Here is a 56,271-nt window from a genome sequence, read left to right as displayed (position 1 = left end):
CTCGGCCAGACCGTCGTCATGGTCACCCACGACCCGGTCGCCGCCGCCTACGCCGACCGCGTCGTCTTCCTCGCCGACGGCCGCATCGTCGACGAGCTGGTCCAGCCGACCGCCGACGCCGTCCTGGACCGCATGCGCCGCTTCGACGCCAAGGGCCGCACCAGCTGACGCCCCGCGTCCGCCGCCCGACCCTTCGTTGACCACAGGACCCCAGGACACCCCATGTATCGCACCGCACTGCGCAATGTGCTGGCCCACAAGGGCCGACTGCTGATGACGGCGCTCGCCGTCATGCTGGGCACCGCCTTCGTGGCCGGCACCATGGTCTTCTCCGACACCTTCGGCAAGGCCATGCGGGAGAACAACTCCAAGAGCTACTCGGACGTGTCGGTCCAGGTCATCGACACCGCCGCCGGCGCCACCGCGACCGCCCGGGACAAGAGCGACAAGAGCCCGGTCACCCTGACGGACGCCACCGTCCAGCAGCTCGCCGCGCTGCCCGGCTCGGCGAGCGCCCGCGGCGTGGTCAGCGGCTTCACCGGCGTCGCCGACAAGAAGGGCACCCTGATCGGCCAGCCCTGGACGGCCAGGGGCGCCAACTTCGCGCCCGGTCCGGACGGCAAGGACGCCCGCTACCCGATGGCCGAGGGCCAGGGCCCGAAGAACGGCAAGGAGATCGCCCTCGACCGGAAGACCGCCGACAAGGGCGGCTACAAGGTCGGCGACACCGTCCGGGTCGGCTCCAACGGCCCGGTCCTGGAGGCGAAGCTCACCGGCATCTTCACCACCGACGACCCGGTGGCCAACAGCGGCGGCACCCTCACCCTGTTCGACCGCGCCACCGCCCAGCAGCTGCTGCTGGAGCCCGGCCGCTACAGCAGCGTCGTGCTCGCCGCCAAGCCCGGCACCAGCCAGGACGCCCTGCTCTCCGAGGTGAACCAGAAGCTCAAGCCGGAGCAGCAGATCGAGGTCCGCACCGGTGCCGAGCTGAAGGCGGAGGACGAGCGGCTGATCGAGAGGAGCAGCGAGAGCATCCGCACCATGCTGCTCGCGTTCGCCGCGATCTCGCTCTTCGTCGGCATCTTCATCATCGCCAACACCTTCACCATGCTGGTCGCCCAGCGCACCAAGGAGCTGGCCCTGCTCCGCGCGATCGGCGCCAGCCGCAAGCAGGTCACCCGCTCGGTGCTGGTCGAGGCGCTCGCCATCGGGACCCTCTCGGCCGCGGCGGGTCTGGTCGCCGGCCTCGGCGTCGGCGCCGGGATGCAGTCCCTGATCGCCACGATGGACGACGGCATGCCGACCGCCTCGCTGGTGGTCAAGCCGATGACCGTGGCGGTCACCCTGATCGTCGGCATCCTGGTCACGGTGCTCTCCGCACTGCTGCCGGCCGTCCGCGCCGCGCGGATCGCCCCGGTCGCCGCGATGAGCAGCGGAGACCAGCCCACCAGCCAGAAGTCCCTGGTGGTCCGCAACGCCATCGGCTCGCTGCTGGCCGCCGCCGGCATCGCCCTGGTCGCCTTCGGAGCCTCGAAGGGCAACTCCGACGGCCGGATGCCGATCGCGGTCGGCGCGCTGCTCGCCGTCCTGGGCGTCTTCGTCCTGCTGCCGCTGCTCTCCCGCCCGGTGATCGCCCTGGTCGGCCCGGTCCTCGGCCGGCTGTTCGGCACCCCCGGCAAGCTGGCCCGGCAGAACGCGGTGCGCAACCCGCGCCGCACCGCCGCCACCGCCGCCGCGCTCACCATCGGCCTGACGCTGGTCAGCGGTCTGACCGTGATCGGCGCCTCGGTCGCCGACACCCTCGACCGGACGGTCACCAGCTCCATGAAGGCCGACTACCTGGTCTCCGCGGCCAACGGGATGAGCCTGTCCGACAAGGTCCCGGCCGAGGTCGCCAAGGCCCCCGGGGTGGCCGCCTCCTCGCCGCTGACCACCGTCTACTGGGAGCTCAACGGCTCCGGCCGGCAGATCACCGGTCTGAACGGGGAAAGCCTCGACAAGCTGGTCTCGGTGACGATGAAGAGCGGCTCGATGGCCGCCGCCGCCCAGGGGAAGCTGCTGGTCGACGAGGACGTCGCGAAGAAGCTGGGCATCGGGACCGGGTCCACCGTCGACGTCACCTTCGGCAACGACACCAAGGGCTCCCTGACCGTCGGCGGTGTCTACGAGAAGGGCGGCCTGCTCGGCGGGGCCCTGCTGGCCAACAGCGAGATCGTCAAGCACGAGCCGCAGCCCTACCTGAACAACGTCCTGGTCAAGGGCACCGACGGGGAGAGCGACGCGCTGAAGAAGGCGCTCAAGGACGCCACCGGCGCCAACCCGGTGATCGAGGTCAAGTCGCGCCAGGACGTCCGGGACGACTTCAGCCAGACCATCACCTTCGCGCTGAACCTCATGTACGGCCTGCTGGCGATGTCGGTGATCGTCGCGATCCTCGGTGTGATCAACACCCTGGCGATGTCGGTCTTCGAGCGCAAGCGCGAGATCGGCATGCTGCGGGCGATCGGCCTGGACCGCTCCGGCATCAAGCGGATGGTCCGTCTGGAGTCCGTGGTGATCTCGGTGTTCGGCGCCGGCATCGGCATCCTGCTCGGCTGCTTCATGGCCTGGGCGATCAACGGCACCCTGAAGTCCAGCCTGCAGGGCATGGCCACCGTGGTCCCCTTCGGCCAGCTGCTGCTCTTCCTGGCCCTGGCCGGCCTGGTCGGCCTGGTGGCCGCCTTCTGGCCCGCCCGCCGGGCCTCCAAGCTGGACATCCTGGCCAGCATCAAGACCGACTGACCGTCGGGAGTGACGAGAAGGCCCCCGCCGGAGGGTTCGGCGGGGGCCTTCTCGTTCACTTCTGTACTCCGCCCGACTCGCACAGCCGGCTGAGCACCACGGAGGTCGTGGTCCGGCAACGCTGCCGGGCGGAGGGCCTCCGACTCATGCCCCGGTGCTCCCACACCGGGGTCCGCAGTCGTTACTTGCTGGCGAGCTCCTTGTCGGCGGCCGGCTTGGCGGCCTCGACGGCGGGCTTGGTGGGGGCCGTGACCTCCTGGATCGGCTGGTACGGGTTCTCCATCTGCGACAGGCCGACCATCTCGCGCTTCAGGAAGACGGCGAGGGTCCAGTCGGTGAAGACGCGGACCTTCCGGTTGAAGGTGGGGACCATGGCGCCGTGGTACAGGCGGTGGAACCACCAGGCCGGACGGCCCTTCAGCTTGTACTTGCCGAAGAGGATCGCGACACCCTTGTGCAGGCCGAGACCGGCGACCGCACCGAGGTTCTTGTGCTTGTACTCCTGCTGCGGGAAGCCGCGCATGCCGGAGATCACGTTGTCGCCGAGGACGGCGGCCTGGCGCACGGCGTGCTGCGCGTTCGGCGGGCACCAGGCGCCCTCACCGGCGGCGAGGTCCGGCACCTGGGCGTTGTCGCCGGCGGCCCAGACGTAGTCGAAGCCCTGGACCTGCAGGGTCGGCGCGGTGTCGACGTGGCCGCGCGGGCCCAGCGGCAGGCCGAACCGGGTCAGCACCGGGTTCGGCTTCACGCCGGCCGTCCACACGATGGTGGAGGCGTCCATCTCCATGCCGTTCTTCAGCACGACGTGGCCGTCGACGCAGGAGTCCATCGAGGTCTCGATGTAGACCTCGATGTTGCGCTCCTCGAGCTTCTCCTTGGTCCACAGACCGAGGTCCGGGCCCATCTCGGGGAGGATGCGGTTGGCGGCCTCGACCACGACGAAGCGCATGTCGTCACGGCTGACGGTCTTGTAGATCTTGGAGGCGTCGCGCGCCATGTCCTCGATCTCGGCGATCGTCTCGACGCCGGCGAAGCCGCCGCCGATGATGACGAAGGTCAGCGCCTTGCGGCGGACCGCCTCGTCCGTGGTGGACTCGGCCTTGTCCAGCTGCGCCATGACGTGGTTGCGGAGGGCGATGGCCTCCTCCACGGTCTTCATGCCGATGCCGTTCTCGGCCAGACCCGGGATCGGGAAGGTGCGGGAGACCGAGCCGGTCGCGACGACCAGGTAGTCGAAGGGCAGCTCGTACGAGTCGCCGGCCGCGGGCTGGATCGTGGCGATCTTGCGCTCGTGGTCCACACCGGTGACCGCACCGGTGAGCACCTCCGCGTTCTTCAGCGCGGTGCGCAGGGGCGCGACGAGGTTGCGGGGCGCGACGTTGCCGCCGGCCGCCTCGGGGAGGAAGGGCAGGTACGTCATGTACGACCGCGGGTCGACGACCGTGACGGTCGCTTCGCCGTAACGCATCTTCTTGAGGATGCGCATCGCGGCATACAGGCCGACGTAACCACCGCCGACAATGAGGATGCGAGGACGCTCCGTGGTGCTCATATCCGAAAGTATCCAGCACCGCTCGGAGCAGCCTTCGTGAGCCCGCTCACAAGCTTCTGGACCCCCTCTGCTACACTACGCGCCCCCGTTTCGACCCCCCGCCGGGCCCCTCGCGGCCCATGCGGCCACCCGGTGGGCACGCCCGTTCGGACGGCCCCGCTGAGCAGCAACGATCCATGACCCGGGCGGGTTCCCCTACAGGATTTCGATTTTCAAACCTCTGGCGGGCCGAAACCTGCGATCCAGGGGTCGTCACGCCGAGCGAGCCTTCGGTCCCACATATCGGACGGACCGGACCGCCCGGTGCGGCGAAAGGCTGGATCGCCATGTGAAGAAATTCACGAACATTCCCGCAGCGCCCCCGGCGCGCCCCGGCCCCGGAGCCCCAGGGGGGGCGTCCGGGGCCGGACGGTAAGTCCCGCACCTGTTCAGCGGGCGATGCTCCAGGCGATTCCGTCCAGGATGTCGTGCTCGCTGACGACCACCTCGGCGGCGCCCGTCCGCTCCATGATCTCCAGCAGTTCCAGCGCGCCGGCCGCGATCACGTCCACCCGGCCCGGGTGCATCGACGGGATCGCCGCCCGCTCGGCGTGGGTGGAGTGCAGCAGCCGGTCGGCGATCTCGGCGACCCGCTCGCGGGGGATCCGCGAGTGGTGGATCGCCTCCGAGTCGTACCGGGGCAGGTCCTGGGCGATCGCCGAGATGGTGGTGACCGTGCCGGCCAGGCCGACCAGGGTGGCCGCGCCGGTCAGCGGGACGGCCTCCTCGGCCCGGTCCAGCTCGGCGCGCACGTGCGCCCGCGCCTCGGCGATCCGCTCGTCCGACGGCAGCTCGGCGCCGCCGAAGTGCCGCTCGGTCAGCCGCACGCAGCCGATGTCCACCGAGCGCGCCGCCCGGACGTCCTCGGCCCCGAGCACGAACTCGGTCGAGCCGCCGCCCAGGTCGAAGACCAGGTAGGGGGCCGGGAACTGACCACCGGTGAGCTCCTTGGTGGCGCCGACGAAGGACAGGTGCGCCTCCTCCTCGCCGCTGACCACCTCGGGCTCGACGCCCAGGGCCGCCCGCACGCCGTCGACGTACTCGGCGCTGTTCTCGGCGTCCCGGGAGGCGCTGGTGGCGACGAAGCGGATCCGCTCCGGGCCCACCCCGAAACCGGAGATCACCTCGGCGTACTCGCGGCAGGCGGCGAAGGTGCGCTCCAGCGCGTCCGGGTGCAGCCGGCCGGTGCGGTCCACGCCCTGGCCCAGCCGGTTGATGATCATCCGCCGGTCGAGGTCGGTGATCGCCCCGGTCTCCGGGTCGAGGTCGGCGACCAGCAGCCGGATCGAATTGGTGCCGCAGTCGATCGCGGCCACCCGGGTCGTGCTCACGCCCCGTCCTCCCCCGCCTCGTCCGACTCCTGCGCGGCCCGCTTGGCGGCGCGCTCGGCGGTCTTCTGCTCCTTGGCCGCGATCACGGCCGCGTGGTCCTGCTCCTTGGCCCGGTTGCGGGCCACCCGCTCGCCGGCGGCCGTGACCTCGGCGGCGGAGACGCACGGGCCCTTGGCCCACCAGTCCTCCAGCATGCCGATCGCCTCGTCGCCGAGCGGGTTGACGCCCTCGCCGGCCGCCAGCGAGTGGCCGACCAGGACGTGCAGGCACTTGACCCGGTCCGGCATGCCGCCGGCGCTCGGGAAGCCCTCCAGTACCTCGATGGCGTCCCGGCGGGCGATGTAGTCCTCGTGCGCCTTCTGGTACGCCGCGGCCAGCTCCGGGTCCTCGGCGAGCCGGGCGGTCTGCTCCTTCATCACGCCGTCCGCCTCCAGGGTGCCGATCAGCGAGGCGGCCTTGGGGCAGGTCAGGTAGTACAGCGTCGGGAACGGCGTGCCGTCCGGCAGCCGGGGGGCCGTCTCCACGACGTCCGGGTTGCCGCACGGGCAGCGGTGGGCCACGCCGCGCAGGCCGCGCGGGACCCGGCCGAGCTGTGCGGCGATCGCCGCGACGTCCTCGTCGGAGACGGTGGGGTGGTTCTCAGTGGTCATGGGAGGAGCTGTCTCCAGCGGGGGCGGGGGCGGGTGGTGAGGGAGGGGCGGACTGCCCCGGGGCGGCGGGGGCCACCGGTGCGGCGGCGGCAGCGGCGTCCACGGAGTCCCAGACGCTGGCGTACCAGGGCCGGGCAGCCTTCGCCGGACCGGCCGCCGGGCCCTGCGCGGGCGGCGGCGCGCCCAGCGCGGACTTCGCCGCGTCCTGGGCCGCCGGGTCGACCGCGATGTACGGGGTCTCCCCCGGCATCGCGTAGTGCAGCCGGGTGCGGGCCTGCGCCTTGACGTACTCCGGGTCCTGCCAGCGGGCCTTCTCCCGGCGCAGCTGCTCGACCTCCTGCCGGGCGTGCTCGGCCCGGGCGCGCTGCGCCGAGATCTCCGAGCGCTGCGAGACGAACTGCCGCGTCGGGTAGGCCAGGATCGCCACCAGTGAGCAGAGCACCAGCACGAGGACGGTCGCCCGGCTCGTGAACCGAGGCCGGGCGGCCAAGCCCGGGATCCTCCAGCCTGCCATCTGCGGTGTCCCCTCCTGGTCGCGACGGTGCCCCGCCGTCCACCCTACGGGGTGAACGGCGGGGCACCGGTCAGGCGTGCGCTACCGGGCGTCCGGCGATACCGGCCGGGCGCCGCCGGGCGGGCTCAGCCCTCGTGCTTGAACCGCGGGAAGGCGCCGCGGCCGGCGTACTCGGCGGCGTCGTCGAGGATCTCCTCGATGCGCAGCAGCTGGTTGTACTTGGCGACCCGCTCGGAGCGGGCCGGGGCGCCGGTCTTGATCTGGCCGCAGTTGGTGGCGACGGCCAGGTCGGCGATGGTGACGTCCTCGGTCTCGCCGGAGCGGTGCGACATCATGCAGCGGTAGCCGTTGCGCTGGGCCAGCTCGACGGCGTCCAGGGTCTCGGTCAGCGAGCCGATCTGGTTGACCTTCACCAGCAGCGCGTTGGCGGTGCCGGTCTCGATGCCGCGGGCCAGGCGGGCCGGGTTGGTGACGAACAGGTCGTCGCCGACCAGCTGGACCTTGTCGCCCAGCTTCTCGGTCATGGCCTTCCAGCCGTCCCAGTCCGACTCGTCCAGCGGGTCCTCGATGGAGACCAGCGGGTAGGCGGCGACCAGGCCGGCGTAGTACTCGATGAGCTCGGCGGAGGTGAGCGCCTTGCCCTCGAACTGGTAGGCGCCGTCCTCGTAGAACTCGGAGGAGGCGACGTCCAGGGCGAGCGCGACGTCCTTGCCCGGCACGTAGCCGGCCTTCTGGATGGCCTCGACGATGAGGTCCAGGGCCTCGCGGTTGGAGTCCAGGTTCGGGGCGAAGCCGCCCTCGTCGCCCAGGCCGGTCGACAGACCGCGCTCCTTCAGCACGCCCTTGAGGGTGTGGTAGACCTCGACGCCCCAGCGGACGGCCTCGGAGAAGGACTCCGCGCCGATCGGGGCGATCATGAACTCCTGGATGTCGACGTTGGAGTCCGCGTGCGAGCCGCCGTTGAGGATGTTCATCATCGGGACCGGCAGGACGTGCGCGTTCGGGCCGCCCAGGTAGCGGAACAGCGGCAGGTCGCTGGCCTCGGAGGCGGCGTGCGCGACGGCCAGCGAGACGCCCAGGATGGCGTTGGCGCCGAGCGAGGACTTGTCCGGGGTGGCGTCCAGGTCGAGCATGGCCTGGTCGATCAGGCGCTGCTCGGTGGCGTCGTAGCCGACCAGCTCCGGGCCGATCTGCTCGATGACGGCCAGGACGGCCTTCTCCACGCCCTTGCCGAAGTAGCGGTTCTTGTCGCCGTCGCGGAGCTCCAGCGCCTCGAAGGCACCGGTGGAGGCACCCGACGGGACGGCGGCACGGCCGGTGCTGCCGTCGTCGAGGCCGACCTCGACCTCGACCGTGGGGTTGCCGCGCGAGTCGAGAATCTCACGGGCTACGACGACATCGATGGACGGCACGAGGCATCTCCTAGCGGAAGCAGGTTCGGCTGACGGTGGGTGCAGTCGGCCGGACGATTGCGGAGTCGTTACGACCAGAGCCTAACCGCACGGGCTGTCCGGGCCACGTCGACCTCGGCTCCGTCTCAGCGTGTGGCCCGGCTACCCACCGGTAGTTCACCTGGTTGCCCGGCCGGAGAGGTCCGGATGCGGACGAAGGGGGCCCAATCGGCCCCCTCCGTCCGCTCGGCCGGACCTCGCCGGTCGAACGGGTGTCAGCCGAGGGTCAGGACCTGGCCGGGGACGATCAGGTTCGGGTCGGCGCCGATGGTGCCGCGGTTGCCGTCGTACAGGGCGTGCCAGCCGCCGGAGACGCCCTGGCCGGCGGCGATCCCGGCGAGGGTGTCGCCGGAGCGGACGGTGTAGCCCTGGCCGGCCGACTGCTGCGGGGCGGCGGGGGCGCTCTGGGCGGCCTGGCCGGCGTACTGCTGGTAGACGCTCTGGTGGCTGGTCCAGTACCAGGCGCCGTTGCTCTGGTACCAGTACACCTTGGCGTCGGCGTCCCAGCCGGCCTTGCCGGAGAAGGCCGGGGACTGCGGAGCCTGCTGCTGGACCTGCGGGGCCTGCTGCTTGGGCTGCGGCGTCTGCTGCTTGGGCTGCTGCTGGGCGCTCTGCGGCGCGTACTGCCGGGCCTGCGGCTTGGCGGCCTGCTGCTGCGGCTGGGCCTGCGGAGCGGCGGCCGGCTTCGGGGCGGCGGCCTTCGGGGTCTGCTGCTGCGGCTGGGCCTGCGGCTTCGGGGCGGCCGGCTTGGCGTCCGTCGAGGTGTCGACCGCCGCCGGGGCGCCGCCCTTGCTCAGGCCGGCCTTCTTGGAGCAGACCGGCCAGGCGCCCGGGCCCTGCGAGGCGAGGACCTTCTCGGCGACCGCTATCTGCTGCGCCTTCGAGGCCTGGTTGGCCTGCGGCGCGTAGGCGGCGCCGCCGTACGCCTTCCAGGTGCTGGGGGTGAACTGGAGGCCGCCGTAGAAGCCGTTGCCGGTGTTGATGCTCCAGTTGCCGCCGCTCTCGCACTGGGCGACCGCGTCCCAGGTGGAGACCGGGGCGGCGGAGGCGCCGGTGGCGCTCAGGATGGGCATGGCCAGCCCGACGCCGGCGACACCGGCGACGGCGATGGCCTTCTCGGCCTGGGTACGGCGACGGTGACGACCGGTTCCAACGAACAGCATGACGAGGTCCCTCTCCGCACGCCTGCGAGGTGAGCTGTCGGGTTCGGACCGGGAGGTGGCCCGGCCGCGCGGAGGCGGCTTCACCCCTAGCCGTGGGAGACGGCACGAAACCTGGTTCCCCCGCCCCTGCCCAGGGTTCTGGTCGGTTTCCCGTGACGCGGCGGGCAGGACTCGGCGTTCCGCGGACGGGGCCCGCAGCGGCGGGCTCCACGGAGAGTAGACAGATCTTCAGAGCAATCACAAGCTCATATCGTCGATATCACACGAACATCACGTCACGTGATGGATTGCCTACCAACCGAAGCGGTATGTCCGGATTGATGCGGGTTCAGACCCCTGTGAAACACGGTTCGGAGAGCATCCGTCAGCGTGTCGTGGGTGTCCGTCAGGCCTCGCAGGCGCCGCCGGGAACGGCCAGGTCAGGCCTTTTCTCCGGCGTGAATTCCACCGGAAGTTCACGAAGTCCACGCATGATCAGACCACCGCGCCAGCGCAGGTCCCCGGGGTCGGCGGCGAGCCGAAGGTCCGGCAGCCGGGTCAGCAGGGTGGCCAGCGCGGCCCGCCCCTCCAGCCGCGCCAGCGGCGCGCCGATGCAGTAGTGGATGCCGTGCCCGAACCCCAGGTGCGGGTTGTCCGTCCGGGCCAGGTCCAGGGTGTTCTCGTCGGCGAACCGCGCCGGGTCCCGGTCCGCCGCCGCGAGCACCACCAGCACCGGGTCGCCGACCGGGATCTCCACCCCGCCGATGGTCAGCGGACTGGCCGCGAACCGCCAGGTGGCCAGCTCCACCGGCCCGTCGTAGCGCAGCAGTTCCTCGATCCCGGTCTCCAGCAGCGCGCTCTCGCCGCGGCCGACCGACTCCTGGAGCAGGGCGCGCTGCCCCGGGTTGCGCAGCAGCGCGTACACGCCGTTGCCGATCAGGTTGACCGTCGTCTCGAAGCCGGCGAACAGCAGGATGAAGGCCATCGCCGCGGCCTCGTTCTCGGTCAGGTGCTCGCCGTGGTCGCTGGCCCGGATCAGCCCCGAGATCAGGTCGTCGCCGAGGTCCGCCCGCTTGCGGTGGATCAGCTCCGCCAGGTAGGCCCGCATCCGCTTCACCGCGCGCCCCACGCCGCCGCGCTGACCGCTGCCGTGGCCCGGTTTGGTGTGTCGCAGCATCATCCCGGCCCAGTCCCGGAAGTCGTCCTGGTCCTCGGCGGGCACCCCGAGCAGGTCGCAGATCGCGTAGATGGGGAGCGGGAACGCGAACTCGTGGATGAGGTCGGCGGACCCGCGGGCCGCGAAGCCGTCGATCAGCCGGTCGGTCAGCTGCTGCACCCGCGGCTCGAACGCCGCCACCCGGCGCGGCGTGAACGCCTTGGACACCAGCCGGCGCAGCCGGGTGTGGTCCGGCGGGTCGATGTTCAGCAGGTGCGTCATGAGGTCGGCCTGGCGCTCGCCCGGGATGCCGACCCGGCCGGTGCGGTGGGCCTGCTCGCTGTGGTGCACCGGGTTCTTGGAGAGCCGGCTGTCCGCGAGCGCCTGCCGGGCGTCCGCGTACCGGGTGACCAGCCACGCCTCCACCCCGCTCGGCAGGGTGGTCCGGTGCACCGGCTCGTGCTCGCGCAGCCACGCGTACGCGGGGTACGGATCGGCGGCGAACTCCCAGGTGAACAGGGGCGGGCGGGCGGGGTCGGGCTGAGCTGGCATGGGTCGACGGTATCCCGGGCGTGTCCGGGCCACCGCACGGCGTGCGCGCGGCCGTCGGGGCGGCCGTCGGGGCCGCGTCCGAAGCCCGTCGTGCACGGCAGGCGTGAGCCTGGTCACCTGAGGGGTAATTCCTGTTGCGGAGGGTCAGGACGTGCCTACGATCCTCCGCAAGATGTCCGTGGGCGCCGGTGCGGAGCCGCCCACAGGGAGGAGCAGGGCCATGCGGGACACCGGTTCGGTCGTCGTGATCGCCGTACTCGACGGCGGGTCGGGGGCTGACCTCGCCCGCCGGCTCACCGCCGCGGGGGCCGCCGGCGTGCTGATCGCCGACCAGCGGGTCGGGATCGCCGAGGACCTCGCCACCGAGCTCGACCGACCGGGCTGCCCGGTCGTCGGCGTCTGCGGGGACGTCCGCCGCCCCAGCGACGTCGCCGCGCTGGTCGACACCACCGAGAAGCACCTCGGCCCGATCGACCTGTTCTGCGTGGCCGGGCCGGGCGGCGAGCGGATCGTCTCGCTCTCCGACCTGCCCGACCACCTCGACCTGGAACGGCTCGCCGAGCTCGTCGCCCTGGTCGGCGAGGCGATCGGCGAGGTCGTCGTCCCGGCGCGGCGCCGTCCGCTGGAGGACGCCGCCGCCTGAGGCCCCGGCCGGCCCGCTACGGCGCGGGCTCCAGGCCCTCGGCGGCGCGCACCTCGTCCCGGTAGCCGCGCGCCGCGGCCCGCAGCGCGGCGTCCACGTCCACCCCGGCGTCGTGCGCGCGCTGCGCCACCGCGAGCAGCAGCCGGCCCGCCGACTCGGCCGTGAGCTCTCCGGGCAGCTCGTACGGCGCGTCCGGCACGCCCGTGAAGCCGGCCCGGCGCACCCGCGACACCAGCTTCGCCGCGTACGCGAGCGAGGGCAGCCCGGCCGGCACGCCGTCCAGCACCGACTCGCGCTCCGACTTCTCGGCGGCCTTGAGCGCCTCCCAGCTGGCCTCCACCTCGTCGGCGCCGCCCGCCTCGGCGTCGCCGAACACGTGCGGGTGGCGGTACATCAGCTTGTCGACGATGTCGCCCGCCACATCGTCGATCGAGAAGGCGCCGGTGGGGTGCTCCTCGGCGATCCGGGAGTGGAAGAAGACCTGCAGCAGGACGTCGCCCAGCTCCTCGCGGAGCATGTCGCGGTCCCCCTCCTCGATCGCCTCGACCAGCTCGTAGGCCTCCTCGACCAGGTACTTCACCAGGCTGGCGTGGGTCTGCTCGGCGTCCCAGGGGCAGCCGCCCGGCGAGCGGAGCCGGTCCATCACGGAGACCAGGTCCAGCAGCCGCGCGCCCGGCAGGTCGTAGGAGCCGGGCAGCACCTCGATCTCCGGCACCTCGCCGGCGTGCTCGACGGCGAGGCGGGCCAGCGCGTCGGTCAGCCCGGGGTCGCCGTCCGGGCTGCCCAGCCAGACGGTCGGACCGGCGGCCGGGTGGGCGGTGGCGGGTCGGGTGGTGGCGGGTCGGGTGGTGGCGGCGGGGCGGTCGGCCTCGGCGGGCCGGGCGGCCGGGAGGTCGGCCGGGCGGTCGGCCGGGGCCTCGGTGAGCAGCCGGGCCAGCGCGGGGGCGGAGCCGGGGGCCACGATCCGGACGTCGACGCCGGCCTGCGTCAGGGCGGGCAGCTGCGGGTGCGCCGGGTCGGCGGCGAGCACCCGTCCGGCGGACCGCAGCGCCTCCCAGGCGGGCCACGACAGCAGGCCGGGGGCCACCCGGTGGGTGGTGATGAGCAGGATCAGCTTCGCGCCCGGAGGATTCGTCGTCACACCCCGAACCTACCCGTCCGGCCCGCACCCCCGCCCCCGGGTCGTCCGGCTCGCACCAGCCGCGGGCCCGGGTGGGCGCGGGGGTGCGGACGGGGGCCGGGCGGAGGAGTCCGCATGGCTTGGCGTGGGCGTCAACCCTGACGATCGTCATGGTCCGCCCCTGTCTTTCGGGTCGGGTCCGGCCCCGGTCCGCACTCCTACCGTGCGTGGCATGACGAACACGCTCAGGAACAGAACGGCCTTCGCGGTGGTCCTGCTCGGTGCGGGAACCGGTGCGGTCGGGTGGCTGGCGCCGGGGCGCGCGGACGGGGACGGACCGGTCGAGGTGGTCACCGGCTGGTCCGCCGCCGGCTACCGCCGGGTGGCCGACACCGTCGCCGACGCACCGCCCGGGCTCGCCGACCTGCTGGAGCCCGCCACCGAGGCCGGGCTGCTGGTGCTGGGCCTGCTGCTGGTGCTCCGCTGGTGGACGGCGCGCGGGCGGCGGGCCGCCGACGCGGTCGCGGGCGTCGCGCTCACCGGCCTCGGCACCGTGCTCGCGTACGGGGCGAGCGAGCTGCTGAAGCTCGTGGTCGACGAGGAGCGGCCCTGCCGGGCGCTGGCCGCCCTGCCGTCCACCGCGCTCGCCGACTGCCCTCCGGCGGGCGACTGGTCGTTCCCCAGCAACCACGCGACCCTGGCCGTCGCGCTGGCCACCGGGCTGGTGCTGCTGCGGCCGCGCTGGGCGTGGCTGGTCATACCGGTCGGCCTCGGCACGGCCGCCCTGCGGGTCGCCGCCGGGGTGCACTACCCGCACGACGTGCTCGCCGGGGCGGCCCTGGGCGGGACGGTCACGGCGGCGGTGCTGGTCGCGCTGCTGCCGTCGGCGACGGCGGCGGTCGGCGCGCTGGGCGGGGTGCGGCTGCTCGGGCCGCTGCTGCTCCGTCCGCAGCGGCCGACGTCCGCCCCGGCGTCCGCTCCGAGGTCCGCCCCCGCGTCAGGCCGGCGGGCCGGCGGCCAGGCCGGCCTCGTGGGCGAGGACGGCGGCGGCCGCCCGGTTGGCCACCCCCAGCCGCGCCAGGACATTGCTGACGTGGGCCTTCACCGTGCCTTCCACCACCCCGATCCGGCGGGCGATCTGGCCGTTGGACAGCCCGGCGGCGACCAGCGCCAGCACGTCCCGTTCGCGGGCGGTCAGCCCGGCCACCCGGTGCTGCGCGGCGGCCCGGCGGTCGGCCGGCCCGCCGGCCCCGGTGGCGGCGAGGTGAGCCACCACCCGGGCGGCCACCCGGGGTGAGAGGTAGGCCGCGCCGCCCGCCACCGACCGGACGCCGGCGATCAGCTCCTCCGGCTCGCCGGACTTGATCAGGAACCCGTTGGCGCCCCCGCCGAGGGCCCGCAGGATGTAGTCGTCCTCACCGAAGGTGGTCAGCATGACGATCCCGGTCGCCGCCCCGGTGCGGGTGGTGACGGCGCTCCGCCGGATCTCCGCGGCGGCGGCGATGCCGTCCGTCCCGGGCATCCGGATGTCCAGCACGGCGACGTCCGGGCGGTGGCGCCGGACCAGTTCGACCGCCTCCCGGCCATCGCCGGTCTCGGCGACGATCTCGATCCCCGGGTCGGTGGCGAGCACGGCGCGCACCCCGGCCCGCACCATCGGCTCGTCGTCCGCGATGACCACCCGGATCGGGGTACGGGCCCCGTCCTCCCCTTCCACGCCGCTCACCGGGCGCTCACTGGATCAGGGCGTCCAGGGAGATCAGCACGTCGTTCCGGAAGCAGAGCCGGTACGCGTCCCCGGAACGGTCGTCGTTGAACGCCTCGGCCGTCATCGCGTAGTACTCGCACGTCACTCCCTCTCCGCTCGGTGGCGGGCTGCCCACGGACGGATGGTACGGAAACTGACGTTCCGGCAGAAATCGCTGGACGGTGGCGCGGTCCTGGCCGACGCGCAGCGCCGCGTAGTCGGCGGGGTCGAGGCGGGACCGGTCGGCCGCGTGGATCGTCCAGCTCCGCAGCACGGCGGTCAGGGCCAGGGCGACGGACAGCGGCACCAGCACCACGGCCGCCATCATCCGGCCCACCCGGCGCCGGGCGCGGCGCAGTTCCCGGGCGGGCGAGACCACGGCCGGCCGCGGCACCGGGCCGCCCACCGGGGCACCGGCGCGGGGCAGGTCGGCACGGACCTCGAATCCCCCGCCGTCGGCGCGGGGCCCGTGCCGGAAGGTGCCGCCGGCCAGCCGGACCCGCTCGGCCAGGCCGATCAGGCCGCGGCCGCCGGCCGCCGCGGCCCGGTCCGCCGGCGCCGTCGGGGACGGACCGTTGACCACCTGGACCATGGCGCCGTCCGGGGAGTACGCCACCCGCACCTCGACCGACGCCGCCGGGGCGTGCTTGGCGGCATTGGTCAGCGCCTCCTGGACCACCCGGTACGCGGCGTGCTCGGCCGCCCGCGGCATTCCCTCCGGCTCACCGGTGACGGTCAGCCGGACGTCCAGGCCCGCCGCGGCCGCCTCCGCCACCAGCTGCGGGACACCCGCGTCGGCCGGGCCCCGGGCGGCGTGCGCGTCCGTCTCGTCCCGCAGGACGCCGATCACCTCGCCGAGCCGCTCGACGGCGGCCGCGGCACCCGCCCGGATCTCCTGGGCCGCCTCCCGGTGCGGCGGGGCCAGGTCGGGCGCCAGCTTCAGCGCGCCGGCGCGCAGGGCGATCAGGCTGAGGTCGTGCCCGAGGGCGTCGTGCATGTCCTGGGCGATCCGGGCCCGCTCGCGCAGCCGCGCCTGCTCGGCCACCAGCCGCTGCTCCCGCTCGGCCCGCTCCGCACGTTCCCAGCCGGCCCGCACCAGCTCCTGCGACTGCCGCCAGAACCGGCCCACCATCCACGGCCCCATCCCGGCGCAGACCAGGACCGAGACCGCGGACGTCGCCCGCACCGACCAGGCCGGCACGACGATGGCCGCCACCGTCCCGGCCGTCACCAGGACCACCAGCAGCACGGCCGCCGACCGCACCCGCTCCATCCGCACTCCGGCCGCGAACGCCGCCGCGATCCCCGGCAGCATCCACCAGAGGGACACCTGGCTCAACCCCAGCCCTCCGGCCGCCACCACCAACAGCGCCCGCTCCACCCACCGCTCTCTCCACACCCACCCGACCCTACGGACCCCGGCCCCACCACGTATCTGCCGAAAGTCATGCCCCCGGCCACACGCAGCCGGCACACCGGACCCGAGCCCACCGGAGCGGAAAGACAGCTCCACCGACTTCCCATCCCGGTATCCCCGTCGGACGACCCCTGACCCGCCACCACCGGAAACGCGAGGACCGAACAGCGGCAGTGCCAGCCCCGCCGACCTCCCGCTCCCCCGTCCCGACCCGGGAAACGAGCGCACACCAGTCAGTGCGGGAAGCCGAGCTGGCCGACCTCCCGCGCCAACTCCGAGAACCCCCCATGGCAGCCAGCACGCCGGTGCCCCGATAGAGCGGCCCCGAGCCCACCGCCACCAGAAACCGAGGGCCGGACCCCGGCAGAGCAGGAAGGCGAGTAACGCCAGTCAGCGCACGAAGTCGAGCAAGCCGACATCAACGGACGCCCCTTGCTGCCCCAGCCCCGCGCTGGTGTACCGAATGGGCGACCCCAAGTCCGCCTCCATCAAGAATTGCGAGGCCAGCGTGGCAATGCCGGCCCTCGCCGGAGTGGGAAGTCGGACCGGCCGACTTCCTGCGCCAGGCCCGGGTGTCAGGGGGGTGGGGGCCAGGGGGTGGCGGTGGTGCGGTGGGGTTGGAGGGTGTCGAGGGTTTGGCGCAGGCGGCGGACTGTCGGGTGGTGGGGGCCCTCGCGGCGTTCGCGGTCGAAGAGGAGTTGGAGCAGCCAGGACCACGCCGCTTCCGTCTCGCCGAGCGAGGCCAGCAGGACGCCGATCCGCTCCCGGAGGTCCAGCAGCCGCTCCGGTTCGGTCTCCGGCCAGACCGCGAGCAGGGCCTGGTACTCGGCGAGCGCCTCCGCGCCGCGGCCGAGCTGTTCGAGGCACTCGGCGACGCGGTAGCGGGGTTCCAGGGCGCGGCGGCCGTGCGGGCCGCCCTCGACGGTGGCCACGAGCCGCCGGTACTCCGGGAGAGCCTCCTGGTGGCGCCGCTCCTGGAGCAGGGTGCGCGCGTAGATGGTGCGGACGGTGCGGACCATCGCCGCGCCGTCGCCTAGTTCGGAGCGACCGCGTGCCAGCAGCCGGGCGGCGAGGTCGAGCACCTCGGCGCGCCGGCCCGCGTCGACCAGGTCGGAGAGCCGGGCGCAGGCCGCCGCGAAGTCCTCCCCCGCCGCGACGGGCACTGCGACGGGCGGCACGGCGGCCATCAGGAACGGCTGCGGCGCCACCGGCGCGGGGCCCGAGGGCCGGGGCTGCGGCTGGAGCGGGTGCCGGTACGGCCGGGCCGGGTCGGGCAGCGCCCCGTACCGGGGCTGCGGCACGGGAACGGCGGCGGGCAGCAGCGGCAGCAGCAGCGCGAAGACCTCCTGCGCGTCGGCCGGACGGTCCCCGGGCCGCTTGGCGAGCAGGTCGAGGACCAGCCGCTCCAGCGGCGCCGGCACCTCCGGGCGCAGGTCGCGCAGCGGCACCGGCGGATCGTCGACGTGCCGGCGCAGCAGCCCGAGGGCGGTGGGCGCGCGGAACGGCCCCTCGCCGGTCAGCATCTCGTGCAGCAGGCAGCCGAGCGCGTACAGGTCGCTGCGCGGGTCGACGGTGGCGGACAGCGCCTGTTCCGGCGCCATGTAGGAGGGGCTGCCGATCGGGACGCCGGTGAGCGTGAGGCGGGTGGCCGTGGGGTCGATCGCGGTGGCGATGCCGAGGTCCAGCAGGACGGTCCGGCCGTCCTCCCGGACCATCACGTTGCTGGGCTTGAGGTCCCGGTGGACGACGGGCACGGCGTGGACGGCGGCCAGCGCGGCGCAGAGCTGGGCGGCCACCGAGACCGCGCGCTCGACCGGGAACGGCGCGTCCTCGGCGATGAGGTCGGCCAGGCTGACGCCGGACACGCGCTGCATGACGAGGTACAGCTCGCCGCCGTCCTCACCCGCGTCGAAGACGGTGACCAGGCCGGGGTGGTCGAGGGCTGCGGTGGTGCGGCACTCGCGCAGGAAGCGGTGGCGCAGCTCGTCGCCGTGCCGGCGGTGTCCGGCGGTGGTGGGGTCGGCGGCGCCGGTGGCGGCGAGCAGGTGGTCGGTGCGCAGCAGCTTGACCGCGACCGGGCGGGCGAGCCGTTCGTCACGGCCGGCCCAGACCTGGCCCATGCCGCCGTGGCCGATCTTCTCGGTGAGCTGGTAGCGGCCGCCGATCGTCCGGACGACGGTCACGAGCGGTCCTCACGGGCCTGACGGCGCAGCAGTTCGCCGAGTTCGCGCAGTTCGTCGGAGGTGGCGGGACCGGCACCGGCGGGAGCGGAGCCGCCCGCCCCGGGGCCGGCCGCGCGCACGGGCGGGTGGGAGATCGCCGACGGGTGGGAGTCGACGGCCGGGTACGGCGGGGCGGCCTGCGGGTACGGGGCGGCGGTCCCGTACGGCGGGGCGGACGGGTACGGCTGCACGGGCTGCGGGTACGTCCCGGCCACCTTGGCGGGCGCCGGGTAGCCGTACCCGGCCGGCGGCGGGTACGAGCCGGCCGGAACGGACGGCTGCGCGGGCCGGCCCGCCGACCAGACCACCTGGCGGTCCATCAGCAGGAAGTGCACCGGCGGGGTGAACCACATCAGCACCATCATCGTGGTGCCGATCCCGTCGGCGAGCGGGGCCTCGCCCTTGGGGTAGCTGCCGGCGATCCCGATGCAGATGAAGAAGGTGAGGAAGAGCCCGGCGTACACCACCGCGCCCAGGATGTCGTAGGCCCGGCGGCGGCGGAGCGCCAGCAGCAGCGACGGCACCATGCCGAGCAGGCCGACGGAGAGCAGCGGCGCGAGGACCACCAGGACCCGGCCGAGCACGCCGTACGGACCGGCCTGCCGTCCGGGGCCCGGTGGCGGAACGGCCATGGTCGGGGCGTAGGCCTGCGGCGCGGTACCGGGTATGCCGCCGGCCGGCGTGCCACCGGGCGGTGGGCCGAACTGCCCGGGGTACTGCCCTGACATGCGCGCTCCTGAGCGGGTGAGGACGACGGCGGTCCCGGCCACGGGACCGGTTCCGCACACCGTACCGCTCGCACCCGTCACGCTGGAGTCCTTCTGCCGCAGCCGCACCGCGCCCGAACCGCCCGCGCCCGGGCCCGCCCTTCACGCCCCGCGCGCCCGGTGCGGCGTCAGGGGGACCGCGGCGGTTCGGCGGCGCCGGCGGCGAGGGCGTCGGTGGCGGCCTGGGTGAGGGTGCGGCCGAGGGCGGCGGCGCGTTGCAGGGTCGCGTCGAAGGCGGCGAGCCGGGCGAAGGCCGCGCCGAGCCGGCGCTGCTCGGTGATCGGCAGGCGCGGCAGTTCGACCCGGCGGATGTCCAGGCGGGTGGTGGTGGAGGCGTGGCTGGCGGCCCGGCGGGCGGCGGCCGTGGAGCGCAGGTGGCCGGCCAGGAAGTCCGGGTCGAGGGCGGCCGGGTCGGGGCGCAGCAGGTGGAGCTGGCGGCCGAGCGCGGCGCCGGCGGGCGGGCCGTCCGGGCCGACGACGCGGGCGGCGGCGCCGCCGAGAGCGGGGACGAGGACGTCACCGGGCCGGGTCAGCACCCCGGTACCGGCGGCGTCGGGTGCGGCGGCGTGCCGGTCGAGGACGGCGCCGGGGGTGCTGCCGGTGATGAGGTCCTGGTCGGTGAGGACGGGGGTGCCGGTCGGATCGGCGCCGGCCGGCCGGGAGGGGACGCCCGCACCGGAGGAGTGCACCTCCAGCAGTCCGGAGCGGACCAGCTCCCCCAGCGTGGCCACGGCGACGCCGGCACCGCCGGCGCCGTCCGCCTCGCCGGCCGGCTCGGGCAGCAGCGTGCCGGGGTCGGCGAGCCCGGCCAGCAGCTCCGTCAGCCGGCCGCCGAGGTGGGAGAGTCCGGCCGCGCCGCCGGGCGGGGCGGCCGGGGGGACGTGGCGGGCGGGCGAGAGGTCGGTCTCGTCGTCGAGCAGGTCGATGGCCGCCACCGTCCGGTGCTGCCCGGGGCGGTCCGGGGGCAGCGGCAGGCCCTCGCGGGCGGCGAGGTCGAACGCCCGCCAGGCGTCGAGCACGGTGCGGCGCAGCTCGGGCCAGCGGACCTTGTCGCGACCGCCCTCGGCGACCTCGCCCGAGGTGGGCGAGGCCGAGGCGGCGTCCAGCAGCAGGACCTGGCGGAAGTCGTCGCCGGGGCGGGGGGCGCGCAGCACCCAGAGGTGGAGCGGCACCCCGTACGGCGGCGCGGCACCGGCCGGGAGCGCGACGACGGCCCGCAGCGCGCCGGAGCGCAGCAGCTCGGCGCGGACCCGGCGACCGGCCCGGCGGGCGGCGACGGTCGGCGGGAGCAGCAGCGCGGCGAGCCCGCCGGGGCGGGTGCGGGCGAGGCAGTGCAGCACCCAGGCGAGTTCGGACTCGCCGCGCGGCGGGACGAGGCCGCCGGGCCAGCGCCGGTCGAACTGCAGCTCGTCGTGGCCCCAGTCGCGCTCGTTGTAGGGGGGCTGGCAGAGCACCGCGTCGAAGGTGTGGCCGGTGTAGGCGTCGGCGCGCAGGGCGTCGCCGGGGCGCAGGTCGAGCGGGAGCGGGGCGGGGTCGGCGGCGGGCGCGCGCAGGGCGAGCCGGAGCCGGGCGAGCGCGGTGGTGACCGGATCGGCGTCCTGGCCGTAGCGGTCGGTGGTGGGCGGCAGGGCGAGCAGCAGCGCGCCGAGGCCGGTCGCGGGGTCGAGCACGGTGGCGGGGACGCCGGCGACGGCGGCGAGCAGTTCGGCGGCCTCCGGCGGGGTGGGGCTGAGCTGGCGGGTGTTGGCCTCGGCGTAGCGGGTGAGCAACTGTTCGAAGGCGTCGGCCGGACCGGCCGCGGCGGCGAGTTCGGCGAGCAGGCGGGCGAGGTCCAGTTCGGTGGAGCCGAGCAGGCCGGGCTGCCGCAGGCCGGCGGCGCCGTCGGGGCCGAGCACGGTGCGGGCGGTGTCGGCGAGGGCGCGCGGCAGGCCGGTGGCGAGCCTGGTGTCGGGCTGGTCGGCGAGCGCGCTCCAGTGCTCCGGCGCGCGGTGGTGCAGCAGCAGGACGGCGCCGGCCTGGACCAGCGGGGCGGCCGGGTGACCGGCCGGGTCGCGCAGGGTCTCGACGATCCGCCAGACCCGTTCCAGCAGCGGCAGTTCGGCGATCTTCCCCTGGGCGCGGAGCCAGGACTCCACCTCGGTGAGCGCGAAGGTCGGGCTGCTGTCGGTGCCGCCGACCGGGCGGGGGAAGTCGGGGTGCCGGCGGCGCCAGTTGCTGACGGCGGCACGGCCCACCCCGGCGAGGCGGGCGATCTCGACGGCGGTCACCTCGGGACGGTCCGGCATGGGGCTCCTTCGGCGGCGATCGGCGGCGGCGGAAGAACTGATGTGACCACACAGCATAGCCAGCACCGTCCGGCGCGGAGTTCACACGTGAACAGAGACATTTCACAAATGCCTGTTGACGTCGTTCACACCTCATGGTGTGATCTCTCCTGTCGACAGCACGACGGCACAGCAACACGCCGGGTCGGCACCGAGAACCGCAGAGACAGCCCCGCAGAGACAGCAGAGACAGAGGAGACAGCCATGTCCGTCACCACCCGCCGCACCCGCCGCACCGCCGCCCTGCTGGTCGGCGCCGCGCTCGTCGCCCTCACCGCGACGGCCTGCGACTCCACCGGGGGCACGTCCGTCTCCACCGAGCCCAAGCAGACCGCCGCCGCCTCGGCCCCGGCGGCCGGCGACAGCGGCGCGGCGGCCAAGCCCGCCGACGGCAAGCCCGCCGACGGCAAGCCGTCCGAGGCGGCCAAGGCCCCGGCCAAGATCGGCGACACCATCGCCCTCAAGGGCACCCTGGAGAAGGGCAACACCGCCGACGTCACCGCCGTGAAGGTGGTCGACCCGGCGGAGAGCACCAACGAGTACCTCACCGCGGCGGACGGCAAGCACTACGTCGCCGTGCAGTTCCAGATCAAGGTGACCGGCTCCAAGGCGTACAGCGAGGCCCCGTGGAGCAGCGCCAAGGTGATTGACGGCCAGGGCCAGGCCTATGGCCCGACGCTCGCCGACACCAAGGCCGGCCCGTCCTTCCAGACCCCGACCAACATCGCCAGTGGCGAGACGGGCAAGGGCTTCGTGGTCTTCGAGGTGCCCGACGGCACCAAGCTGGACAAGGTCCAGTTCTCCCTGGACAACGGCTTCGCCGACCAGGTCGGCCAGTGGAAGATCGGCTGACGGCCCTGTTCACAGCCCCGGGCACGCCACGCCCCGGCCCGCATGCCGGCCCGCCGGCCCGCCGGCCCGAACGACAACGGCGGCCTCGGGCTCACCGCCCGAGACCGCCGCACCCGGCGGGGCCGGTTACTTCCTGGCCCCCGCCAGGTCGTCGAACATCGTCGACAGGAACTCCCGGCACCACGCCAGCAGCTCCCGCCCGACCAGCGGCTTGCCGCCGATCCGCCCGGTGGACGGACGCGGCACCAGCAGCTGCTGGGCCGCCGCCTTCACCTGGCTGCGCGGGTAGAGCCGGTTCAGCCGCAGCTGCTGCGACTCCCGCAGCTCGACCGGCCCGAACCGCACGTTGGAGCCCTGCAGGGTGATGTCCGCGATGCCGCACCGCCGCGCGTACAGCCGCAGCGCCGCCACCATCAGCAGGTTCTCCACCGGCTCGGGCAGCTTGCCGTAACGGTCGACCAGCTCGTCCCGGACCTGCGTGATGTCCTCCTCCGAGTTGACCGCCGCGATCGAGCGGTAGGCCTGGAGCCGCAGCCGCTCCCCCGGCGCGTAGTCGTGCGGCACATGGGCGTCGACCGGCAGCTCGATCTTCACCTCCAGCGGCTCCTCCTCCGGCTCGCCGCCGCCCGCCAGCGACTCCCGGAACTCGGCCACCGCCTCGCCGACCATCCGCATGTAGAGGTCGAAGCCGACGCCCGCGATGTGCCCGGACTGCTCGCCGCCGAGCAGGTTGCCCGCGCCGCGGATCTCCAGGTCCTTCATCGCCACGTACATGCCGGCGCCCATCTCGGTGTGCTGGGCGATGGTGGCCAGCCGCTCGTGCGCGGTCTCGGTCAGCGGCTTCTCCGGCGGGTACAGCATGTAGGCGTACCCGCGCTCCCGCCCTCGGCCCACCCGGCCGCGCAGCTGGTGCAGCTGGGAGAGGCCGAAGGTGTCGCCGCGCTCGACGATGAGGGTGTTGGCGTTGGAGATGTCGATGCCGGACTCCACGATCGTGGTCGACACCAGGACGTCGAACTCCTTCTCCCAGAAGTCGACGACCACCTTCTCCAGCTGGGTCTCGCCCATCTGTCCGTGCGCGGTGGCGATCCGCGCCTCGGGCACCAGGTCCTTCAGCCGGGCGGCCGCCTTGTCGATCGACTCGACCCGGTTGTGGATGTAGAACACCTGTCCCTCGCGCAGGAGTTCACGCCGGATCGCCGCCGAGATCTGCTTCTCGTCGTACGGCCCGACGAAGGTCAGCACCGGGTGCCGCTCCTCCGGCGGGGTGGTGATGGTGGACATCTCGCGGATCCCGGTGACGGCCATCTCCAGGGTGCGCGGGATCGGGGTCGCGGACATGGTGAGCACGTCCACGTTGGCCCGCAGCTTCTTCAGCTGCTCCTTGTGCTCGACGCCGAACCGCTGCTCCTCGTCGACGATGACCAGCCCGAGGTCCTTGAAGCGGGTCTCCGAGGAGAACAGCCGGTGGGTGCCGATGACGACGTCCACCGAGCCCTCGAACAGCCCCTCCAGCACGGCCTTGGCCTCGCTGTCGGTCTGGAAGCGGGACAGCGCCTTCACGTTCACCGGGAAGTTGGCGTACCGCTCGGCGAAGGTCGAGAAGTGCTGCTGCACCAGCAGCGTGGTCGGCACCAGCACCGCCACCTGCTTGCCGTCCTGCACCGCCTTGAAGGCCGCGCGCACCGCGATCTCGGTCTTGCCGTAGCCGACGTCGCCGCAGATCAGCCGGTCCATCGGGACGGACTTCTCCATGTCCGACTTGACCTCGGCGATGGTGGTCAGCTGGTCCGGCGTCTCCGCGTACGGGAAGGCGTCCTCCAGCTCCCGCTGCCACGGGGTGTCCGGGCCGAAGGTGTGGCCGGGCGCGGCCATCCGGGCCGAGTACAGCTTGATCAGGTCGGCGGCGATCTCCTTGACCGCCTTCTTGGCCCGCTGCTTGGTCTTCGCCCAGTCCGCGCCGCCGAGCCGGTGCAGCGTCGGGGCCTCGCCGCCGACGTACTTGGTGACCTGGTCGAGCTGGTCGGTCGGCACGAACAGCCGGTCGCCGGGGTGGCCGCGCTTGGCCGGCGCGTACTCCAGCACCAGGTACTCGCGGGTGGCGCCCTGCACGGTGCGCTGCACCATCTCCACGTACCGGCCGACGCCGTGCGCCTCGTGCACCACGTAGTCGCCGGACACCAGGGCCAGCGGGTCGATCGCGTTGCGGCGCCGGGACGGCATCCGCCGCATGTCCTTGGTGGAGGACTTCTGGCCGGACAGGTCGGTCTCGGTGACCACGGTCAGCCTGAGCGCCTCGTCGACGAAGCCGTACTCGATCGAGCCGCAGGAGACGTGCACGACGTCCCGGGTCGGCGCCTCGGACAGGTCGGCGACCAGCCGGGCCGGGATGCCCTCGTTGCCGAGCACCTCGGCGAGCCGCGAGGCCGGGCCGTGCCCCTCGGTCACCATGACGACCCGCCAGTCGGCGGCCAGCCGCTCCTTGGCGTCGGCGATCGCCCGCGCGGTGTCGCCCCGGTAGGCCTCGACCGCGTGCATGCCGAGGGTCAGGGTGTTGGCGTCGCCGTACCCGTCGGCGGCACCGACCGCCGGTACGCCGTCCGCCGAGGCGTCGCTGGTCGCGAACGGGCTGACCGACCACCACGGCAGGCCGATCTCGGCGGCGTGCTCGCGCACCTCGGCGAGCGAGCGCAGCGAGGCGGCCGAGACGTCGATGGTCTCCAGGTCGATCGGCCGGTCGCCGCCGGCCGCGGCCGCCACCCAGGAGGCGTGCAGGAACTCCTGACTGGTCGCCACCAGGTCGGCGGCCCGGGTCCGGACCCGCTCGGGATCGCAGACCACCGCGACCGAGCCGAGCGGCAGCACGTCCAGCAGCAGCTCCATGTCGTCGACCAGGACGGGCGCCAGCGACTCCATGCCCTCGACCGCGATGCCCTCGGCGATCCGGTCCAGGATCTCGGCCAGCCCCGGGTGCTCGGCGGACAGCTCGGCGGCCCGCGCCCGCACCTCCCCGGTCAGCAGCAGCTCGCGGCAGGGCGGCGCCCACAGGCCGTGCTCGGCGATCTCCAGCGACCGCTGGTCGGCCACCTTGAAGTACCGGATCTCCTCGACGTCGTCGCCCCAGAACTCCACCCGCAGCGGGTGCTCCTCGGTCGGCGGGAAGACGTCCAGGATGCCGCCGCGCACCGCGAACTCGCCGCGTTTCTCGACCAGTTCGACCCGGGAGTAGGCGGCCGCGGCGAGCCGCCGGGCGATCTCCTCCAGATCGTGCGACTCGCCCCGCTGGACCGCCACCGGCTCCAGCTCGGCCAGCCCCTTCACCTGCGGCTGGAGCACCGAGCGGACCGGCGCCACGATCACCTGCACGGGCCCGGCGGCCGGGTCGTCGGCCCGGGGGTGGACGATCCGGCGCAGCACGGCGAGCCGGCGGCCGACCGTGTCCGAGCGCGGCGAGAGCCGCTCGTGCGGCAGCGTCTCCCAGGCCGGGAACTCGGCGACCGCGTCCGGCGGCAGCAGCGAGCGGAGCGAGGCGGCGAGGTCCTCGGCCTCCCGGCCGGTGGCGGTGACGGCCAGCACCGGGCGGCCCCGCTCCCCGGCCGCCTGCCCGGCGAGGGCGCGGGCGAGCGCGGCGATCGCGAACGGCCGGGCGGCGGGCGGGCCGACCAGGTCGAGGTGCCGGCGGCCACCGGCCGCGGCACCGGGGGAGGTCGCGGCCTCGATCGCCTCGGCGAGGGCGGCGTCCCGCGCGACGACATCGAGCAGTCCGGTCAGGCTCATCTGGAGTCTCTTCTTCGTCCCGTGGCTGGTGCTGCCCAAGCGGCCAGAGGCCCGTCCGGGCAACGCGAACGGCCCGGCGCGCCGAGCGGCCGGGGGTCTCCAGCCTACGCCGCGCGGCCCACCCGCACCCGGCGTGCGGGCGGGGGCCGGACGGGGCCGGATCCGGCGCGGACGAACGACCGGCCGCGCGCTGCCGCTCCGACCGTTTTGCCGGACCGTTTCCCGGCCGTCGCGATCTGCCACGAACTGGACATACTCCTGTCACTGCCCGTCCATGGAGATCGCGCACCATGGTGAATGTGCCCGCCGCACCCAACCGTGGGGGATGGCTGCGGGGGCACGGTCGCACACCCGATGGGGGTCGGGAGTGCGAGGCCGGGCGACCCTGGGTGGGGGCGCCCGCCCACACGCCGGGAACCGTGGCGTCCTTTCCTGGAGGGCGCCACGGGTCTCGGCCTCACGCGTTCCCCGGCCCGGCGCCCCGCTTCCGGCCCTCCCCTTTCCGGCCCCTTCCGGCGCGATCCCGGGAAAACCCGCGCGGGCAGGCCCCGCTCCCTACCCTGATGTGAAGACCGTGTGGGGGCGCCCGGAGGGGCCAGGGGGCGTCCGCGATGGAGGGGGTTCTTCGTCATGCGCGTTGTCATCGCAGGCCAGGGCTACGTGGGGCTGCCGCTCGCGGTCCGCGCGGCCGAGGTCGGGCACCGGGTGGTCGGCTACGACGTGGACGAGCGCCGGATCAAACGGCTGGCCGTCGGCGAGTCGTACGTCGAGGACATCCCGGCCGAGCGGCTGCGGCCGCTGCTGGAGAACGGGAGCTACCTGCCGTCCGCCGAGCCGTCCGACGTGGCGGGCTTCGACGTCGCGGTGATCACCGTGCCGACGCCGCTGCGCGAGGGCGTGCCCGACCTGTCGTTCATCGAGAGCTCGGCCGCCCTGCTCGCCCAGCACCTGCGGCCCGGGGCGAGCGTCGTCCTGGAGTCGACCACCTACCCCGGCACCACCGAGGAACTGCTGGCGCCGCTGCTGGAGCAGGGCTCCGGGCTGACCGCCGGGCGGGACTTCCACCTCGGCTACAGCCCCGAGCGGATCGACCCGGGCAACCCGGCCTGGCGGCTGGAGAACACCCCGAAGGTGGTCTCCGGGATCGACCCGGCGTCACTGGCGGCGGTCGAGGGCTTCTACGGCGGGCTGGTCGAGCGGACCGTCCCGGTCTCCTCCTGCAAGGAGGCCGAACTGACCAAGCTGCTGGAGAACACCTTCCGGCACGTGAACATCGCGCTGGTCAACGAACTGGCGATGTTCGCGCACGACCTCGGCATCGACGTCTGGGAGGCCATCGACGCGGCCTCCACCAAGCCGTTCGGCTACCTGCGGTTCACCCCCGGCCCGGGGGTGGGCGGGCACTGCCTGCCGATCGACCCGTCCTACCTGTCCTGGCGGGTCGAGCGGGCGCTCGGCCAGTCGTTCCGGTTCGTCGAGCTGGCCAACGACGTCAACAGCCACATGCCCGACTACGTGGTCCGCCGGCTCTCCGAGGCGCTGAACGAGCGGCAGCGCTCGGTCAAGGGCTCGCGGGTGCTGCTGCTCGGGCTGGCGTACAAGAAGAACACCGGCGACGCCCGGGAGACGCCAGCCGCCCGGATCGCCGAGCTGCTGGTCCGGATGGGCGCCGAGGTCCGGGCCGCCGACCCGCACGTGGTGGTCGGGGTGCACGCGCCCGAGCCGGTGATCCCCGGCCAGCGGGCCGCCGAGCACGACCCGCACGGGGACCCGTTCGGCGCGGTGCGCCGGGTGGAGGCCGGCCCGGAGGAGCTGGCGGCGGCGGACGCGGTGGTGCTGCTCGCCGACCACGACGACTTCGACTACGAGGCGGTCACCGCGCACGCCCGGTACGTGCTGGACTGCCGGCGCCGGCTGCCCCGGGGCGCCGCGGTCGAGGTGCTCTGACCCGTCGGAGACGGTGCCGGGCGTCCGCACCCGCCCGGCACCGCGGGTCGTCCCGCACCGTCTACCAGCGGGAGAGGTTGATGTCGTACATCGTCACCTCGTGGCCCACGCGGGCGTTGAAGTCGTACTGCTCCCAGTTGAAGACGGTCCACGAGCCCATGCCGCCGCCGAGGTACGTGATGACCTTGTTGTTCCCGGCGTCGATCCGGTCGACGTTGTAGATGCGCACGGCCATCCAGCCGTCGTTCGCGAAACAGAGCGTGCTGCCGTAACCGTAGTTGTAGACCTTCGCGAAATCGTTGCGGTTTCCGCAGTCGATCCGGTTGATGGCCTCGGCATTCGCCGCCGGAATCAATGCGGCCGCCGCCGCGGTGAGCACCGCGAGTGCGCCGGTCCGACGGCTCAGGGCATTTCCGGAACGGGACCGTGGAGAACGTTCCGAACGGGATGTGCGGCGAATCATGTGAACCCTCCGAAGGGGTAGCGACTGCGACTCCAGAGGCTGACACGGCACCGCACGGCCGAACAGTTCTTTTCCGGCCAAGCCGCACCGCCACGACGCCTCGCGGGCCGCCTCGCACGGGCATGCGCTAGGGTCCGAACAGTCCCGCCGTCCTTGAGGATCGGAGCTTCCGATTGGCCCGCCCGACGCATTTCGGACGATTCACCGCCACCGCCACAGCGGTCGTTTTATCGGCCTTTTTCGCCGGCTGTTCCGGGGCTTCCGGAGGGAGTTCTTCGGAATCCGCCCTGACGCCTCCGGCGATCGACGCGCCGAAAGCCCCGGAATCCGGCCGGGCCGGAATGACCGGACTTCCGCTCTCCGCTTATCAGGCCGACGACCGGGCCGCCGTGACGGAGATCCAGGTGCGCAATGCGCTGATCGTCTCGTGCATGCACCGGGCCGGTTACGCCGCTTTCACCGGGGACGGCCTGCAGGAGGCGCGGCCGCCGGACAACGCCACCGCGCTGCCGGCCGGCGCGTGGGGGTACCTCGGGGCGGAGGCCGCGGGAGTCCAGGGGTTCCACGCTCCCGCGCGCCCCCTGCCCGGACCCGGCGCGGCCGCACCGGCGGCCGGGGCCGGCGAGGCCTACGACGCCACCCGGGTCGACTGCGACCGGCAGGCCGCCGAACGGATCGGCGCGCCGCCGGGGCCGGGGGCCGACCTCATCGGGCGGCTCTTCGCGGACTCCATGGCCGCCACCGGACGCGACGAACGGGTCACCGCGGCGACCGCGCGGTGGGCCTCCTGCATGGCGACCGCGGGCTTCCAGGGCGCCGACCCGGCGAGCCTCCCGGACCGCTTCCACGCCACGGCCCGGCCCACCCCGGCCGAACTGGCCGCCGCCCGGGCCGACGCCGACTGCACCGCGGACACCAACCTGGCCGGGATCTGGTTCGCCGTCCTGGCGGGCTACCAGCGCCAGCAGATCGACCACCACGCCGAGGCCCTGAACGCCCACCGGGAGGCCGTGCGGGCCCAGGACGCCAGGCTGACCCGGCTGCTCGCCGAGGGCGACACCGGGCCGACCCCGTGAGCCGGGCCGACCCCCGTCCGCCGGGCCGCACCCACGGCCCGGCGAACGCCGGGGAACGCGTCAGGCCCCGACGGGGAACCGGAGCCGGCTCAGCGACGGCGGTTGTAGCCGACCGTGTTGGGGGTGGCGTAGTCGCTGCCGTCGTCGACGATCACGATCTTCGGGATGATCCGGGTCTCCTCCTCGGCGGGGCGCCCGGCCGGGACGAGCGCGCCCTCACCGGCCTCCGCCGCCACCGCCGGCGGAGCGGCCGGCCTCGGCGGCACCGGCCCGGTGGCGACCGCCGCGGCCGGGGCCGGGACCGGGGAGACCGGACCCGGGGTGACCCGCAGCACCGCCGTGGCCGCCTCGCTCGCGGGCGCCGGAACCGGCTCGCTCGCGGGCGCCGGGACCGGCTCCTTGCGCAGGTCGGCCCGCGGGTCGGCGAGGACGGGCAGCGGAACCTCCCCGGTGTCCGCCTCCGAGTCCACCGCCGGGGCCCGGTCCACCGGAGGAGCATCCGCCGGAGGGGCGTCGACCGGGGCGTCGACCGGGGCGGGGCCGGACGCGAGCGCCGCGGCCTCCAGCGCCGCGGGCTCGATCGCGCCGACCGCCGCGCCCGTGAGCGAGGCCAGCGTCGCCTTGATGTGGTCGAGGTGCTGCTGCACCGTCTCCAGCTTGGTCGCGTACTCGCGCTGCTCGCGCTCGCTCGCCGCGTTGATCCGCTCGGCCTCGCGCCGGGCCTGCTCGATCAGCTGGTCCGCCCGGGCCTGCGCCTCGGCGTCGCTCTGCTTGATCTGGCCGAGCACCGTCTCGCGGAACTGCTCGGCCTCCTTGACCCGGCGCTCGGCCGTGGCGGACACCGCCGAGTCCTCGGCGTCGGCCTCGGCCTGGGCCTCGGCGAACATCTCGTCGGCCTTGCGGCGCAGCTCGGCCAGCTTGGCCTCGGCCCGCTCGGAGGCCTCGGCGGCCGCGACCCGCACCTTGGCGGCGTGCGCGGTGGCGGAGTCCCGGACGGAGCGGACCTCGCGGTCGGTCTCGGCCCGGATGGTCTCCGCCTCGGCCCGGGTGCGCTCGTCGGTGCGGCGGGCGGCGGCGTCGGCCTCGGTGCGGGTGGTGGCCGCGTACTCCTTGGCGGCGCGGTCGAGCGCCTGGCCGGCCTCGTACACCTCGTCGCGGAGGTCCTCGGCGAACCGCTCGGCCTTGTCGCGGACGGCGCGGGCCTCGTTCTCGGCCATCCGGGCCAGGCCGGCGGCCTCGTCGCTGAGGACCTGGTAGTCGGGCTCGGGGGCGTCGGCGGCGGCCTGCTTGATCTCGGCCAGCCGGCGCTCCATCTCCCGGAGTCCGGCGCCGAGCACGCTCAGCCGTTCCCACCCCTCGTCGCGCTGCGCGGTGAGCGCGGTCAGGGCTCGGTCGACCTGCTCCGGCGCGTAACCGCGCCGGGCAATGGTGAAGCCGTACTGGGGGACGGCGTCGCTCATGGGCTCTTCCCCTCGTGTCGCGGGCTGCGGAGCCCATGATCGGACGGATCGGTCTGCTCGGGAACCGGGTCGGGCAACCCGGTCGGGATTCGGGCGTCGGGCGGATCGAAACATGTCGAGGACGGACGCTTGCGACCATCCTCTTGACCTATTTTGCGCGGATGTGGACGAAACCCCAACGAGGCACCGCCGCGCCGGTACGCCGAAGGGGCCGTTCCGGGCACCGGAACGACCCCCTGCCACCTGCGCGGATCCGGCACGGCCTGCTCAGAGCAGGCCGTCCCAGAACTGCTCCAGCAGCACGGCCCACCAGGTGTCCGCGGACTGCAGCGCAGCCGGGTCGATCGCGGCCAGCTGGGCCTGGAAGTCGGTCGTCCAGCGACCGGCCTGGTCCGGGGTCAGCCCGTACCGCAGCCGCCACATCCGGCCCAGCAGGGCCAGGGAGCGGACGAACTCCGGTACACCCGTGTTGACGAACCGGGGGGGCTCGCCGGTTCCTTCCAGGTCCACCGCGACCACGTGGGCCGTGCCGTACTGCACACAGAGCTGGCGCCCGTAGTCGTTGCCGAGCACCAGGTAGCCGCCGAAGTCCGGGCCGCCCGGCAGACCGCGCTCGGCGGCCAGCTCGGCGAGCGTCGGGATCGGCCGGCCCTCCTGGGCCTGCGCCCAGAAGAACGGTCCGTACTCGCGCGGCAGGCCCGACCACATCAGGGTCTGCGCCACCGGCTCGGGCACGCCCTGGCGGGCCACCGCGCGCTGCTCGAAGCGGAACACGTTCGGCCCGAAGGCCTGGCCGAGCTCCTGGGCGAGCTGCTGCGGCGCGAGCGGCGGCAGCGGCGGGACGGTGCCCGGCGCCGGCAGCGGGACCCGCTGCGGCCGGACCCGCTGCGGCCCCGAGGCCAGCTGGTGCAGCTCGTCCAGGTGGTCGAGCAGCTGGGCCATGCCGGCCTGCCGGGAGTGGTGGTCACGGCCGTAGTCGGCGGTGTGGGTGAGCCGGACGTTCGGCCAGGAGGCGGCGATCATCCGGTTGCAGTACCCGCCGGGCAGGTCGCAGGACTCCAGCTCGGTGTAGAGCTCCAGCACCTGCTCCGGCGGCACGTTGAGCCGCCGCAGGTCCTGGAGGATCTTCCACTCCGGGTGCGGGGTGCCGGGCTCGCTGCGGTGCAGCAGCTTCTGCTCCGAGCCGTCCGGGCCCCGGTAGCTGAGCGCGGCGAAGTAGCCCGGGCCGACGGCGGGCACGCCGGGCGGCACCGGGGCGGTCGGCGGCGGCCCGGGGACGGGCGCCGGCGGGGCGGCCGGGGCCGGGGCGGGCGCCGGGCCGGGCGCCGGAGCGCCGGCGGGAGCGGGGCCGCCCGGGTAGCCGTAGCCAGCCCCCGGGGCCCCGACGGGAGCGCCCGCGCCGGGCGGCGGCGGGACGGCGGGGCCGCCGGACGGCGGGGTGCCCGGGTCGGCGGGGGCACCGCCGAGCAGCGCGGGGTCGACCGCGCCCGCCAGCTGGGTGCGCTCGTACGCCACGCCGCCGCCCCCGGCGGGGGCCGGGCCGGAGCCGCCGCGCAGCCCGGCGGGCGGGGGCGGCGGCGGGGCGGACGCGGGGTTGCGGCCCAGGGCGCCGGGAGCGGAGCCCGCACCCGGGCCGGACGGGCCCCGCAGGCCGGCGGGCGGGGGCGGCGGCGGGGCGGAGGCCGGGTTGCGGCCGAGCCCGCCGGCCGGCGCGTCGGCGGGCGGCGGAACCGGAGCGCCGGGCGCGGGCGCGCCGGGCAGGCCCGCCAGGCCGGGCAGACCGTCGGGCGAGGCCAGCATGGTCGGCGCGTGCTCGACGGTCGCGGCCGGCGGCACGGGCGTCCCGGGCGCGGGCGTGCCCGGACCAGCGGGACCACCGGGCCCGGCCGGCGCACCCGGCAGGCCCGCCAGGCCGGGCAGGCCGTCCGGCGAGGCCAGCAGCGTCGGCGCGGGCTCCACCGGGGCACCCTGCGGCGGCACGGGCGTACCAGGCACCGGCGTACCAGGCACCGGCGTCCCCGGGCCACCGGGCCCACCCGGCGCGCCGGGCAGACCCGCCAGGCCCGGCAGGCCGCCCTCGGGCAGCAGCACGGTGGCGGCCTCGGAACCGGCCCGCGGCTTGCCGGGCAGTCCGGCGCCGTTGGTGCGCAGCCCGTCCGGCAGCAGCACGGTCGCCGCCTCCGCGCCCGGCTGCGGCGCGGGCGGTACCGGCGGCGCGGGCGGATTGAACGGCTCGTCGTGGCCGGGCGGCGGGGCGAGCATGGTGGGCGCGTCCCCGGCGGGCCGCTCGGACTCCGGCGGCGTGGTCAGCACGGCGGGCACGGGCGTCTCCCCGGGCGCGGCCGGAACCGGAGGCGCGGCGGGCGGCGCGACGGCCGGCGCCGCCGGCGGCGCGGGCGGCACGACCGGCGGCGCGACAGGAGCAGCGGCGGCGGCCGGCGCGGCCGGCGCCCCCGTCCCCAGCCGCTCCGCCTCGGCGGCGAGCGCCGCCTCACCGGCCTCCTGCAGCCACTGCGGCGGGCTGAGCAGGAAGGACGTCGCCTCGACCGGCCCCGGCGCGGGCCGGGCCGCGCCGGCCGGGTTGGCCGCGACCGGCCGCCCGTAGGCCTCCTCGTACTGCCGGACCACCTCGTTGACGGGCAGCGCGGGCCACAGCGTGCTCGCGCCGGAGTCCCGGGCGATCACCAGCCGGGCCTCCCCCTCCGCGACGGCCGCGCCGCCGCCGGGCTGCACCGCCCAGCAGACGAAGCCCAGGTCGAACTCCCGGACCCGCACCTCGCGCTGCCGCTCCTGCGGCACCCCGCCGTTGATCCACTCCTCGGCGAGCTCCTGCGCCTGCGCGTACGTCACCACGCCCGGTTCACCCCTGTCCCCATCGTCCCCGCTCGTTCCACACCCTCGACGACCGCCCGGGCACCCGCCCGGACCACCGCGGACGCCATCTCAGCCCACCGGAACGGCGCGGGCGAAGCCGCCGTCCACCATCAGCCCGGCGACCGTCTCCAGCTCCGCCGGGCTCCCCGCCAGCCGCAGCAGGAAGGCGTCGAAGTCCTCCCCGCAGGGCAGCAGCAGCCGCCCGACCCGGTCCTCGGCCGCCTCGGGCGCGCCGCTGTCCCGGGCGTCGTCGTAGAGGCAGAACCAGACCGACCCGGTCCGCTCGCCGCGCACCTTCAGCGCCACGATGCCGCCCTGGGCGTAGGCGATGCCCAGGTAGTCCTTGGTGAGGTGGTCGCGCAGGCACTTGTTGGCGTAGACGACGTCCTCGGTGCCGTACTCCTCGGTGAGCGTCAGGAACGGCTGGTCGAGCAGCAGTCCGAGCTCCGGGTCCAGCGCCACGCCGACCGGGCCGCGGCCGCCGCCGAGCTTGAGGAAGGTGCGGTAGGCGCCGGGCAGCCGGTAGCCCAGCCGCTCCTCGGCCCGCTGCACGAGGTCCTCGGTGACGCCGATCGGGTCGCCGCCGTCCTTGGCGAGCGAGAAGTGCACCGGGCGCTTCTCCTGGAGCGGCCGGGTGCCGCGGCGCCCGTGGTCGGCGGAGGAGGTGGCCAGGCCGCCGTGGTGCCGCAGCAGGGCCTTGACCTCGACCGGGACCAGCTCCATCCGCCGCCAGCCGGGCGCGGCGCCGCCGACCGCGTGGTGCCAGGTCCAGCCGGGCGGGGTGGCGACGGCGGTCTCCAGGTCGGCCCAGAGCGGGTGGCCCTGGGTGAACTGCGCGGCGTTGGCCGAGACGTAGTCGGTCAGCCGCAGCTCGTCGACGCCGAAGCCGGCCGGCGGGTCGGCGACCTCGGCCGCCGCGGCGGCGTACGGACCGAAGTCCGGGTAGCCGTGCTCGTCCACCCTGACCCCGGCGGGGTGCCGCTCCGCACGGACCGGGTCCGGGAACTGCACCACCTGACCTGCGTACGCCGCGTTCGGTGCGTCGGCGACGCCGGGCCGACCTGTCGTCATCTGGGAGCCCCCACTGGCTGCTGCATGTTCTCGGTGCGCTTGTCGGCAACCAGCGTAGGGGGTTCGCCCGCGGCGCGGCCCCCCGCCCGGCGCACCGTGCGCGGCCGGCGGGCGGGCGGTGCGCGGCCGGCGGGTGCCCGGGGGCCCGCGCGGGCTCAGGCCGCCGCCGCCTTGGCCAGCACCTCCACCACCCGCTCCTGCTGCGCGGCGGTGATCTGCGGGTACAGCGGCAGCGTCAGCAGCTCCCCCGCGGCCCGCTCGGCGACCGGGAACGAGCCCTCGCCGTGGCCGAGGTGGCGGAAGGCCGGCTGCAGGTGGACCGGCACCGGGTAGTGCACGCCCGCGCCGATCCCGGCCGCGTTCAGCGCGGCCAGCAGCGCGTCCCGCCGCTCGCGGCCGCCGCCGACCCGGACCGCGTACAGGTGCCAGACGTGCTCGTTGCCGGGCGCGGTGCGCGGCGCGGCCACCCCGTCCGGTCCGGCGAGCCCGTCCAGCCCCGCCAGCAGCCGGTCGTAGCGGGCGGCGGCGGCCCGGCGGGCCTCGTTCCAGGCCGGCAGCCGGCGCAGCTTGGCCCGCAGCACGACGGCCTGCAGCGCGTCCATCCGGGAGTTGAAGCCGAACCGCTCGTGCGCGTACTTGCGCGCCGAGCCGTGGTCGCCGATCAGCCGCACGGCGGCGGCCAGGCCGTCGTCGTCGGTGACGACGGCGCCCGCGTCGCCGTAGGCGCCGAGGTTCTTGCCGGGGTAGAAGCTGGTGGCGGAGATCCGGCCGTGCAGGGCCCGGCCACCCTGCCGGGCGCCCTGGGACTGCGCGGCGTCCTCCACCACCGGGCGCTCGCCGGCCAGGCCGAGCAGCGCCGCCATCGGGGCGAGCTGGCCGCTCAGGTGGACGGGCAGCAGCGCGACGGCGTCCGCGAGCACCTCGGCGACCCGGGCCGGGTCGATCAGCAGGTGCTCGGGGTCGGCGTCGACCAGCACCGGGCGCAGGCCGGCCCGCTGGACGGCCTCGGCGGTGGCGACGAAGGTGTTGGCGGGCAGCACCACGCCGCCGCCGGGCGGCAGGTCGAGGGCGCGCAGGGCCAGTTCGAGGGCGTCGGTGCCGTTGGCGGCGCCGACGCAGTGCCGGGCGCCGGAGAAGGCCGCGTACTCCTCCTCGAAGCCGGCCACCTCCGGCCCCTTGACGAAGCCGCCGCTCGCGAGCACCCGGTCGAAGCCGGCCCGGACCTCCGCCTCGATCTCGGCGTGCGCGGCCGCGAGGTCGACGAGCGGGACGGGCTGGTCGGTGGTCATCCTGTGGTCTCCCCTGGGCCGGTCGGTGAGCGTGGCGAGCGGGCGTGACGGACCTGACGAACGGACGGGCGGACGGGCGGACGGGCGGGCGGCTCGGTACCGGCGGGGTCAGCCGAGCGCGGCCCGGAGCGCGGCTACCACCCGGTCCTGCTGCTCCTCGGTCAGCGCGTGGTACAGCGGCAGGATCAGCGAACGCCGGGTGAGCAGCTCGGTGGCGGGCAGCGGCACCCGGGCGCTCCCCTTGTACGGGGCCTCCAGATGGGCGGCCATGATGCCGCGCCGGGCCGAGACCCCGGCCCCGGCGAGCCGGGCCAGCAGCTCGGCGCGGTCCGGGGCGCCCTCCGGCGGCAGCACCCAGCAGGACTGGTAGTTGGTGGTGCCGTGCTCCGGGTCGTCGACCATCCGCAGGCCGGTGCCGGCCAGCAGCTCCCGGTAGCGGGCGGCGAGTTCGCGCCGCCGGGCGACCATGGCGGGCAGTTTGCGCAGCTGCACCAGGCCGACGGCGGCCTGGATGTCGGTCATCCGGTGGTTGAAGCCGATCTCGTCGTAGGTCTCCAGCAGGCTCGCGCCGCCGGCCGAGGCGTGCCGGTCGGCCGCCGAGACGCTCATCCCGTGCTCGCGCAGCCGCCGCAGCCGGGCGGCCAGTTCACCGTCCCGGCAGGTGACCATGCCGCCCTCGCCGGTGGTCAGCAGCTTGCGCGGGTGGAAGGAGTAGGCGGCGAGGTCGGCGCCCGCGCCGGCCGGCCGGCCCCGGTACACCGAGCCGGCCCCGCAGGCGGCGTCCTCGACGACGGTGACGCCGTGCGGGGCGACGGCGGCCCGGATGCCGTCCAGGTCGACCGGCACCCCGCCCTGGTCCACTGCGATCACCGCCCTGGTCCGCCCGGTGAGCAGCGGCCCGACGGTGGCGGCGGTGAGGTTGCCGGTGGCCGGGTCGACGTCCGCGAAGACCGGCACCGCCCCGACGTAGGTGACGGCGTTGGCGGTGGCGATGAAGGACAGCGAGGGGACGACCACCTCGTCGCCCGGTCCGACGCCGGCGCCGATCAGCGCCAGGTGCAGCGCGGTGGTGCAGGAGGAGACCGCGACGGCGTGCTCGACGCCGAGGTGCCCGGCGAAGGCCCGCTCGAACGCGGCGACCCGGGGGCCCTGGGCCACCCAGCCCGAGCGGACCGCCTCGGCGGCGGCCTCGGCCTCCTCCTCGCCGAGCCAGGGCACCATGACCGGGATGTTGGGCAGGACGGGGGTGCTGGACACAGGTGTGCTCCGAAGGGTGGCGCGGGCGTGGTCGGGAAGGGATGCGCGTGCGGCCGGCGCTACTGCTCGCGCCACCAGGCGACCAGCCGGCGCAGGCCCTCGTCGAGGCCCAGCTCGGGCTTCCACCCGAGGTCGCGCTCGGCGGCGCCGATGTCCGCCAGCCGCCGGACCACGCCGCCGGCGGTGCCCCGGGCCGGACCGTGGTCGACGCCCAGGTCGCCGCGGTCCATCGCGGTGAGCAGCGCGTCGGCCAGCCCGCGCAGCGAGACCTCGCTCGCGCTGGCGATGTTGTAGACCCGGTCGGTGACGGGCGCCGCGGCGGCCAGCAGGTTGGCCCGGGCGATGTCCTCGGTGTAGACGAAGTCCATCGTCTGGGCGCCGTCGCCGAAGATCAGCGGCGGCTGTCCGGCGGCTATTCGCTCCATCCAGCGGATGAACACCTCGGTGTACCGGCCGTGCACGTCCATCCGGGGCCCGTACACGTTGAAGTAGCGCAGCGCGACGTAGTCGAGGCCGGCCATGGCGTGGAAGGAGCGCAGCAGGCCCTCGTTGAAGACCTTGGCCGCCCCGTACAGGGTGTCGTTGTTGTACGGGTGGTGGGTCTCGGGCGTCGGGAAGACCTCGGCGAGGCCGTAGACCGAGGCGGTGGACGAGGCGACCACCTTGCCGACGCCCACCTCGGCGGCGGCCTCGACCACGTCGAAGGTGCCGTCCACCATGACCTCCAGCGCCAGCCGCGGCTCGCTCGCGCACTGGGTGATCCGGATCGCGGCCAGGTGGAAGAGCAGGTCGGTGCCCGGGTCGAGCAGCCGGCGCAGCAGGGCGCGGTCGCGGATGTCGCCCTCCACCACGCGCAGCTGCCCGGGGGCGGCGATCTCCCCGGCGTACGCCAGGTTGGCCGCCCGGCCGCGGACGAAGTTGTCGAGCACGACCACCTCGCGGGCGCCGGCCTCGATCAGCTGGTCGACCACGGTGGAGCCGATGGTGCCGGCCCCTCCGGTGACCAGGCAGCGGGAGCCCTCGATCTGTACAGCGTTCACCGGGTGGCGGCCCTTTCCTGAGCTTCGGACAGTGCGGAGTCGAGGCCGATGCCCACCGGGACGGTGGCACCGCCGAGTTCGAGGCTGAGCGAGGCCGCCTCCAGCAGCTGGAGCACCCGCAGGCCGGCCCGGCCGTCGGTGAGCGGGGCACGGCCCTCGGTGATGGCGGCGGCGAACTCGGCCATCACGTTGCGCAGCGCCTCCTGCTCGACCAGGGCGGGCGCGACCATCGAGCCGACCCGGTAGGAGATGAGCGCCCGGTGGCGGATGGCGTCGGTCAGCTCGTCGGGCGGGGTGAGGTCCACGCCCCGGTCGTGCACCGCGAGCCGGGCCTGCGGGTTGAGGTCGTCCCAGACCAGGGTGCGCCGCGAGCCGCCGATCAGCGTGGTGCGGACCTTGGTCGGCGAGAGCCAGTTGACGTGGCAGTGCGCCAGCGCGCCGTTGCTCAGCCGCACGGTCAGGTAGGCGACGCAGGCCCGCCCGGCGCCGATCGGGTCGGCGCCCTGGGCGGAGACGCCGACGGGTTCGACGCCCGGCGGCAGGACGAAGTCCAGGATCGACAGGTCGTGCGGGGCGAGGTCCCAGAGCACGTCGACGTCCGGCTGGACCAGCCCGAGGTTGATCCGCACCGAGTCGAAGAACTGGACGTCGCCGATCTCCCCGCCGTGCACGAGCTCGCGGATCCGGCGCACCACCGGGGTGTAGCAGAAGGTGTGGTCGCACATCAGCACCAGACCGCGCTGCTCGGCGAGCGCCACCAGCTCGGCGGCCTCCGCGGCGGAGGTGGTGATCGGCTTCTCCACCAGGACGTGCTTGCCGGCCTCCAGCGCGGCCCGGACCAGCCGGTAGTGCGCGGCGGCCGGGGTGGCCACCGCGACCGCGGCGACCCGTTCGTCGGCCAGCACCTCCTCGAACGAGGTGGTGGCGCGGACGGTGCTGTACTCGCCGAGGACCCGGCGGGACTTCGCCTCGTCCAGGTCGCAGAGCCAGTGCAGGCGCAGCGCCGGTGTCTGCTGCGCGTTGCGGACGAGGTTCGGGCCCCAGTAGCCGGCTCCGACCACCGCGATCCCGATCCGGTGGGCCGGCGCGGGCTGCGGTGGCGTGCCCGGTGTGGGTACGTGCTCGCCCGGTGCCTCGTTGGCGGTTTCCGTCTCCGTCATCGCAAGACCCCCCTTGCTAGGCGTCAGGGCCCCCCGGCCCCGGCGGCCCCAACGGCCATGGCAAACAAGGGCGTTGCCGCTTCCCCCCGGAAACCCCACCGGACCGGCCGACCCCTGGCTTGCTGCTGGAACGCTACCGGCCGCCGCTCCCGGCCGGGAGTGGATTCGGGAAACCCGGGGACGAGTCGTGATGATGCCGTGCGGATCCGGCCAACGTCGCGTGCCGACCCGCCGGTCGGCTGCGCGCTCCGCACCCCGGATGTGCGGTTGTCAGTGTCGTTTGACAGGCTGGCCCCTGACAGCCGTGCCACCACCGGGCCCGGGGCGCGAGGCCGGGCGGGAGGCGGACGGACGGACGACGAGCGGGACGACGAGGAGGGCGACGCCATGACCACCGGGGAACCGGCCGTACCGCCGGTGCTGCGCCACCACCGCGACAGCCTGCTGCCCGCCGTCGCCGCCGCGCTCTCGCTCAAGGGCGGCGAGGTGCACACCCTGGCCGGCGACAAGGCGGACCGCCGCCCCGTGCTGCACCCGCTGGTCGGCGACTTCCTCGACGCGCTGCCGCCGGAGCACCGCGAGCGCTTCACCGGCCGCTGCCCGGAGGCGGTCCTGCTCTCCCGCTACCTGACCGAGGTGGACGGCCGCCGTTCCAAGCGCGCCGCCCGCAAGCCGATGAGCCTGCACGAGGCGCGCAAGGCGCTCAAGGGCGCCCGGCTGACCACCCTGCGGATCCGCGAGGAGCACGATCCCGCGCACGGCACCCACGCACCGCCGTGCCGCTCCTGCGCGCCGCTGCTGGAGCACTTCGTCGTCCAGGTCGTCGCGGTCGGCCCCGCCGCCGGCTGACCGGCGCACCGCCCGTCCCCCGTCCCCGAGCCACCGGAGCCCGTCCTGAATCCGCCCGCCCCCGCCCCGCCCCCTCCCCCGGCCACGCTCGGCGGGTCCGCGCCGCGGACCCGCCCGCGCTTCCCGGCCGACGTCGCCGCCGAGCTCAAGGCGGCCGGCTGGCACCCCGGACGCTGGCAGATCCGGCAGGCCGAGGAGTGGGCCGACGCCCTGGTCGGCCACGGCAGCCCGGCCGGCGTCCAGCACGCGGTGTTCCCGGCGGCGGTGGAGGCCTGGGCCGAGTTCGGCGGCCTCGCCTTCGACCTGTCCGGTCCCGGCCGGCAGCTGGCGCGCACGCCCTTCCTGATCGACCCGCTGTGCGGCCTGCACCAGCCGCGCACGCTGGCCGACCTGGGCCGCGCCCTGGACACCCGGATCGCCCCGCTGGGCGAGGAGGCGTACGGGCAGGCGCTGCTGGCGATCGACGAGGAGGGCCGGGTCTACAGCCTGGACCACGCCGGCGAGTGGTTCCTCGGCCACGGCGTGGACCAGGCGGTCACCGCGCTGGTCCTGGGCACCGCCCCGGAACGGCTGCGCACCGCGGACAGCGTCTGAGGGCCCGCAGGCGGGCCTAGACCAGCCGGTCCTGGCGGACCGCCAGCCGGGACGGCAGCACCGCCTCCACCCGGAAGCCGCCGTCCCGCTCCGGTCCCGCCGAGAAGGTGCCGCCGAGCGCGACCACCCGCTCGCGCATCCCGACCAGCCCGTTGCCGCCGCTGGGCAGCGCGGCGGCGGCCCGCTCGCCGCCCGGGCAGGCGTTCACCACGCTCACCCGCACCCCGTTCGGCGCGTAGGCGAGCAGCACCGCCACCTGGGCGCCGCCTGCGTGCTTGTGCGCGTTGGTCAGCCCCTCCTGCACCACCCGGTACGCGGTCTGCTCGGCCTCACCGGTGAACTCCTGCCGGCTGCCGCTGACGGTCAGGGTGACGGCCATCCCGGCCGCCCGGGACTGGTCGACCAGCCGCGGCAGCCCGGCCAGCGAGTCCGGCTCCGACGCGTTCTCCTCGGACATCCGCAGCACGCCGAGGATCTCCCGCAGCTCGTTGAGCGCCTGCCGGCCGACCTCGCCCATCAGCTTGGCGCTCTGCGCCGCCTTCTCCGGGTCCTTGGCGACGATCCGCTCCAGCGCCCCGGCGTGCACCACCATCAGCGAGACCCGGTGCGCCACCACGTCGTGCATCTCCCGGGCGATCCGGGTGCGCTCCTCCAGCCGGGCCCGGCGGGCGCGCTCCCGGGCCTGCTCGGCCAGCAGGTCCAGCTCGGTCTCCAGACCGTGCGCGCGGTCCTTGAGCGAGTCGATCAGCCGCCGCCGCGCGCCGACGTACAGGCCGGTCACCACCGGCACCGCGGTCGCGCCGGCCGCCACCAGCAGCGACAGCACCACCTGGCCCCAGAACGGCGTCTGGTCGGCGGCCGCGTCGACGGGGTTGAGCATCGACATCAGGATCACCCCGGCCGTCTCGGCGTAGGCGAGCGCGGAGAGCGCCACCACCCGCCGGCGGCGCGAGGGCCACTCCCAGGTCTCGGCCAGCGTGTACAGCGCCACCAGCAGCAGCACCATGCTGGGCACGGCCGGCATGGCGAGCAGGGCGACCACCACCGGGACGACCGGCCAGCGCCGCCGCACCACCAGGGTGGCGCCGGCCAGCGCGGCGAACGCCCCGACCACGATCTGGCCCGTCACCCCGAGGTGGACCCGGCTGCCGATGTAGGCGATCGAGCTGCCGGCGCACTCCAGCGCCGCCAGGGCGGCGAGCCCGCCGTCCAGGAGGGCGCTGCGCCGTCGCGGCCACCACAAGAACGACGTCCGGTCCCGCGCGCGCTCCCCAGGCGACTTGCTCATGCCCCACAGACTACGGCGCGCCCCCGGGGCGTCCCCACCGGGTCGCGCCGGGAACCTGTCGCGGCCGGCCGCCGGAGCCCTCCAAGTGGTCCAGACCACATACGGTCCCGGGGCATGCGTGTCCGCCATCCGGCCACTTCGCGGACAGCGCCCCGGCCGACACCTATGCTGGTCGCGTCGGACAGCGCGGTCCGCACGCGTCACACCCGCCACACGCGGGGCAGCCCTGTGACGATGAGCCGTTGCCGAACACCCCACCACCCCGAGGGAGCCAGCCGTGACCGCTCCGGTCCCCAGCCAGGCGGACAACCCGACCCCCGTGGTCGCCGACAACGCCGCATTGCGCGCGGACATCCGTCGCCTCGGCGACCTGCTCGGCGAGACGCTGGTCCGCCAGGAAGGCCCCCAGCTGCTCGGCCTGGTCGAACAGGTCCGGCTGCTCAGCCGCACCGACGGCGAGGCCACCGCCGAACTGCTCTCCGACATCGACCTGGAGACCGCCGCCAAGCTGGTGCGCGCCTTCTCCACCTACTTCCACCTCGCCAACGTCACCGAGCAGGTGCACCGCGGCCGCGAGTTCGCCACCCGCCGCACCCGCGAGGGCTCGCTGCTCGCCCAGACCGCCGACCAGCTGGCCGACGCCGACCCCAAGCACCTCCAGGACACCCTGGCCCACCTCGCCGTGCGCCCGGTCTTCACCGCGCACCCGACCGAGGCCGCCCGCCGCAGCGTCCTGAACAAGCTCCGCCGGATCGGCGAGCTGCTCGACCGGATCCACCGCGAGGAGATCGCCGCCGGCCTCTCCCAGGCCGACCCGGCCCGCACTCCCGCCCGCCCCCCGGCCACCACCCCCGACCGGGCCGCGGAGCGGCGCACCTCCGCGCGCCGCCAGGCCGACCGCCGGCTCGCCGAGGTCATCGACCTGCTCTGGCAGACCGACGAGCTGCGCATCGCCCGCCCGGAGCCCACCGACGAGGCCCGCAACGCCGTCTACTACCTCGACGAGCTCTACCGCGACGCCGTCCCGCAGGTCCTGGAGGAGCTGCACGAGGAGCTCGCCCGGGTCGGCCTGGAGCTGCCCGAGGGCGTGCGCCCGCTCACCTTCGGCACCTGGATCGGCGGCGACCGCGACGGCAACCCCAACGTCACCCCGCAGGTCACCTGGGACGTCCTCAACCTCCAGCACGAGTACGGCATCAAGGACGCCCTCGCCGCCATCGACGACCTGCGCAGCACCCTCTCCACCTCGGAGCGGCTGGCCGGCGCCTCCACCGAGCTGCTCGCCTCGCTCAACACCGACCTCCACCTGCTGCCCGAGCTGAGCCCGCGCTACAAGCGGATGAACGCCGAGGAGCCGTACCGCCTCAAGGCCACCTGCATCCGGCTCAAGCTGGAGAACACCCGCGAGCGCCTGGCCGGCGGCACCCCGCACGTCGAGGGCCGCGACTACCTCGGCACCCGCGAGCTGGTCGCCGACCTGCGGCTGATCCAGGACTCGCTGCGCGCCCACCGCGGCGAGCTGATCGCCGACGGCCGGCTCGCCCGCGCCATCCGCACCATCGAGGCGTTCGGCCTGCAGCTGGCCACCATGGACGTGCGCGAGCACGCCGAGGCCCACCACCACGCGCTCGGCCAGCTCTTCGACCGGCTCGGCGAGGAGGCCTGGCGCTACGCCGACATGCCCCGCGAGTACCGCCAGCGGCTGCTCGCCAAGGAGCTGCGCTCGCGCCGCCCGCTCGCCCCCACCCCGGCCCCGCTGGACGCCGCCGGCGCCAAGACCCTCGGTGTCTTCACCACCATCCGCGAGGGCTTCGAGCGGTTCGGCGACGAGATCGTCGAGTCCTACATCATCTCGATGTGCCAGGGCGCCGACGACGTCTTCGCCGCCACCGTGCTGGCCCGCGAGGCCGGTCTGATCGACCTGCACGCCGGGATCGCCAAGATCGGCATCGTGCCGCTGCTGGAGACCACCGACGAGCTCCAGCAGGCCGACCGGATCCTCGACGAGATGCTCTCCGACCCCTCCTACCGGCTGCTCGTCTCGCTGCGCGGCGACATCCAGGAGGTCATGCTCGGCTACTCCGACTCCTCGAAGTTCGGCGGCATCACCACCTCCCAGTGGGAGATCCACCGCGCCCAGCGCCGGCTGCGCGACGTCGCCCACCGCTACGGCATCCGGCTGCGCCTCTTCCACGGCCGCGGCGGCACCGTCGGCCGCGGCGGCGGCCCCTCGCACGAGGCCATCCTGGCCCAGCCGTGGGGCACCCTGGAGGGTGAGATCAAGGTCACCGAGCAGGGCGAGGTCATCTCCGACAAGTACCTGCTGCCCTCGCTGGCCCGGGAGAACCTCGAACTGACCCTCTCCGCCACGCTGGCCGCCTCCGCGCTGCACACCGCCCCGCGCCAGGCCCCCGAGGAGCTGGCCCGCTGGGACGCCGCCATGGACCGGGTCTCCGAGGCCGCGCACACCGCCTACCGGGCCCTGGTCGAGCAGGACGACCTGCCGAAGTACTTCTTCGCCGCGACCCCGGTCGACCAGCTCGCCTCGCTGCACCTGGGCTCCCGCCCGTCCCGCCGCCCCGACTCCGGCGCCGGGCTGGACGGCCTGCGGGCCATCCCGTGGGTGTTCGGCTGGACCCAGTCCCGCCAGATCGTCCCCGGCTGGTACGGCGTCGGCGCCGGCCTGGCCGCCGCCCGCGAGGCGGGCCTGGGCGACGTGCTGGACGAGATGTACGGCCAGTGGCACTTCTTCCGCAACTTCCTGTCCAACGTCGCCATGACGCTGGCCAAGACCGACCTGCGGATCGCCCGCCACTACGTCGAGCAGCTGGTCCCCGCCGAGCTGCACCACGTCTTCGAGCAGATCCAGGCCGAGCACGACCTGACCCTGCGCGAGGTGCTCCGCCTCACCGGGGAGAACGAGCTGCTGGAGCACAACCCGGTGCTCAAGCAGACCTTCGCGGTCCGCGACGCCTACCTCGACCCGATCTCCTACCTGCAGGTCGCGCTGCTGCGCCGGCAGCGCGAGGAGGCCGCCACCGGCCGCCACGAGGACCCGCTGCGGGCCCGCGCGCTGCTGCTGACCGTCAACGGCATCGCCGCCGGCCTGCGCAACACCGGCTGACCGGCACCCCGGGACGTCACAGGGCCCCGCGGCGTCTGCACGCCGCGGGGCCCTCCCCCGTACCGGTCAGTGGACCGGTCGTACCTCGATGACCTCCGCGCCGTAGCGGGCCAGCATGTCGGCCCGGGCGGCGTCGGCCTGGTCGGTGGACACGGACACCCCGGTCCCGTCCTCGGACACCCTGACCTCCTGGACGGTCACCCCCCTGGCCGCCCAGAAGTCCCGGTCGGTCTCCTTGATCCGGGCCGCCAGCTCCACGAAGTGCCTGCGCGAGGACGCCACGTCCGTGAAGTGGATCGTCACCCCGAAGTGCGGGACCGCCTCCAGCACCTTCTGGTCGAGGTCGCTCCCCGGCACCCGCAGCACCCACAGCTCGGCGGTCAGCAGGTCGATGCAGGTCCCGAAGTACTGGTCCGGGTACGACGCCGCGACGAACTGCCGGACGTCCCACTGCACCTCGACCACGTGGCGGTTGACCTGCCCGCCGCTGGTGCTCGACGAGGGCTCCGGCGACGTGATGGGCGAGCGCGCCGGTGGCGGCGTCCAGTCCGACGGCGTCGGGGTGTTCATCTCCGTCCAGCGCACCAGCCGCAGCGAGGCCGGCCCCTGCGCACAGCCCGACAGCGGCCCCAGGTGGTCCGGCCCCGAGGACGAGGGCGAGCCCAGCGGCGGCCCGGAGAACGGCCGCCCGGTGCCCGCCGACGGCACCGGCACGCCGCCGAGGTCCGACGAACGCACCCCGGTCGGGCTCAGCCCCGCAGGGCCCACCGCCCCGGCCCCACCGCCCCCGCCGAGCTGCGTCACCACCCCGAGGCCCAGCGCCAGCACGGCGACCCCCGCGACCGACTGCGCCGCGAACCGCTGCCGGGTCCGGCGCCGTCCGGCCTCCCGCAGCAGGGCCAGCGGCGGGCTGCCGCCGACCGCCTCCGCCCGTGCGCCGAGCCTGACCACCAGCTCCCGCTCGAACGCGTCCGCACCGTCTCCCCCCGATCCGGTGCCTCTCTCCTCAGCCGTCATGACCCACCATCTCCTTCACTGGTGCAAGCTCCTGCCGAAGCGTCCTCATCGCGCGGGCCAGGTGGGTCTTGGCCGTCGCCGCCGAGCAGCCGAGCTCCTCGGCCACCTGCGCCACCGACAGGTCCGCGTAGTACCGGAGCACCACCGCCGTCCGCTGACGGGGCGGCAGCGCCCGCAGCGCTCTCTCCAGTTCCTCGTCCCGGGTGTCCACCGCGGCCGCCGGGGAGTCCGGCAGCAGCGGCGTCAGCACCTCGCGGCGGGTCCGCCGCCACCTCGACACGTGGGTGCGCACCATGGCCCGGCGGACGTACGCCTCGACCGCGCCCGGTTCACGGATCGCCCCGCGCCGCACGTACACCCGGGACAGGGCGTCGTGCAGCAGGTCCCGGGCGTCGTGGACGTCCCCCGTGATCAGGAACGCGCCGCGGAGCAGGGCCTGGTACCGCGCCGAGACGAACTCGTCGAACGGGTCCTCCTGCCGGGTGCCCTCGGCCGGGCCCCCCGACCGCATCGATTCGCGCTTCATACCGACCAGACGCACGGGAGCGCGGAAACGGGTGACACGCCCGGCGGGGAAATGCCGCGGGGGCCGGGTCCGATCAGCTCGGTCCCCGGCCCCCGCGGCTCACGTCCTCGTTCACTCCCCCGCGTCGCCCGCGCGGTGGCGCTTGACCCACAGGGCCGCGCCGCCGGCCGCCACGACCAGCCCGCCGCCGACGGCCAGCAGGCCCGCGTCACCGCCGACCGAGCTGCCGAGCACCGGGCCGAGCTGCGCCGAGACGGGCTCCGGGGACACCACACCCGGATCGGGCTCCGCCATCGAGTCCGCGTGCACCGGGCCGGCCGTGCCCAGCAGCATCCCGGCAGCGCCGAGCGCGCCCGCGGTGCCCAGCGCACCCGCCGTGCCCACCCGCCGTCCGAGCCGCCCCAGCCGAACCACCCGGATCCGCCGAAGACGCCGGACCGGCCGCAAACTCCGCATCGAGAACTCCCCAACCCGTTCGCGTACTGCCCCCGACGCTATCCGATCCGCACAGACTTCTCACAGGTATTCAGGTTTGGCCACCCAAGAGTTGTACGACTGTTGCCCGGCCGGACGACCGCCCTTCTTTTCGAGGGCGGATCCATGACGGCGCCTCAGGTGTTGTACGAGGACTGGGCCCGCTCCAGGCCCTCGGAGAGCAGCGCCTCCACCGCGTCCGCCGAGCGGTCCACGAACCACTCCAGGTCCTTGCGCTCGGTGGCGGAGAAGTCCTTCAGCACGAAGTCCGCGACCTCCATCCGGCCCGGCGGGCGGCCGATCCCGCACCGCACCCGGTGGTAGTCCGGGCCGAGCGACTTGGTGACGGACTTCAGCCCGTTGTGCCCGTTGTCCCCGCCGCCCAGCTTCAGCCGCAGCGCCGCGTAGTCGATGTCCAGCTCGTCGTGGACGGCCACCAGCGCGGGGACCGGCACCTTGTAGAAGTCGCGCAGCGCGGTGACCGGTCCGCCGGAGAGGTTCATGAACGACATCGGCTTGGCCAGCACCACGCGCCGGCCCGCCAGCCGGCCCTCGGCGACCTGGGCCCGGCTCTTGTGCGCCTTGAACTTCGCGCCCATCCGCCGGGCCAGGAGGTCCACCACCATGAACCCGATGTTGTGCCGGTTCCGGGCGTACTGCTCCCCGGGGTTGCCCAGGCCCACCACCAGCCAGGGCCCCTCGTACGATTCGTCGTTCATCCCACCGCTCCTCGTGGTCATGTTCACCGCCATCATCCCGGACACGCCGCTGCCCCGGCCGCTCCAGCGGGAGCGACCGGGGCAGCGGTCTCAGACTGTGCGAGAGGCTCAGGCCTCGGCGCCGGCCTCGGCCTCGGCGGCCTCCTCCTCGGCCGGGGCGGCCTGGGCGGCGATGACCTGCAGCACGACGGCGTCGGCCTCGACGGCCAGCGAGACGCCGTTCGGCAGGACGATGTCCTTGGCGTGGATCGAGGCGCCGGCCTCCAGGCCCTCGACCGAGACGGTGACGGCCTCGGGCAGGTGGGTGGCCTCGGCCTCGATCGGCAGGGCCTGCAGGACGTGCTCCAGCAGGTTGCCGCCCGGGGCCAGCTCGCCCTCGGTGTGGACCGGAATCTCGACGGTGACCTTCTCGCCGCGCTTGACCAGCAGCAGGTCGACGTGCTCGATGGTGCGCTTGATGGCCTCGCGCTGGACGGCCTTCGGCAGCACGTACTCGTCCTTGCCCTCGATCGGCACGACCAGCAGGGCGTTCGGGGTCTTCAGGGCCATCATCAGGTCGTGGCCGGGCAGGTTCAGGTGAACCGGCGCGTGGCCGTGGCCGTAGACGACACCGGGGACGAAGCCGGCGCGGCGGGCGCGACGGGCGGCACCCTTGCCGAACTCGGTACGGGTCTCGGCGGCAAGGCGGATCTCGGACACGACTGCACTCCTCGTGAAAGCTGGCGCGGGGGTGCAGGCAACGCGAAAAACCGCCGGGACCACACCCTCATAACGTTCGGGGGTCACTCGGCGGGCAACGACCTCTGCCGGAGCCCGGGGGCCCGGAGCCGGCAGCGCGTCGATCACGGAGCGGGCACCCGAGCAACGGGCACACGGCATCCCTCGCCGAGCAGTTTCACGAGTCTAACCGGAGCGGTGGCCTCTCGCGAAATCGGCGGCGGCCCCGGTCCGACGGAACCGGGGCCGCGCGCACGGGGCTTGGTCAGTGCACGCCCTCGAAGAGGCTGGTGACCGACCCCTCCTCGAACACCTCGCGGATCGCGGCGGCGATGGACGGGGCGATCGACAGCGTGGTGATCTTGTCCAGCTGGAGCGAGGCCGGGGTCGGCAGGGTGTTGGTGAACACGAACTCGCTGACCCGGGAGTTCTTCAGGCGGTCCGCGGCCGGGCCGGAGAGCACGCCGTGGGTGGCGGCCACCAGGACGTCGGCGGCGCCGTTGTCGAACAGCGCGTCGGCGGCGGCGCAGATCGTGCCGGCGGTGTCGATCATGTCGTCGACCAGGACGCAGACCCGGTCCTTGACGTCACCGACGACGTCGGCCGACAGGATGGTGTTGGCCTGGGTCATGTCGCGGCGCTTGTGGATGATCGCCAGCGGCGCGTCCAGCCGGTCGCACCACTGGTCGGCCACCTTGACCCGGCCGGCGTCCGGGGAGACCACGGTGAGCTTGTCGCGGTCGACCCGCTCGCCCACGTAGTCGGCCAGCAGCGGCAGCGCGAACAGGTGGTCGACCGGGCCGTCGAAGAAGCCCTGGATCTGCGCGGTGTGCAGGTCCACGGCCATCAGCCGGTCGGCGCCGGCCTGGCGCAGCAGGTCGGCGACCAGCCGGGCGGAGATGGGCTCGCGGCCCAGGTGCTTCTTGTCCTGGCGCGCGTAGCCGTAGAACGGCAGGATCGCGGTGATGCTCCGGGCGGAGGCCCGCTTCAGAGCATCGATCATGATCAACTGCTCCATGATCCACTGGTTGATGGGAGCCGTGTGGCTCTGCATCACGAAGCAGTCGGCACCTCGGGCCGACTCCAGGAAACGGACGTAGATCTCACCGTTGGCGAAGTCGAGGGCCTTGGTCGGAACCAGCTCGGTCCCCAGTGCCTCGGCCACCTCCCTCGCCAGCTCGGGGTGGGCACGGCCGGAGAAGAGCTTCAGCTTCTTCTCGCCCGACGTCGTGATCCCGCTCACTGCCACCGTCTCCTCGCGTTGCTGACGCCGATCCCGACCGCACCGCGGGCAGGCGTCCGCCAGCCGGCGAGAGGGGTCGGGGGGAATTGTCGGTACGCCTGGACACGGGCGGTAGGCCCAATGGCGCACGTATGACCCCAAGGTTACGCGCCCGCGCGCGAACCGTCCGCCCCGGGACCGACCACCGGGCCTCCGCCCGCCCGCTCAGGCGTTCGGGTCGGCCGACGCGTCGCGCTCCGTCGCGGCCTGCGCGGCCTGCGCCGACGAGCTCCCCGGGCGCTTGCGCTGGACCCAGCCGGCGATGTTCCGCTGCTGGGCGCGGCCGACCCCGAGCGAACCGGCCGGCACGTCGCTGGTGATCACCGAACCGGCCGCGGTGTAAGCGCCGTCACCGACGGTCACCGGCGCGATGAACATGTTGTCGGATCCGGTACGGCAGTGCGCACCGATCACGGTGCGGTGCTTGTTGACGCCGTCGTAGTTCACGGTCACCGAGGCGGCGCCGACGTTGCTGCCCTCGCCGATCGTGGCGTCGCCGATGTAGGAGAGGTGCGGCACCTTGGCGCCCTCGCCCAGCTCCGAGTTCTTCACCTCGACGTAGGTGCCGACCTTGGCCTTGCGGGCCAGCCGGGTGCCCGGCCGCAGGTACGCGTACGGGCCGGCGGTGGCGAGCTCGCCGACCTCGGCGCCGTCCGCCGTGGTGTTGCTCACACGCGCCCCGGCGCCGATCCGGGTGTCCTTGACCGTCGAGTTCGGGCCCACCTCGCAGCCCTCGCCCAGGTGGGTGGCGCCCTGCAGCTGGGTGTTGGGCAGCACCACCGCGTCCGGCTCGTAGGAGACCTGGACGTCGAACCAGGTGGTCGCCGGGTCCACCACGGTCACGCCGGCCCGCATCGCCCGCTCCAGCAGCCGGTCGTTCAGCAGCCGGCGGGCGTGCGCGAGCTGCACCCGGTCGTTGATGCCGAGGATGTCCCGGTAGTCGGCGGCGACCACGGCGCCCACCCGGTGTCCGGCCCGGCGCAGGATCTCCAGGGTGTCGGTCAGGTACTCCTCGCCCTGCGCGTTGTCCGTGGTGACCTCGGCGAGCGCGCCGACCAGCAGCTTGGCGTCGAAGGCGAAGACCCCGGAGTTGATCTCGGCGATCGCCCGCTGGACGTCCGAGGCGTCCTTCTCCTCGACGATCGCGGCGACCGCGCCGTCCGCCTCGTCGCGCAGGATCCGCCCGTAGCCGAACGGATCCGGGACCACCGCGGTCAGCACGGTGACGCCGTTGCCCTGCTCGGCGTGCGCGCCGGCCAGCGCGCTCAGCGTCCCCCCGGTCAGCAGCGGCGCGTCGCCGGTGGTGACGATCACCGTGCCGTCCAGGTCGATCCCGTCGGCCGCCAGCGCCTCCAGCGCGGTGCGCACCGCGTGTCCGGTGCCGTTCTGCTCCTCCTGGACCACCGCGCGGGCGCCCGGGTGAAGCGCCGCCAGGTGCTCGGCCACCTTCTCCCGCATGTGGCCGATCACCACGACCAGCTGGTCCGGCGTCAACTCCTCGGCCGCCGCCACCGCGTGGCCGACCAGCGACCGCCCGCACACCTCGTGCAGCACCTTCGGAAGGCTGTTCGACTTCATCCTGGTCCCGCCACCGGCGGCGAGCACGACAACGGCGGCAGGCGAATTGGCACTCACGGGGGGAGGCTCCTCATTCGGTTACACGGGGAGGGCAGAGCGGCCAGCAACGGGACCCGCACGTCGGCGCCCTGGCCGCTTCGAGGATAGTGCGCGGAGCATGTCGGCTCCCGCGGGCCCGGCAACCGTCGCCCGGCCGCCGCGCACCGGCCCGGGCCGACCGGCCCGCAGATGGCTCCCGGAGGAGGATTCGAACCCCCATAAGCTGGACCAAAACCAGCTGTCCTGCCCTTAGACGATCCGGGACCGGCGCGTCCGCTCCCGTCCCCGGGAACGCGCCTCGCCAAGACTACGGGGTATGGGCCGTCACATCTACCTCCTCGCCCCGGCCCAGCGGGGCCCCCGCCGCGATCCGGATGTCATCCATCCAGTCGGGTGAATTCACTCAAGCGCCGCCCGGCGGCGTATTCCCTCGGCGGCGGAGCGCAACCTACGATTCCGTAGGTTACGGAAACGTAGCCTCCGTCCTCTCCCCCTCAAAGGGACGCCCATGACCATCCAGGCCGGCGAGGCGCACGCCGACTCCGCGCACCCCCTCGACCCCTCCGCCCCCGGACCCGACGCCCCCGACCCGACCGACGCCGACCCGGCCGCCCCCACCGCTCCCCCGGACACCGGGACCGAGCCGCGGCTGCTCTCCGCCACCCGCGGCGGGGAGCGGCAGGGCGCCGCCGAGCAGATCGCGCTCGCGCTGTTCATCGCCGTGCCCTTCGCCGCCCTGCTCGCCGCCGTCCCGGTGGCCTGGGGCTGGGGGCTCGGCTGGACCGACGTCGCGATCGCCACCGTCATGTACTTCCTCAGCTGCCACGGGATCACCGTCGGCTACCACCGCTACTTCACCCACGGCGCCTTCAAGGCCAACCGCCCGCTGCGGCTCGCCCTCGCGGTGGCCGGATCGCTGGCGATCGAGGGGCCGCTGGTGCGCTGGGTGGCCGACCACCGCAAGCACCACCGGTTCAGCGACAAGGACGGCGACCCGCACTCGCCCTGGCGCTACGGCGAGAGCGTCCCCGCCCTGCTCAAGGGCCTGTGGTGGGCCCACATGGGCTGGCTCTTCGACGAGGAGCAGACTCCGCAGCTCACGTACGCGCCGGACCTCGTCCGCGACCCGGCCATAAGGCGGATCTCCCGGCTGTTCTGGCTCTGGACCGCCCTGTCGATGCTGCTGCCGCCGCTGGTCGGCGGGCTCGTCACGCTCTCCTGGCAGGGCGCGCTGTCCGCCTTCTTCTGGGGCTCGCTGGTCCGGGTGGCGCTGCTGCACCACGTCACCTGGTCGATCAACTCGATCTGCCACGCGGTCGGCCGCCGGCCGTTCCGCTCCCGGGACCGCTCCGGCAACGTCTGGTGGCTGGCCGTGCTCTCCTGCGGCGAGTCCTGGCACAACCTGCACCACGCCGACCCCACCTCGGCCCGGCACGGCGTCCTGCGCGGCCAGATCGACTCCTCGGCCCGGCTGATCCGCTGGTTCGAGCTGGCGGGCTGGGTGCGGGACGTCCGCTGGCCGGACGCGCAGCGGATCGCCGCCCGCCGCGCCGCATGAGGGCGCACCTGCAGCATGATGTAGGGGTGAACGGGAGCAGCGCAGACAGCACAGGCGGCCACCAGAGCACGCGGACGGACGCCGCGCCCGGTCCGGCGCAGGCCCGTCCGCGTGCCGAGGCCGGGCCGGACGGCGCTGCGCCGACGCCGCGCCGGCGGGGCGGCCGGGTGCGGATGACCGGCAAGCAGCGCCGGGAGCAGCTGCTGGAGATCGGCCGCACGGTGTTCGCCGAGCGCGGCTACGACGGCACCTCGGTGGAGGAGATCGCCGAGCGGGCCGGGGTGTCCAAGCCGGTGGTGTACGAGCACTTCGGCGGCAAGGAGGGGCTGTACGCGGTGGTGGTCGACCGCGAGATGCAGCTGCTGCTCGACATGGTGACGGGGGCGCTGACCGGGGGGCACTCGCGCGAGCTGCTGGAACAGGCGGCGTTCGCGCTGATGGACTACATCGACACCTCGACGGACGGCTTCCGGATCCTGGTCCGGGACTCCCCGGTGGCCCAGTCGACGGGCACCTTCGCCTCGCTGATCAGCGACATCGCGACCCAGGTGGAGGACATCCTGGGCCTGGAGTTCAAGGCCCGGGGCTTCGACGCGCGCCTCGCCCCGATGTACTCGCAGATGCTGGTGGGCATGGTCGCGCTGACCGGCCAGTGGTGGCTGGAGGTGCGCAAGCCGGACAAGGCCGAGGTGGCCGCCCACCTGGTGAACCTGGCCTGGCACGGCCTGGAGGGGATGGAGCGGCACCCCAAGCTGGTCGGCGAGCGCAAGGCCTGAGCCCCGCCAGGACCTACGGCCGCTTCACGCCGACGGCGAAGATCCGGCGGAACGGGAAGACGGTGCCGTGCGGCCCCGCCGGGTAGGCCTCGCGCAGCAGCGCGCCGTACTCGGCGAGGAAGGCCGCCCGCTCGGCCCCGTCGCCGAGCCGGGTGAGGACGGGCCGCAGGGCGGTGCCCTTGACCCACTCCAGCACCGGGTCCGGGCCGGTGAGCAGCGTGCTGTAGGTGGTCTCCCAGACGTCGGCGGTGCAGCCCGCGCCCGCGAGCGCGTCCAGGTACGCGCCGGGCTCGTGGACGCCGGACCGGGTGGCCTCCGCGCCGAGCGCGGCCCGCCAGCGGGGGCTCCGGCGCAGTTCGGCGAGCACCGTGTGGCTGGGCGAGCCGAAGTTGCCGGGCACCTGGAAGGCGATCACCCCGCCCGGCCTCAGCGCCCGCGCCCAGCGCGGCAGCAGATCGATGTGCCCCGGAATCCACTGCAGGGTCGCGTTGGAGACGACGGCGTCCGGGGCCGCCTCCGCCGGGTCGTAGTCGGCGGCGTCGGCGAGCAGGTAGTCGGCGGTCGGCTCGCCCTCGGTGCGGGCGGTGGCGAGCATCTCGGCGGAGCTGTCGATCCCGGTGATCCGGGCGGCGGGCCAGCGCTCGCGCAGGACGGCGGTGGAGTTGCCGGGCCCGCAGCCGATGTCGAGGACGGTCGGGGCGGGCTCCCGGGGCACGGCGGGGACCCGGGCGAGCAGGTCGCGCAGCGGACGGGTCCGTTCGTCGGCGAAGCGCAGGTACTGCTCGGGGTCCCAGACGGGCGCGGTCATGATCGGCCTCACAAGTATCTCGACATCAAGATATCCATGTCAGCTTCGGGAATGGATTTCTCGATGTCAAGAGACTTCACATCGACACAACCCCCGATACACTGATCGTCATGGAGGACGAGGTCGATCGGCTGGTCGCAGCATGGCGCAGAGAGCGCCCCGACCTCGACGTGGAACCGCTCGAAGTGCTCAGCCGGGTCAGCCGGCTCGCCCGGCACCTCGACCGCGCCCGCCGGACCGCCTTCGCCGAGCACGGGCTCGAGCCCTGGGAGTTCGACGTGCTGACCGCCCTGCGGCGGGCCGGCTCCCCGTACCAGCTCTCCCCCGGCCAGCTGCTCACCCAGACCCTGGTCACCTCCGGCACCATGACCAACCGGATCGACCGGCTCACCGGCAAGGGCCTGGTCAAACGGCTGCCCGACCCGGACGACCGGCGCGGCGTCCTCGTCCGGCTCACCGACGACGGGCGCGACCGCGCCGACCAGGCGCTCGCCGGGCTGCTCGCGCACGAGCGCGAGCTGCTCGCCCAGCTGACCTCCGCCCAGCAGGGCGAGCTCGCCGGCCTGCTGCGGCAGTTGGTCGCGCCCTTCGACAACATCCCGTGAGCGCGCCGGCCGCCCCGGAGGCCGTCCGGGTACGGCGTGCTCAGAAGCCGTCCGGGTACGGCGTGCTCAGCGCGGGCACCGGGGCGGGGGCCGGCTCCGGCGTCCGGTAGCCCGGCAGCAGCTCGGCCAGCCGGCGGCGCACCTCGTCGTCGCTGTTCACCGCCGCCGCCCGGTACAGCCCGGTCAGCCCGCCGGCCAGGTCCTCCGGCCCGGCCGCGGTGTCCGCGACGGTGGCGTAGATCCGCGCGTGCTCGGTCGCCAGCCGCTCCTCGCCCTCCGAGAACAGCGCCTCGTTGAGCTTCTCCCCGGCCCGCAGCCCGGTGTAGCGGATCTCCACCTCGTCCCTGGCCAGCTGCACCTGCTCGGCGAAGTTGTGCACCAGGTCGACGATCCGCACCGGCTCGCCCATGTCCAGCACGAACACCTCGCCGCCGCGCGCCATCCGGCCGGACTCCAGCACCAGGCCGACGGCCTCCTCGATGGTCATGAAGAACCGCGTGACGTCGGGGTGGGTGACCGTCACCGGGCCGCCGCTGCGCAGCTGCTCGGCCAGCACCGAGAGCAGCGAGCCGCGTGAGCCCAGCACGTTGCCGAACCGCACCGCGGAGAACACCCCGGTGCCCAGGTTGCGGGCGTCCCGGGC

General features: G+C 74.4%; 43 protein-coding genes, 1 tRNA gene, 2 pseudogenes and 1 riboswitch (1 of these 47 cut by a window edge). Of the genes and pseudogenes, 13 read left to right on the top strand and 33 right to left on the bottom strand.

Annotated features, from left to right (window positions below; genetic code table 11):
* Together ABT238_RS21575 and ABT238_RS21570 are read left to right on the top strand one after the other, a co-directional pair.
* A pseudogene (locus tag ABT238_RS21575) lies at nt 1-168 on the top strand (ABC transporter ATP-binding protein); the annotation flags it as partial.
* A 54-nt stretch (nt 169-222) separates the two neighbouring features.
* Nucleotides 223-2,781: an ABC transporter permease gene (locus ABT238_RS21570; protein ID WP_350775443.1), complete on the top strand. Its 2,559-nt coding sequence runs from the start codon at nt 223-225 to the stop codon at nt 2,779-2,781.
* 181 nt (nt 2,782-2,962) lie between these two features.
* On the opposite strand, the gene ABT238_RS21565 is transcribed toward ABT238_RS21570, so the two are convergent.
* The 7 genes from ABT238_RS21565 to ABT238_RS21535 form a co-directional block, all read right to left on the bottom strand.
* The gene (locus ABT238_RS21565) at nt 2,963-4,333 is read right to left on the bottom strand and encodes an NAD(P)/FAD-dependent oxidoreductase (protein ID WP_350571877.1); all 1,371 of its coding nucleotides are present in this window, start codon (nt 4,331-4,333) and stop codon (nt 2,963-2,965) included.
* Nucleotides 4,334-4,761: 428 nt separating this feature from the next.
* On the bottom strand, nt 4,762-5,703 hold the full coding sequence (locus ABT238_RS21560; protein WP_350571874.1) for a Ppx/GppA phosphatase family protein: 942 nt from the start codon (nt 5,701-5,703) through the stop codon (nt 4,762-4,764).
* On the bottom strand, nt 5,700-6,371 hold the full coding sequence (locus ABT238_RS21555) for a DUF501 domain-containing protein (protein WP_350571881.1): 672 nt from the start codon (nt 6,369-6,371) through the stop codon (nt 5,700-5,702). The genes ABT238_RS21560 and ABT238_RS21555 overlap by 4 nt, the downstream gene beginning before the upstream one ends.
* Nucleotides 6,343-6,843 (bottom strand): FtsB family cell division protein, encoded by a 501-nt coding sequence (locus tag ABT238_RS21550; protein WP_350571872.1) that lies wholly within the window; start codon nt 6,841-6,843, stop codon nt 6,343-6,345. The genes ABT238_RS21555 and ABT238_RS21550 overlap by 29 nt, the downstream gene beginning before the upstream one ends.
* A 149-nt stretch (nt 6,844-6,992) precedes the next feature.
* Nucleotides 6,993-8,279, bottom strand: coding sequence for a phosphopyruvate hydratase (eno, locus tag ABT238_RS21545; protein ID WP_350551731.1), 1,287 nt, complete (start codon nt 8,277-8,279; stop codon nt 6,993-6,995).
* Between the two features lie 254 nt (nt 8,280-8,533).
* A complete protein-coding gene (locus ABT238_RS21540; RefSeq protein ID WP_350571870.1) occupies nt 8,534-9,481 on the bottom strand; it encodes a transglycosylase family protein in 948 nt (315 codons plus the stop codon).
* A 5-nt stretch (nt 9,482-9,486) separates the two neighbouring features.
* Nucleotides 9,487-9,635, bottom strand: a riboswitch (cyclic di-AMP (ydaO/yuaA leader).
* A gap of 231 nt (nt 9,636-9,866) precedes the next feature.
* Nucleotides 9,867-11,168 carry a cytochrome P450 family protein gene (locus ABT238_RS21535; protein WP_350571868.1) on the bottom strand — a complete coding sequence of 434 codons (1,302 nt, stop codon included), beginning with the start codon at nt 11,166-11,168 and terminating at the stop codon, nt 9,867-9,869.
* A gap of 220 nt (nt 11,169-11,388) precedes the next feature.
* Between ABT238_RS21535 and ABT238_RS21530 the strand changes: the two genes are divergently transcribed.
* On the top strand, nt 11,389-11,811 hold the full coding sequence (locus tag ABT238_RS21530; RefSeq protein ID WP_350571866.1) for an SDR family NAD(P)-dependent oxidoreductase: 423 nt from the start codon (nt 11,389-11,391) through the stop codon (nt 11,809-11,811).
* Nucleotides 11,812-11,827: 16 nt separating this feature from the next.
* On the opposite strand, the gene ABT238_RS21525 is transcribed toward ABT238_RS21530, so the two are convergent.
* Complete coding sequence (locus ABT238_RS21525; protein ID WP_350571864.1) at nt 11,828-12,952, bottom strand: nucleoside triphosphate pyrophosphohydrolase; 1,125 nt, start codon at nt 12,950-12,952, stop codon at nt 11,828-11,830.
* Between ABT238_RS21525 and ABT238_RS21520 the strand changes: the two are divergent.
* Nucleotides 12,912-13,742, top strand: a pseudogene (locus tag ABT238_RS21520) (phosphatase PAP2 family protein); the annotation flags it as partial. The gene ABT238_RS21525 and the pseudogene ABT238_RS21520 sit on opposite strands and share 41 nt — an antisense overlap.
* A gap of 186 nt (nt 13,743-13,928) precedes the next feature.
* On the opposite strand, the gene ABT238_RS21515 reads toward ABT238_RS21520, so the two are convergent.
* The 5 genes from ABT238_RS21515 to ABT238_RS21495 all read right to left on the bottom strand — a co-directional run bounded on the left by ABT238_RS21515 (nt 13,929) and on the right by ABT238_RS21495 (nt 21,369).
* Nucleotides 13,929-14,588: a response regulator gene (locus tag ABT238_RS21515; protein WP_502884400.1), complete on the bottom strand. Its 660-nt coding sequence runs from the start codon at nt 14,586-14,588 to the stop codon at nt 13,929-13,931.
* 76 nt (nt 14,589-14,664) lie between these two features.
* Nucleotides 14,665-16,077 (bottom strand): sensor histidine kinase, encoded by a 1,413-nt coding sequence (locus tag ABT238_RS21510; RefSeq protein WP_350571860.1) that lies wholly within the window; start codon nt 16,075-16,077, stop codon nt 14,665-14,667.
* 593 nt (nt 16,078-16,670) lie between these two features.
* Nucleotides 16,671-18,278 (bottom strand): protein kinase domain-containing protein, encoded by a 1,608-nt coding sequence (locus ABT238_RS21505; protein ID WP_350775381.1) that lies wholly within the window; start codon nt 18,276-18,278, stop codon nt 16,671-16,673.
* A complete protein-coding gene (locus ABT238_RS21500; RefSeq protein WP_350775364.1) occupies nt 18,275-19,045 on the bottom strand; it encodes a hypothetical protein in 771 nt (256 codons plus the stop codon). Before ABT238_RS21500 ends, ABT238_RS21505 begins: the two co-directional genes overlap by 4 nt.
* Before the next feature lie 167 nt (nt 19,046-19,212).
* Nucleotides 19,213-21,369, bottom strand: coding sequence for an N-6 DNA methylase (locus ABT238_RS21495; protein ID WP_350571854.1), 2,157 nt, complete (start codon nt 21,367-21,369; stop codon nt 19,213-19,215).
* A 243-nt stretch (nt 21,370-21,612) separates the two neighbouring features.
* Here ABT238_RS21495 and ABT238_RS21490 point away from each other — a divergent pair, with 243 nt between their 5' ends.
* The gene (locus tag ABT238_RS21490; RefSeq protein WP_350571852.1) at nt 21,613-22,260 is read left to right on the top strand and encodes a DUF4352 domain-containing protein; all 648 of its coding nucleotides are present in this window, start codon (nt 21,613-21,615) and stop codon (nt 22,258-22,260) included.
* A gap of 126 nt (nt 22,261-22,386) precedes the next feature.
* Here ABT238_RS21490 and mfd read toward each other — a convergent pair whose 3' ends face one another.
* Nucleotides 22,387-26,037, bottom strand: coding sequence for a transcription-repair coupling factor (gene mfd, locus ABT238_RS21485; RefSeq protein ID WP_350571850.1), 3,651 nt, complete (start codon nt 26,035-26,037; stop codon nt 22,387-22,389).
* 630 nt (nt 26,038-26,667) lie between these two features.
* Here mfd and ABT238_RS21480 point away from each other — a divergent pair.
* On the top strand, nt 26,668-27,984 hold the full coding sequence (locus tag ABT238_RS21480; RefSeq protein ID WP_350571848.1) for a nucleotide sugar dehydrogenase: 1,317 nt from the start codon (nt 26,668-26,670) through the stop codon (nt 27,982-27,984).
* Between the two features lie 61 nt (nt 27,985-28,045).
* On the opposite strand, the gene ABT238_RS21475 is transcribed toward ABT238_RS21480, so the two are convergent.
* Entirely contained in the window at nt 28,046-28,447 is a 402-nt protein-coding gene (locus ABT238_RS21475) for a beta/gamma crystallin domain-containing protein (RefSeq protein WP_350571846.1), read from the bottom strand.
* A 341-nt stretch (nt 28,448-28,788) separates the two neighbouring features.
* Here ABT238_RS21475 and ABT238_RS21470 point away from each other — a divergent pair, with 341 nt between their 5' ends.
* Nucleotides 28,789-29,523 carry a hypothetical protein gene (locus tag ABT238_RS21470; RefSeq protein WP_350775307.1) on the top strand — a complete coding sequence of 245 codons (735 nt, stop codon included), beginning with the start codon at nt 28,789-28,791 and terminating at the stop codon, nt 29,521-29,523.
* Nucleotides 29,524-29,612: 89 nt separating this feature from the next.
* On the opposite strand, the gene ABT238_RS21465 is transcribed toward ABT238_RS21470, so the two are convergent.
* The 7 genes from ABT238_RS21465 to ABT238_RS21435 form a co-directional block, all read right to left on the bottom strand.
* On the bottom strand, nt 29,613-30,983 hold the full coding sequence (locus ABT238_RS21465; RefSeq protein ID WP_350775295.1) for a hypothetical protein: 1,371 nt from the start codon (nt 30,981-30,983) through the stop codon (nt 29,613-29,615).
* Between the two features lie 267 nt (nt 30,984-31,250).
* A complete protein-coding gene (locus ABT238_RS21460) occupies nt 31,251-33,836 on the bottom strand; it encodes an SUKH-4 family immunity protein (RefSeq protein WP_350775287.1) in 2,586 nt (861 codons plus the stop codon).
* Nucleotides 33,837-33,926: 90 nt separating this feature from the next.
* Complete coding sequence (locus ABT238_RS21455) at nt 33,927-34,928, bottom strand: SMI1/KNR4 family protein (RefSeq protein WP_350557873.1); 1,002 nt, start codon at nt 34,926-34,928, stop codon at nt 33,927-33,929.
* 155 nt (nt 34,929-35,083) lie between these two features.
* Nucleotides 35,084-36,217, bottom strand: coding sequence for a DegT/DnrJ/EryC1/StrS family aminotransferase (locus ABT238_RS21450; protein WP_350775265.1), 1,134 nt, complete (start codon nt 36,215-36,217; stop codon nt 35,084-35,086).
* Nucleotides 36,218-36,325: 108 nt separating this feature from the next.
* Entirely contained in the window at nt 36,326-37,474 is a 1,149-nt protein-coding gene (locus tag ABT238_RS21445) for a DegT/DnrJ/EryC1/StrS family aminotransferase (RefSeq protein WP_350557879.1), read from the bottom strand.
* A 59-nt stretch (nt 37,475-37,533) separates the two neighbouring features.
* A complete protein-coding gene (locus tag ABT238_RS21440) occupies nt 37,534-38,514 on the bottom strand; it encodes an NAD-dependent epimerase/dehydratase family protein (protein ID WP_350557882.1) in 981 nt (326 codons plus the stop codon).
* A complete protein-coding gene (locus ABT238_RS21435) occupies nt 38,511-39,674 on the bottom strand; it encodes a Gfo/Idh/MocA family protein (protein ID WP_350557885.1) in 1,164 nt (387 codons plus the stop codon). The genes ABT238_RS21440 and ABT238_RS21435 overlap by 4 nt, the downstream gene beginning before the upstream one ends.
* A 387-nt stretch (nt 39,675-40,061) precedes the next feature.
* Here ABT238_RS21435 and ABT238_RS21430 point away from each other — a divergent pair, with 387 nt between their 5' ends.
* The gene (locus tag ABT238_RS21430) at nt 40,062-40,523 is read left to right on the top strand and encodes a YwqJ-related putative deaminase (protein ID WP_350557888.1); all 462 of its coding nucleotides are present in this window, start codon (nt 40,062-40,064) and stop codon (nt 40,521-40,523) included.
* Nucleotides 40,524-40,568: 45 nt separating this feature from the next.
* On the top strand, nt 40,569-41,117 hold the full coding sequence (locus ABT238_RS21425; protein WP_502884105.1) for an SUKH-3 domain-containing protein: 549 nt from the start codon (nt 40,569-40,571) through the stop codon (nt 41,115-41,117).
* 16 nt (nt 41,118-41,133) lie between these two features.
* Here the strand turns inward: ABT238_RS21425 and ABT238_RS21420 are convergent, their stop codons facing one another.
* On the bottom strand, nt 41,134-42,405 hold the full coding sequence (locus ABT238_RS21420) for a sensor histidine kinase (protein WP_350557892.1): 1,272 nt from the start codon (nt 42,403-42,405) through the stop codon (nt 41,134-41,136).
* Between the two features lie 277 nt (nt 42,406-42,682).
* Between ABT238_RS21420 and ppc the strand changes: the two genes are divergently transcribed.
* Nucleotides 42,683-45,529, top strand: coding sequence for a phosphoenolpyruvate carboxylase (gene ppc / locus ABT238_RS21415; RefSeq protein ID WP_350557895.1), 2,847 nt, complete (start codon nt 42,683-42,685; stop codon nt 45,527-45,529).
* Nucleotides 45,530-45,595: 66 nt separating this feature from the next.
* Here ppc and ABT238_RS21410 read toward each other — a convergent pair whose 3' ends face one another.
* The 8 genes from ABT238_RS21410 to ABT238_RS21375 all read right to left on the bottom strand — a co-directional run bounded on the left by ABT238_RS21410 (nt 45,596) and on the right by ABT238_RS21375 (nt 52,145).
* Entirely contained in the window at nt 45,596-46,546 is a 951-nt protein-coding gene (locus ABT238_RS21410; protein ID WP_350557898.1) for a hypothetical protein, read from the bottom strand.
* Nucleotides 46,536-47,057 carry a SigE family RNA polymerase sigma factor gene (locus ABT238_RS21405; protein WP_350775217.1) on the bottom strand — a complete coding sequence of 174 codons (522 nt, stop codon included), beginning with the start codon at nt 47,055-47,057 and terminating at the stop codon, nt 46,536-46,538. Before ABT238_RS21405 ends, ABT238_RS21410 begins: the two co-directional genes overlap by 11 nt.
* Before the next feature lie 126 nt (nt 47,058-47,183).
* Nucleotides 47,184-47,456 carry a hypothetical protein gene (locus ABT238_RS21400; RefSeq protein WP_350557904.1) on the bottom strand — a complete coding sequence of 91 codons (273 nt, stop codon included), beginning with the start codon at nt 47,454-47,456 and terminating at the stop codon, nt 47,184-47,186.
* Between the two features lie 227 nt (nt 47,457-47,683).
* Nucleotides 47,684-48,265, bottom strand: a complete 582-nt coding sequence (gene pth, locus ABT238_RS21395) for an aminoacyl-tRNA hydrolase (protein ID WP_350775204.1) — start codon at nt 48,263-48,265, stop codon at nt 47,684-47,686.
* A gap of 108 nt (nt 48,266-48,373) precedes the next feature.
* Nucleotides 48,374-48,964, bottom strand: coding sequence for a 50S ribosomal protein L25/general stress protein Ctc (locus tag ABT238_RS21390; RefSeq protein ID WP_350557911.1), 591 nt, complete (start codon nt 48,962-48,964; stop codon nt 48,374-48,376).
* Between the two features lie 283 nt (nt 48,965-49,247).
* Entirely contained in the window at nt 49,248-50,225 is a 978-nt protein-coding gene (locus ABT238_RS21385) for a ribose-phosphate diphosphokinase (protein WP_350557914.1), read from the bottom strand.
* A gap of 204 nt (nt 50,226-50,429) precedes the next feature.
* On the bottom strand, nt 50,430-51,899 hold the full coding sequence (gene glmU, locus ABT238_RS21380; protein ID WP_350557917.1) for a bifunctional UDP-N-acetylglucosamine diphosphorylase/glucosamine-1-phosphate N-acetyltransferase GlmU: 1,470 nt from the start codon (nt 51,897-51,899) through the stop codon (nt 50,430-50,432).
* Between the two features lie 172 nt (nt 51,900-52,071).
* Nucleotides 52,072-52,145, bottom strand: a tRNA-Gln gene (locus ABT238_RS21375).
* Nucleotides 52,146-52,389: 244 nt separating this feature from the next.
* Here ABT238_RS21375 and ABT238_RS21370 point away from each other — a divergent pair.
* Together ABT238_RS21370 and ABT238_RS21365 are read left to right on the top strand one after the other, a co-directional pair.
* Entirely contained in the window at nt 52,390-53,439 is a 1,050-nt protein-coding gene (locus ABT238_RS21370; RefSeq protein WP_350557920.1) for an acyl-CoA desaturase, read from the top strand.
* Between the two features lie 173 nt (nt 53,440-53,612).
* Nucleotides 53,613-54,215 (top strand): TetR family transcriptional regulator, encoded by a 603-nt coding sequence (locus tag ABT238_RS21365; protein ID WP_350559156.1) that lies wholly within the window; start codon nt 53,613-53,615, stop codon nt 54,213-54,215.
* Nucleotides 54,216-54,228: 13 nt separating this feature from the next.
* Here the strand turns inward: ABT238_RS21365 and ABT238_RS21360 are convergent, their stop codons facing one another.
* Nucleotides 54,229-55,023 carry a methyltransferase domain-containing protein gene (locus ABT238_RS21360; protein ID WP_350775152.1) on the bottom strand — a complete coding sequence of 265 codons (795 nt, stop codon included), beginning with the start codon at nt 55,021-55,023 and terminating at the stop codon, nt 54,229-54,231.
* A 110-nt stretch (nt 55,024-55,133) separates the two neighbouring features.
* Between ABT238_RS21360 and ABT238_RS21355 the strand changes: the two genes are divergently transcribed.
* Nucleotides 55,134-55,628, top strand: coding sequence for a MarR family winged helix-turn-helix transcriptional regulator (locus ABT238_RS21355; RefSeq protein ID WP_320435994.1), 495 nt, complete (start codon nt 55,134-55,136; stop codon nt 55,626-55,628).
* Between the two features lie 40 nt (nt 55,629-55,668).
* Here ABT238_RS21355 and ABT238_RS21350 read toward each other — a convergent pair whose 3' ends face one another.
* Nucleotides 55,669-56,271, bottom strand: the final stretch of a protein-coding gene (locus ABT238_RS21350) for a polysaccharide biosynthesis protein (RefSeq protein ID WP_350557926.1). The gene runs 1,032 nt beyond the window's last position; only the last 603 of its 1,635 coding nucleotides appear in the window; its start codon lies beyond the right edge, outside the window; the stop codon is at nt 55,669-55,671.

Source organism: Kitasatospora sp. NPDC001527, assembly GCF_040298605.1.
In the GTDB taxonomy this organism is placed as follows: domain Bacteria; phylum Actinomycetota; class Actinomycetes; order Streptomycetales; family Streptomycetaceae; genus Kitasatospora.
The sequence above is the reverse complement of the archived record's forward strand: the minus strand, read 5'-3'. Positions and strand labels throughout refer to the sequence as shown.

Bases quoted from the DNA above. Each gene is read 5' to 3' on its own strand.
- ABT238_RS21570 (WP_350775443.1), top strand. From the start codon at position 223: ATGTATCGCACCGCACTGCGCAATGTGCTGGCCCACAAGGGCCGACTG.
- ABT238_RS21565 (WP_350571877.1), bottom strand. From the start codon at position 4,333: ATGAGCACCACGGAGCGTCCTCGCATCCTCATTGTCGGCGGTGGTTAC.
- ABT238_RS21540 (WP_350571870.1), bottom strand. From the start codon at position 9,481: ATGCTGTTCGTTGGAACCGGTCGTCACCGTCGCCGTACCCAGGCCGAG.
- ABT238_RS21535 (WP_350571868.1), bottom strand. From the start codon at position 11,168: ATGCCAGCTCAGCCCGACCCCGCCCGCCCGCCCCTGTTCACCTGGGAG.
- ABT238_RS21530 (WP_350571866.1), top strand. From the start codon at position 11,389: ATGCGGGACACCGGTTCGGTCGTCGTGATCGCCGTACTCGACGGCGGG.
- ABT238_RS21515 (WP_502884400.1), bottom strand. From the start codon at position 14,588: ATGGTGCGGGCCGGGGTGCGCGCCGTGCTCGCCACCGACCCGGGGATC.
- ABT238_RS21500 (WP_350775364.1), bottom strand. From the start codon at position 19,045: ATGTCAGGGCAGTACCCCGGGCAGTTCGGCCCACCGCCCGGTGGCACG.
- ABT238_RS21495 (WP_350571854.1), bottom strand. From the start codon at position 21,369: ATGCCGGACCGTCCCGAGGTGACCGCCGTCGAGATCGCCCGCCTCGCC.
- ABT238_RS21490 (WP_350571852.1), top strand. From the start codon at position 21,613: ATGTCCGTCACCACCCGCCGCACCCGCCGCACCGCCGCCCTGCTGGTC.
- mfd (WP_350571850.1), bottom strand. From the start codon at position 26,037: ATGAGCCTGACCGGACTGCTCGATGTCGTCGCGCGGGACGCCGCCCTC.
- ABT238_RS21480 (WP_350571848.1), top strand. From the start codon at position 26,668: ATGCGCGTTGTCATCGCAGGCCAGGGCTACGTGGGGCTGCCGCTCGCG.
- ABT238_RS21475 (WP_350571846.1), bottom strand. From the start codon at position 28,447: ATGATTCGCCGCACATCCCGTTCGGAACGTTCTCCACGGTCCCGTTCC.
- ABT238_RS21470 (WP_350775307.1), top strand. From the start codon at position 28,789: ATGACCGGACTTCCGCTCTCCGCTTATCAGGCCGACGACCGGGCCGCC.
- ABT238_RS21465 (WP_350775295.1), bottom strand. From the start codon at position 30,983: ATGAGCGACGCCGTCCCCCAGTACGGCTTCACCATTGCCCGGCGCGGT.
- ABT238_RS21455 (WP_350557873.1), bottom strand. From the start codon at position 34,928: ATGACGACAGGTCGGCCCGGCGTCGCCGACGCACCGAACGCGGCGTAC.
- ABT238_RS21450 (WP_350775265.1), bottom strand. From the start codon at position 36,217: ATGACCACCGACCAGCCCGTCCCGCTCGTCGACCTCGCGGCCGCGCAC.
- ABT238_RS21435 (WP_350557885.1), bottom strand. From the start codon at position 39,674: ATGACGGAGACGGAAACCGCCAACGAGGCACCGGGCGAGCACGTACCC.
- ABT238_RS21430 (WP_350557888.1), top strand. From the start codon at position 40,062: ATGACCACCGGGGAACCGGCCGTACCGCCGGTGCTGCGCCACCACCGC.
- ABT238_RS21420 (WP_350557892.1), bottom strand. From the start codon at position 42,405: ATGAGCAAGTCGCCTGGGGAGCGCGCGCGGGACCGGACGTCGTTCTTG.
- ABT238_RS21410 (WP_350557898.1), bottom strand. From the start codon at position 46,546: ATGACGGCTGAGGAGAGAGGCACCGGATCGGGGGGAGACGGTGCGGAC.
- ABT238_RS21405 (WP_350775217.1), bottom strand. From the start codon at position 47,057: ATGCGGTCGGGGGGCCCGGCCGAGGGCACCCGGCAGGAGGACCCGTTC.
- pth (WP_350775204.1), bottom strand. From the start codon at position 48,265: ATGAACGACGAATCGTACGAGGGGCCCTGGCTGGTGGTGGGCCTGGGC.
- ABT238_RS21370 (WP_350557920.1), top strand. From the start codon at position 52,390: ATGACCATCCAGGCCGGCGAGGCGCACGCCGACTCCGCGCACCCCCTC.
- ABT238_RS21365 (WP_350559156.1), top strand. From the start codon at position 53,613: ATGACCGGCAAGCAGCGCCGGGAGCAGCTGCTGGAGATCGGCCGCACG.
- ABT238_RS21360 (WP_350775152.1), bottom strand. From the start codon at position 55,023: ATGACCGCGCCCGTCTGGGACCCCGAGCAGTACCTGCGCTTCGCCGAC.
- ABT238_RS21355 (WP_320435994.1), top strand. From the start codon at position 55,134: ATGGAGGACGAGGTCGATCGGCTGGTCGCAGCATGGCGCAGAGAGCGC.